Raw genomic sequence first — 56,724 nt, 5'->3', positions numbered from 1 at the left:
GGCCGGAGTAGAGGGCCACGGCCATCAGGAGGAAGAGGGTGACCGCGAGGACGTCGGCGCGGCGTACCGAGCGGATCTTGAGGAGGGTCAGTTCGGCGAGGACGCGGCCGTAGTCGAGGGGCCGTACCTTCGAGCCGGGCTGGTGCGCCCAGCGGACCGGGACCTCGGCCACGGACCAGCCGGAGCGGCGGAAGTGCTGGAGGACCTCCACGTCTATGCCCCAGCCGTTGAGCCGGGACGCGGCGAACGCCTCGCGGGCGCGGTCACCGTCGAAGAGCTTGAAGCCGCACTGGGTGTCGCGTATGCCGGGCACCGCGACGCTGCGTATCAGGAAGTTCCCGGCGCGGCCGAGGAACTCGCGCAGCCGGTGCTGGTGCGTCTCTATCGTCGCGCCCGCCGTCGCGCGCGAGCCGATCGCCGCCGCCTGTCCGTCGGCCAGCGCCTTGTCGAGCCGCTCCAGTTCCTCGATGGGCGCGGCCAGGTCGGCGTCGGTGACCAGCACCCGGCGGCCGTAGGAGGCGGCGACGCCGAGGCGCAGGGCGTGCCCCTTGCCGCGGTTGCGGGGGCTGGTGACGAGCTGGATGCGCGGGTCGCGGGCGGACGCGGCGGTGACGACGTCGCGGGTGCCGTCCGTGGAGCCGTCGTCGACGACGATCAGCTCCCACTCGGCCTCGGTGTCGTGGAGGTAGGCGGTGATCGCCTCCAGCGTCGGCGCGAGGCGCTGCTCCTCGTTGTACGCGGGAACGACGACCGTCAGGTCGAGGGCGGTGGCCGGCATGTCCTCTATGACGTCGGAAGCGGCGGTCGCGCTCATCCGGCGGATCCGTCGATTTCCGCGGATTCCCCACCGGCGGGCCCCGCGGAGGGGGCGGCCAGCCGCTCGATGAGGGCGAGCGAGTGCGCGTTGTAGGCGGCCACGATCGCGTGCGCCCCCTCCGCGTCCCGGTCCACGAGGGCGTCCACCAGCTCCGTGTGCTGCGACCAGAGCCGGCCCTTCAGGTCGGTCACCAGGCGCAGGTGCTGCACCGCGCACACCCAGGACTGCACGCGCAGGCGGTGCAGGAAGTCGGAGAGGTAGGGGTTGCCGAAGAGGCCGCTGAGCTCGCGCCAGAAGCGGAGGTCGTAGCCGATGAGGATGTTCAGGTCGCCGGCGCCGGCCGCGCGCTGGGCCTCCTCGCCGCGCCGCCGGACCCCGCCGAGGGCGGCCGCGATGCGGGGGTCGTCCAGCTGCTGCGCCCGGGCGCTGCGGAAGATGCCGTCGGTGACCAGGCTGCGGGCCTCGATCATGTCGCGGTAGTCGCCGAGCGAGTACTCGTGGACCTGGAAGCCGCGGTGCTGGACGGAGTCCAGGAGGCCCTGCGCCGACAGGTCGACCAGGGCCTCGCGGACGGGCGTCGCGGAGACGCCGTACTGCTCGGCGATCTCCTTCACCGTGAACTCCTGGCCCGGCTGGAGCCGGCCTGCCAGCACCTCGTCACGGAGTGCGTCCGCGATCTGCTGCCGCAGGGTGCTACGGGTTACGGCGCCATTGCCGCCGGTACCGGTGCCGGGCATGGTGTGTCGCTCCCCCATCGCGTACGGATACGTGGTCGTCGGCGCTTGCCTGTATCTACGAGCACGTCACCATACGCGGTGGGGTTCCCGGGACCGGCTGTCAGCCTGTCCGGAGGGTGAGCGGGCGGGGACGGGTCACACCGTGTGCTCGTCCGCCACGGACAGGGCCTCGTCCAGGGCCGCGAGCCCTTCCTTGGCCTCGGCCTCGGAGACGTTGCACGGCGGCACGACGTGCGTACGGTTCATGTTGATGAAGGGCCACAGTCCGTGGGCCTTCGCCGCCGCCCCGAACGCGGCCATCGGCGCGTTGTCGGCCCCCGCCGCGTTGTACGGCACCAGCGGCTCCCGGGTCTCCCGGTTCTTCACCAGCTCCAGCGCCCAGAAGACACCGGTGCCGCGGACCTCGCCCACGCTGGGGTGCCGCTCGGCCAGGGCGCGCAGCCCGGGGCCGAGCACGCTCTCGCCGATGCGCGCGGCCTGTCCGACGATGTCCTCGTCCTCCATCACGTTGATGGTGGCGACGGCGGCCGCGCAGGCGAGCGGGTGCCCGGAGTAGGTGAGCCCGCCCGGGTAGGGCCGCTTGGCGAACGTCTCCGCGATGGCGCCGGAGATGGCGACACCGCCGAGCGGCACGTATCCGGAGTTCACGCCCTTCGCGAAGGTCATCAGGTCCGGTACGACGTCGAAGTGGTCGGCGGCGAACCACTTGCCGGTCCGCCCGAACCCGGCCATGACCTCGTCGAGGATCAGCACGATGCCGTAGCGGTCGCAGATCTCGCGGACGCCGGTGAGGTAGCCCGGCGGCGGGGTCATGATCCCGGCCGTGCCCGGGATGGTCTCCAGGATGATCGCGGCGATGGTGGCCGCGCCCTCGAAGACGATGGTGTCCTCGAGGTGCTGCAGCGCCCGCTCGGACTCCTGCTGCTCCGTCTCGGAGTGGAAGGGGCTGCGGTAGAGGAAGGGCGCCCAGAAGTGAACGACCCCGGCCGCGCCGCTGTCGTTCGGCCAGCGCCGCGGGTCACCGGTGAGGTTGATCGCGGTGGAGGTGGCGCCGTGGTACGAGCGGTAGGCGGAGAGCACCTTCGGGCGGCCGGTGTGCAGCCGGGCCATCCGGGTGGCGTTCTCCACGGCCTCCGCGCCGCCGTTGGTGAAGAAGATCTTGTCCAGGTCGCCGGGGGTCCGCTCGGCGATCAGCCGGGCCGCCTCCGAGCGGGCCTCGACGGCGAAGGCGGGCGCGAAGGTGGTCAGGGTTGCGGCCTGCTCCTGGATCGCGGCGACGACCTTCGGGTGCTGGTACCCGATGTTGGTGAAGACGAGCCCACTGGTGAAGTCCAGATACCGCTTGCCTTCGTAGTCCCAGAAGTACGACCCCTCCGCGCCGGCGACGGCGAGCGGGTCGATGAGTTCCTGCGCGGACCAGGAGTGGAACACATGCGCACGGTCCGCGGCCTTCACGGCGGCGCCGGCCTGGGGGTTGGGCTGAGGGGTCATGCGCCCGAGCGTAAATGTCCGCGATACGGACGCGATATCGGCGTCCTGTCTGCGGTCGGGGGGTTTCCGCGACAGGTTGTCGCGTGGTGGTGCGGGACAGCCGGAGCCCTCCGGACGCAATTGACAACATGCTGTCGAAATGACAACATCTTGTCATCGAATGCAGGTCTGCCCGAGGAGGAGCGATGAGCACAGCGACCGCGAACCGCAAGCCCGTGCATCTCGCCGTGTACGACACCTTCGCCGACTGGGAGACGGGGCACACGACCGCCTACCTGGCCCGCGCGGGCTACGAGATCCGGACCGTCGGCCCCACCCGCGCGCCGGTGACGAGCATCGGCGGCCTGCGCGTCGAGCCCGACCTCGCGCTGGACGACGTGGAGCCGCAGGACGGCGCGCTGCTGATCCTGCCCGGCGCCGACCTCTGGGACGCGGGCGACGACCTCGCCCCCTTCGCCCGCAAGGCCCGCGCGTTCCTTGACGCGGGCACGCCCGTCGCCGCGATCTGCGGAGCGACCGCCGGGCTCGCCCGGGAGGGTCTGCTCGACGACCGCGACCACACCAGCGCGGTGTCGTTCTATCTCGCCGCCACCGCGTACAAGGGTGCCGAGCGCTACGTCGACGCCGACGCCGTCACCGACGGGAACCTGGTCACCGCGGGCCCGACCGAACCCGTCGCCTTCGCCCGCGAGGTCTTCCGCCTGCTCGGCGTGTACGACGGAGAGGTGCTGGACGCCTGGTACCGGCTCCACCACGACTCGGACGCCGAGGCCTTCGCCGTGCTCCAGCAGGCGGCTCGGTGAGCCGCGAGCGTCAGGACCTGCTCAGCCGCACCGCACTCGGCGCCTTCCGGCTCAACGGCCAACTGCTCGCCGTGTCCGAGGAGTTGGCCCGCCCGGCCGGGCTCACCGCGGCCTGGTGGCAGGTGCTCGGCGCGGTGCTGCCCGAGCCGCTGCCCGTCTCCGGGATCGCCCGCGTCATGGGCATGACCCGGCAGGGCGTGCAGCGGGTCGCCGACCTGCTGGTGCGGGAGGGGCTGGCCGAGTACCTGCCCAACCCCGCCCATCGCCGAGCCAAGCTCCTCACGCCGACCGAGGAGGGCCGCGCCGCGATCGCGAGGATCGGCCCCGGACACGCGGCCCTCGCCGACCGCCTGGCGGAGGCGCTCGGCGAGCCCGCGTTCGCGGAGACGGTACGGGTGCTGGAGCGGCTGTCGGCGGTGCTCGACGAGGTCACGGAGGGACCGAAGCCTGTTACGGAACCGTAGACACCGCCCCACCCACCTCCCCGGGGAGCCGCACTATCCTCGATCTGTTGCACACGTACGGGGGAGGGTGGCGCAGCGATGGAGAAGCTTGGGCCGGGGGATCCGCAGCGAATCGGCGCGTATCGGCTGCTGGCGCGGCTGGGCGCGGGCGGCATGGGCCACGTGTACCTGGCGCGCTCCGACCGCGGACGTACCGTCGCGGTCAAGCTGGTGCGCGAGGAACTCGCCGAACAGGAGGAGTTCCGGGCCCGCTTCCGGCAGGAGGTGCAGGCCGCGCGGCGGGTCGGCGGCTACTGGACCGCGCCCGTCCTCGACGCCGACACCGAGGCCCACATCCCGTGGGTGGCCACCGGCTACGTCGCCGGGCCCTCCCTCCAGGCCGTCGTGGGCCACGACCACGGCGCCCTGCCCGAGCGCTCGGTGCGCATCCTCGCCGCCGGTCTCGCGCACGCACTCCAGGACATCCACTCCGCCGGGCTCATCCATCGCGACCTCAAGCCCTCCAACGTGCTGGTCACGATCGACGGCCCGCGCGTCATCGACTTCGGCATCGCACGCGCCCTGGAGACGGTGACCGACGGCGGCCTCACCCGCACCGGTGCGCTCGTCGGCTCGCCGGGGTTCATGGCGCCCGAGCAGGTCCGCGGCGACCGCATCACGCCCGCGTGCGACATCTTCTGCCTGGGCTCGGTCCTCTCCTACGCCGCCACGGGCGCCCTTCCCTTCGGGGCGGCCAACAGCGGGGTGCACGCGCTGATGTTCCGCATCGCGCAGGAGGAGCCCGACCTGACGAACCTGCCGGAGGGCCTCACCGACCTCGTACGGGAGTGCCTGCGCAAGGATCCCGCCGAGCGGCCCACGCTTGAGGACATCCTGGAGCGGACGGGCGCGGAGGACACCGTCTCGGACGGGCGGACCCGCGATCCGTGGCTGCCGAGCGCGCTGGTGGCCCAACTGGGGCGGCACGCCGTGCAGTTGCTGGACACGGAGGATCCGGACGAGCCCGCCCCGCCGGAGCGGCTCGCGCTTCCCGCCGCCCCGCCGCCCACGGACCTGTCCAAGCCCCCGTCCACCGACGCTCCCGCCGCTTCGGTACAGGACGCCCCCGAGGCCTCCCCGGAGCACGCCGCGGCCTCCGCCGACGACGGCCCGCCCGCGCTTCCGCCGGGGCCGCCGGCGTCGCTGGACCACCTGCCGACGATGATCTCGGGCACGAGCCAGCCCCCGCCGCCGGCCACCCCGCCCGCGGCGGGCCCCGGCCCCGTGCACCCCGCCTACGGCTATCCCCAGCAGCACCCGCAGTCGCCGCCGGTCCACCCCGCGTACGGCTACCCGCAGGCCGGCTGGGGCGCCGCCCCGACCCCGGGGTACGGTCCCGCCCTCGGCTCGACCCCGCCGTACGGGCCCGGCACAACACCCCCCTACGGTCCGGGAGTCGCTCCCGCCGGGCAGCCGGAGCCGCCGCGCCGGAACGGTCGTTCCACGGCGGTGCTGATCGTCGTGGCGCTGATCGTCGCGCTCGGCGCGGGCGGTTCGGTGTACGCGCTGATGCGGGACGACGGGAAGGGCGACGAGGCAAACCCCGGCCCGACCACCACGGCCCCGACGACACCGGGCCCGACCACGCCTGAGCCCTCGCCCACGAGTCCGACGACGCCGCCCACCACTACTCAGCCGCCGCAGGACGGGAAGATCCCGACGGGCTACCTCGGCACCTGGCAGGGGACCATCGACAACGACACCGGGCACAGCACCCGCAAGCTGGTCATCCAGCAGGGCGAGGTCGGCGACACGGTCGTCTCGGTCACGGCCGACGGCCCCACGAAGGACGGCGGCAGCTACCACTGCGTCTTCCAGGCCGAGTTGGCCGAGGCCCCGACCGGCGACGGCCCCCTGGAGATCGGCCCCTCCACCGTCACCGTCGGCGAGGCCCCCACCTGCAGCCCGGGCCAGGCCTCCGAGGTCACCCTCCTCCCGGACGGCCGCCTGCACCGCGTGACGAAGAACTCCATCGAGTCACTCACGTACACGAAGTCCGGCTGACCGGTACTCCCGAGCGAGGTTTTTCAGCCCGTCCGGCGTTTGAGGACAAGCCCGTTCAGGGCGGCCGGGGGTCTGGGGGCGGAGCCCCCAGGGACGGGACCCCGGGGCCACAGGACCCGGGGTCACCGCGGCTCGGGCGGCCGCTGCCGAGGCATGTTCGGCCGAGCCCCCGGCGGCAGCGGAAACCGCCCGGGCGGGAGGGAACCCTCCCCCCGGGGAGCGACCACCGACGACTGCAACCCCAGCGGCGCAGCCCCCGTTCGGAACTCCACCATCCAGTCCGCCGTCTCCGCCCGCACCAGCTCCGTCACGTCCTCGGAGAACCGCCGCAGCACCCCGAGACACCGCTCCGCCGCCTCACCCGCGGTCCCCTCGGCGGGCCCCAGCACCTCCCGCACACTCTCGCTCGCCCAGTCGAACTGGAGCACCTGGAGCCGCCGCTGCACGGCCTGCGCGGTGGCCACGTCCCTTATCCACCCGGAGGTGACCCCGAAGAACCGGTCACCGGCCACGCACGCGACCGCGAGCAGCAGCGCCAGATATCCCCAGGCCGCGACCCCGCCGACCACGCCGGTGAGGTCGATCAGCGGCAGCGCGGCTCCGGCGACCGCCCCGAGCGCCGCCCCGCCGCGCAGCACCCGCGCACCCCGCCGCTTCCAGACGCGGTCGGCGAGGTACCACTCGGCGGTGCCGAGAGCCCCCCGCTCCACCCACCGGTACAGCTCGTGAAGCCGCTCGGCGGGCTCCCCCCAGTCGCCGAGCGGAAACGGCCGGCCGGTCAGGTCACCCGGAGCCCCCGGAATGCCGGGCAGCCCCGGCACTCCCGGCCGCGGACCCGCCCCACCGCCGTCCCGTCCGTCACCGTCCTGGAGCGGCCCCTCGGGCTGCATCTCCGGCTGGTTCACCCGGCACTCCCTACTGACGACATTGCGTGACGGCCCGTGAAGCCTGCGTGACGCCTGGTGCTGAAGCGCCGCCCCCTTCCTACCGCCCAATGGGTGGCGATGGACCGGTTTTCGCCACTTTTACGCCTGGACGAGGGTCTTGATCAGGTATAGGCCTGACCAGGTCCTCACTCGAAAGAGTGCTTGGGCGATGGGCCCGTCAACCACGTAGGCTCGGGCTGACGGGAAAAGTCCGTCCACACAGCCGTACGAAACCAGGAGCTGATCGTGATTCCCGGTGGTGGCCAGCCCAATATGCAGCAGCTGCTCCAGCAGGCCCAGAAGATGCAGCAGGACCTCGCGAACGCGCAGGAGGAACTGGCGCGCACCGAGGTCGAAGGACAGGCGGGCGGCGGCCTGGTCAAGGCCACGGTGACGGGCTCGGGCGAGCTGCGCGGCCTGGTCATCGACCCGAAGGCCGTGGACCCGGAGGACACCGAGACCCTCGCGGATCTGGTCGTCGCGGCGGTCCAGGCGGCGAACGAGAACGCCCAGGCGCTCCAGCAGCAGAAGCTCGGCCCGCTCGCCCAGGGCCTCGGCGGCGGCAGCGGCATCCCGGGCCTGCCTTTCTAAGACGGGCGGCGGCCAACTACCGTACGTACTGACCGGATGTACCGAAGGACTCCAGGAACAGGAAAGGGTGGCAGTCCGTGTACGAAGGCGTGGTCCAGGACCTCATCGACGAACTGGGGCGGTTGCCCGGCGTCGGTCCCAAGAGCGCGCAGCGGATCGCCTTCCACATCCTGCAGGCCGAGCCGACGGACGTCCGCCGGCTCGCGCAGTGCCTCATGGAGGTCAAGGCGAAGGTCCGCTTCTGCGCGACCTGCGGGAACGTGGCGCAGGAAGAGCTGTGCAACATCTGCCGCGACCCGCGCCGCGACCTCTCCGTCATCTGCGTGGTCGAGGAACCCAAGGACGTCGTCGCCGTCGAGCGGACCCGCGAGTTCCGCGGCAAGTACCACGTGCTCGGCGGCGCGATCAGCCCCATCGAGGGCGTGGGCCCGGATGATCTCCGTATAAGGGAACTCCTGGCCCGCCTGGCGGACGGCACGGTCACCGAGCTGATCCTGGCCACGGACCCGAACCTGGAGGGCGAGGCCACGGCCACGTACCTCGCCCGCATGATCAAGCCCATGGGCCTCAAGGTCACCCGCCTGGCCAGCGGCCTCCCGGTGGGTGGCGACCTGGAATACGCGGACGAGGTCACACTCGGCCGCGCCTTCGAGGGGAGACGACTCCTAGATGTCTGACGCCACGCTGCACGAGACCGGTCAGGACCCGGACGACTTCGCGGTCCAGATCGCGGACCAGGTCGCGAGCTTCCTCGTCGCGGTCGCCGAGATCGCCAAGGGCGACGAGCCGGACTCGGCCGTGCCCTTCCTGCTCCTTGAGGTCTCCCAGCTCCTGCTGGCCGGCGGCCGTCTCGGCGCGCACGAGGACATCGTCCCGGACGAGCGGTACGAGCCCGACCTGGGCCCGGAGCCGGACGTCGACGAGCTCCGCGAGCGCCTGGCGGTCATGCTCGAACCGATCGACGTCTACTCCGAGGTCTTCGACCCGTACGAGCCCCGCAAGGCGCCGGTCCCGGCCCGGATCTCGGACGACCTTGCGGACGTGATCGCCGACCTGCGCCACGGCATGGCCCACTACCGCGCGGGCCGCACCACCGAGGCCATGTGGTGGTGGCAGTTCTCGTACTTCTCCAACTGGGGCTCCACCGCCTCGGCAACCCTCCGCGCCCTTCAGTCCCTGGTCGCCCACGTCCGCCTGAACCAGCCCCTGGAGGAGCTGGACGGCCTCGACACCGACCAGGACCTCGGCGAGGAGGCCCTCGAAGAGGCAGCGGGCAAGGTCATGGCGGAGGAGATCGCGGGCCCGCTGGGGTTGCGGACGGTCAAGTAGCCCGACCGGCCGGAGCAGTTCAGCCGTAGCCGGGCATTGGGGTGCGGGCGGCGAGCAGCCGGGCCCTCGGGTCCGCTGCCCGACTCTCCGCACTCGCCTGACGTCCGGTTCGCCCGCGGGTCATGATGTGCCCATGAGTTCCCTGTTCGAGCGACGGCCCGGTGTGGCGGCATCCGGCGAGTCCGCCGTCGCCGCCGGCGGGAACATTGCCCAGGCGATCACCGGGCAGGGTGCGGTCGGCCTGCACATCGACGCCGACACGCTGACGATGCTGTCACCGGAGGCGTACCCGTCGCCCGAATCCGTCGACTGCCCGAAGGACTTGGCCAACATCCCTGAGCGGGCGGCGCTGTTCGTCGGCCGCGGCCGGGAACTCGCGCTGCTGGACGCCGCGTTGAACGCCCCGGGTCAGGCCGTCGTGCATGCGGTGCACGGACTGGGTGGCATCGGCAAGTCCACGCTCGCCGCCCGCTGGGCGTCCGGCTTCGCCAGGGACCACGCGCCGGTGTGGTGGATCACCGCCGACAGCCGCGACGCGGTCGACGCCGGCCTCGCCGGTCTCACGGCCGCCCTGCGGCCCGCCCTGGTCACGCTGCTGCCCCAGGAGCAGTTGGCCGAGTGGGCCCTGCAGTGGCTCTCCTCGCATACCGGCTGGCTGCTCGTCCTCGACAACGTCGCCGACCCGGCGGACATCAAACCCCTTCTGGCCAGGGCGGCTTCGGGCCGGTTCCTGATCACCAGCCGCCGTGCGGGAGGCTGGCAGGGCATCGCCGAGTCCGTCTCCCTCGACGTCCTGTCCGTCGAGGACGCGGTGGACCTGTTCACCCGGAAGCGGGGCGGGGCCGACACCGGCCGTGACGGGGTCGCCGAAGTCTGCGAGGAGCTCGGCTGTCTTCCGCTGGCCGTCGCGCAGGCGGCCGCGTACTGCGAGCAGACCAGCAGCACGGCCCGCGAGTACCTCGCCGAACTGACCGCCCACCCCGCCCACATGTACGCCGCCACGGACGAGGGCGGTGACAACGAGCGCACCATCGCCCGCATCTGGCACCTGACCCTGGACCGGCTCGCCGACGACCCGCTGGCCGGCACAATCCTCCTGGTCCTCGCCTGGTACGCCTCCGACGGCGCCCCCCGCTCGCTCCTCAACGCCCTTGGCCCCTCCTACGCCGTACGCACGGCCCTCGGGCGGCTCAAGGCACACAGCATGATCACGCTGCACGAGGACACGGTGTCCGTGCACCGGTTGGTGCAGGCTGTGTCGCGCACTGCGGACGACGGTCGGCACCGAAGCGCCGAAACGATCGCGCGGGCCCGCGCGACGGCGATGGACGCACTGGCGGGGGCGCTGCCCGCGGACAGCCGGGATCCGGCCGCCTGGCCGGTCATGCGTGCCCTGCTGCCGCATGTCGAGGCGCTGGCCGAGTCCGCGCCGCCCGAGACGGACACGGCGGCGATGGCGCGGCTGCTCACGAGGGCGGGCAACCACATGCTCTCCGTCGCGACCCGCCTCGCTCCCCGTGCGCTCGACCTGCTGCGCCGGGCCGAGGCCGACTGCGTACGGCTGCACGGCACCGAGGCGGTGGAAACCCTGGAGGCACGGACCGAGCTCGCTCACGCCCACCGGATGAACGGCGACGTCGCGCAGGCCACCGCGATGGCCGAGGAGACACTCGCCACCTGTCGCAGGGTCCTGGGCGACGACCACGAGGTGACGCTCTCGGCCCTCATGAACGCGTCCAAGACGGCCGCGCTCACGGGGGATGTGGAGCGGGCGCTCCGACTGACCGAGGAGGTCCTCGCCGAGTGCTCACGCGTGCTGGGCGAGGACGATCCCCGGACCTTCGCGGCACGCAACTCGCTGGTGTTGCAGATCGTCGAGACCGGTGACCTGGCGCGGTCGCGCGCCATGATGCAGGAACTGCTCGCCGACTGTGAGCGCGCGCTGGGTGCTGAGCACCCCGAAACGCTTTCCGCGCAGGCCATGGCCATCATGCTGGCTCAGGCACCCGACTTCCTGGGCGCCCCAGTCGGTGACCTGGTGAGGGGACTTCTCGGCGGGCTGGGGAGCCGCGAGGACTTCGGCACGGTGATGCGTGACTTCGTCGAGCAGACCGTGGCCGCCACGCCGCCGCAGCTGCCCCGGGCCTCCGCGGAGGATGTGGCACAGGCGGAGGCGTACGTCGCCACCTGTGTCCGCGTACTCGGTGAGGATCACGGCGACACCGCCGCCGCGCGCGTAGCGCTGATGCAGGTCTACGCGGCCACGCGCGACGAGCGCTACAGCGAGCGGTTGCAGAGCCTCATCGTGGACATGTTCTCGGACCTCGGCGATGAACATCCGCTGTCCATCATGTTGTTCGGCCTGTTGGAGGGCATGGGAGACGCCGTCCGAGACCTGTCCGAGGAGGCACGCCTCCGACTCGAAGCGGCATACGAGCAGGGCACCGAAGCCACCGACGGCCCCGCCAAGCCTTAGTACGGCTCACAGCCCCCACAGCCCTTTGCCCAGGGTGCTGGCCCCACCCCCCAACGCCAGCAACAGCACAAGCTGCCGGGCCCGCCGCTCCGGCACGCGCTCCGCGAGCACCTTTCCGATCCCGGCCCCCACTGCCATGGCTGCCACGGCCAGCCCCCACACCGGCGCACCGAGCCGGGGGAGGCCGTTGGAGGCCACGGAGAACGCGTTGACGAGTACGCCGTAGAACTGCGCGTTCGGCACGAACTCCCGTACCGTCCAGCCCGCGTTGAGGGCGTACAGCGAGACGGGCGGACCGCCCACCCCAGCCGCCGAGTTCATGAACCCGCCGGCGGCCCCAGCGACGACCGCACCCCGTCCGCCCCGCAGCGCGGGCGCCCGCACGCCCCGCATCACCACGACCACGGCCACGCACACCAGCAGCCCCATGCCCACCAGCAGCACCGACTCGGGCAGCCGCCGCGCCACCCAGCTCCCCAGCGGCACGGTGCACGCGGCGGCGGCGCACAGCGGCACCATCGCGCCGAGCCGCACCCGTCGCCAGCCGCCCGCGAGCCCGACACAACTGATCGCCCCCGCCACACAGTTGGCGAGTACGACCCCTTCGGCCGGACCGAGTACGAGCACCAGCGCGGGCACGGCCACCAGCGCGAACCCCATCCCGGTCAGCCACTGCACACAGGACCCGAGCAGCACGATCCCCGTCAGCAACGCCTCGCCCGCCCACCCACCGGTCACGCCCGGCATCCTTCCCGCCCGGACGGCCGTGATCAATCCCCCGCGACTGCCCTGAGCAACTCCGCGTCCACGTACGGCGTTTCGGGCGTAGGCTCGGAGTACCACCGCAGCGGCCAGGTGTTCCCGTCCAGCGCGGGGATCCCGATGTACGTGACGGTCCGGCACCCCGCCCCACCGAACCGCTGCACCCCGAGCGGCCACTCGTGCCTGCGCACCTCGCCGGGTGCGAGCAGGAAGTACATCCACCGGAGCCCGGTCGCCTCACAGACGACGGGCCCCGCGTCCCCGTCGGCGATCTCGATGAGCCGGGCGGCGACCAGCTCCCCTCGTACACCCTCGATCCGTACGGCGTCGAAGTGGACACCGGTCACCCGGAGTTGATGCCCCGAGGCGGGGACCCAGTCGGGCTGCCAGTCGGCATCGTGAATTGCGTTGGTCATGGTCACACGGTGGCGGTCAGGGGGCTACGCTCGGTAGCGACTGAGGTGATACACGCCGGGGTGTATCAGTCGGAGGTGGCCGCTGTGTCCGTCCAGTACAACTCCAACTCCCAGCCGCATCCCGTCGCGTGGCGCTACGGCGGCAACCAGATGAAGCGCTGGCGCACGAAGGCGAACGTCAGCCGCGAGGAACTGGCCGCCGCCTCCAACTACTCCCCGGACACCATCAAGTCCATGGAGCAGGGCGTACGGATGCCGACGCCGCGGGTTCTCGACGTGGCGGACGAGCTGTGCCGGGCGGAGGGGTTGCTGAGCGCGGCGAAGGAGTACTTGCAGAGGGAGAAGTTTCCGGCGCGGGCGCAGGACTTCTTGGAGCGGGAGAAGGAGGCGATCAGCCGCTGGGCGTACGACGCCCTGTACATCCCAGGGCTGTTGCAGACGAAGGGCTACGCGCGGATGCTGATCGAGAGCCGCTATCCGCCGTTGGACGAGGAGACGGTGGAGGAACGGATCTCCGGTCGCATGGAACGTCAGGCGATCCTCGCGGAGCGGAAGCCGCCGGTGGCCTTGAACTTCGTCATTTACGAGGCCGCGCTGCGCAGTCCCCTGGTGGACGCGGAGCAGTTGCGCCACCTGCTGGAGGTGTCCTGCCTGCGGAATGTTGTGATCCAGGTGCTCCCCTTCGAGCGGGCCATTTCCGCAGCGCTGTTGGGGCCCATGGTGCTGTTGGAGACCCACGATCACGAGCGGTTCGCTTACACGGAAGGCCAGTTGGGGAGCAGGCTGTCGGTTGATCCGGATCTCGTCAGTCCTGTGACCGAGCGGCTTAGCATGATCCGCGCAGAGGCTCTCGGTCGCGCGGAGTCGGACCGTTTCATCGAACGGATGGTGGACCAGCTATGAGTGAACAGTTGAAGTGGTTCAAGTCGACCTACAGCGATGACGAGGGCGCTGACTGCGTCGAAGTCGCGTTCGCCGCCGCCATCCATGTCCGAGACTCCAAGAACCCCGCGGGCCCCGAACTCCACCTCTCCGCCCCCGCCTGGGCCGCGTTCATTTCCGCAGTTCAGCCCGGAGCTTGAGCCCCGGGCTCCGAGCTCCTCCATTGGGTTTTTGGGTTTCTGGGCTGGTTGAAATCCAACCCAACCAACCAAGTCCGTACGTGAGTTGAGCCGTCGTAACCCGAAAGGGTGACGTTCCGTGATCGGCTTGCGTCGGAACGTAAATCCGCCTTAGGTTCGCGGCAAACAAGCAAATAATTCGGCCCCGGTCGGTGCGCCAACACCGGCTCCGGGGCCTAACCGACGAATCGAAAGCAGTCGATCGTGGCTTACGCCCAGCCTAGCCCTGCACTGCCGCGTCCCACCCACCCCATGGCCAATCCGGGGTACGGAAAACGCTCTGCGGGTGACGAAGACCCGCACGCGGACGCAGACTTCGCACACCTGAGCCCCCAAGACGCCGAGATCGCGGTCTTCGTCGACCATCTCGAAGAGGGCCACGCGATGGGCCACAAGGCGATCGCGGCGGAACACCCCCGCTACGGCCAGCAGGCGTCACGCTCGTCGCTGGGCCGCATCACGCTCGCCGGCCACCTCCGCTGGATCAAGGAACACATCACCGTCGAGGACAACTCGATGCGTTGGGTGACGCGGACGTACTGGTCGCGTACGCCCAGGTCACTGGAGTGGTGGGCGAATTTCACCCGCGAGCTGGACGGCAAGGACGTCACCGAGGACTACCAACCGGGCCTGGCCCGAGTTGAGGAAGCACCCCCGCAAGCCGAACAGCCCGAACAGCCCGAACAGCCCGGACAGCCCGGACAGCCCGAACAGGCCGAGCAGGCCGAGCAGGTCGAGCCGCACGAAGCGGCTCCCGAGCAGGCCGACGAGCCCAGCGAGGCCTACCGCACCCTCGCCGAACTCCGCGCCACCGACCCTCGTATGCCCCTGTCCGCATCCGACTGCCGTGCCCTCGAACCCAGAGCAGCGGAGTGGCTCTCTCGTGGTGCGACCCCGCACGACATCACCAAGGCCCTGACCGACGGGCTACCGCCCGCCGTCAGCAACCCGGGCGGACTCGCCCGCAATCGATTGGAGTCGAAGATGCCCCCGAAGAAGGCGAAGGTACGGCAGAAGGCCGCCCGTCGTGCCCAGGTGTCCCGCGTGATCATGGCGTGTGGTCTGTGCGACGCGGACGAGCGGACGACGGAGATCGTCAGCGGGCTGTGCCGGGAGTGCCTCGCCGAGATCGAGGCGGAAGGGCCGGTGCGCGTTTACGGGGCCGTCCCGGAGACGTTCCTCCCCGGCCCCCGAGTCAACGGTCTGCCCGGCGCCGACGAGGTCATCGACGTCACCGACCGCGTCAACGCCCTGCGCCGCGCGGCAGGGCTGCGGTGAGCGTGCAGGACGTGCCGGTCAGGGCACCATGGAGTCAAGGAGGCGACGCCATGACCCCCAGGACCGAGCACCAGCCGCAGATGTCCGTCGAGGACTTCGAGGAGTTGGAGCGCCATGCCCCGGAGACCGTGTGGCTGGAGTTCATCAACGGAAAGGTAGCGGTCAAGCCCATGGCGGACGGCAACCATCGCGAGATGATCGCGTGGCTGCAACGGGTGTGTATGCAGCATCGCCCCGATCTGTGGCTCCACTCGGAGAGCGGCCTGAAGACGGAGCAGTACCGCAAGGGACGCGCCCGTGCGGATGGCGTTCTCGTACCTGTAGGAGGCCTCAAGGGGTATGGCGAATGGTCGGAAGCCGAGGGTGCTCTGATGGCCGTGGAGGTCACCTCGTACGACTCCGACACCAACCAGCGCGACCGGGTGGACAAGCCGGACGGCTATGCAGCTGCCGGTATCCCGGTCTATCTCCTCATCGACCGTGACGACGGCTCGGTCGTCGTATTCAACCAGCCGGAGGGTGGTCGCTACCGGCACGAGGAAAAGCTGCCGTTCGGTGCTGCCGTGAAGCTGCCCGAGCCGGTGAACATCACCCTCGACACCGAGCCACTCAAGGAGTTCGTGGACTGAGAACGCCTGCGCCTCGGCGGCCCGAACGCGATGATGTTCCCATGACGGTGCGGTCAAAGGCGTTGATGTGGACGGGAATCGGGCTCTGTGCGGCAGGGGCCGTGGGGCTTGTCGTGGGTGGGGTGCTCGACGTTCAGGCGGCGGATCCGTGGGCGAGTGTGGCGGGGAGCGTTGCGGGGCTGATCGGGCTTGCGCTCACGATCTATGCGCTCATGGGGCAGACCGCGGCCGGGGCGGTTACCGCGAGCGGTGAGCGATCCATCGCCGCGGGCGGCAGCATCGGCTCCGCCGCGACGGGCAACGGTACGACCGCCGCGGCCCCGCCCTCGATGCCCCCCTCGACCCCGCCGCCCGGAGGCACGGTCACCGCCTCCGGCGACCGTTCCGTCGCGGCGGGCGGTGACATCGGGAGCGTGTCGACGGGGGACGCGTGAGCGCGGAGGCGGCGGGGGAGCGGTCCGTCGCCGCCGGCGGTGACATCGGGAGCGTCTCCACCGGTGACTTCGTCACCCAGATCGCACAGGCAACGGTGCTGCCCGCCGAGTCGTTCGGTACCGGACCGTGCGCAACGAAGGTGCTCCATCTCCCGGACCGGACGGCACAGTTCGTCGGGCGCGAACGCGAACTGCGGTTGCTGGGCGAGGCGTTCGGTGAGGCCGGAGGAGTCGTCGTGCACGCCGTGCACGGGCTGGGCGGCATCGGCAAGTCGACGCTGGCCGCGCGCTGGGCAGCGGACCGTACGGCGGACTTCAACCCGATCTGGTGGATCACCGCCGAATCGCCGGCCGAGCTGGACGCGGGCCTCGCCGCCCTCGGCCGCGCCCTGCGGCCCGCCCTGGTCGGCGTCCTCACGGAGGAGGCTTTCCGGGAGTGCGCGATCCAGTGGCTGTCGTCCAACGACGGCTGGCTGCTCGTACTGGACAACGTCTCCGACCCGTCCCACATCAAACCGCTGCTCGCGCGGGCGCCGGACGGGCGGTTTCTGATCACCACCCGGCGGGGGGCGGCGAGTTGGCGGGGGACCGCCACGCCGCTGGACCTTGATGTTCTCCAACCGGCCGAAGCGGTCGAGCTGTTCGGCCGCATTTACGACGGCCCTGTCGACGGCGTCGAGGAGCTGTGCGCCGAACTGGGCTGCCTGCCCCTGGCCGTCGACCAGGCGGCGGCGTACTGCCGCGAGGCGGGGGTGACTCCGCGGACGTACCTCGAACTTCTGGCCCGGCACCCGTACGACATGTACGCCCTGACGGCGGAGGGCGGCGACGCGCAGCGGACGGTGGCCCGGGTGTGGCAGGTGACGCTGGACCGGCTCGCGGACACGCCGCTGGCGGGGGGCATCCTGCGCATCGTCGCCTGGTGGGGCCCGGACGGCATTCCCCGGACCTACCTGGAGAGGCTCACGGACAACTCTCTTGACCTGACGGAAGCGATCCGCCGCCTCGCCGCGTACAGCATGATCACCCTGCACGGAAGCGCGACGATCTCGGTGCACCGGTTGGTCCAGGCGGTGGTGCGAACCCTCATTCCGCGGCTGACCGACACGATGCGCGAGGTCTCCGCCCTGGTGCTGCACGCCTCCCTGCCCGGCGGCCTCTGGGGCGAGGCCACGCTGGAGTGGGCGACCCACGTCGAGACGCTGGCGAGCCATACGGCCCTCGACTCCGAAACCGAGGAACTGACCCGGCTCTTCCTCGAAGCCGCCCTCCGACTCGCGAGGACCTACCCCGAGCGTGGCACGGCCCTGTGCGAGCGGGCAGCCGCGTTTGTCGGGCGCAATCCGGGGACGGACGTGGAGCTGGTCCTCGACGCGCTCCAGACGGCGGCCATGATCCATATGGCCCAGGGCGACGCGATACGGGCCCGCCGTGTCCTCGAAGAACAGATCGCCCTGGCGGACCGCGAGTTCGGCGAGGATCATCTGTACGCCTTCCAGGCGCGGGGCGCGCTCATCTCCGTACTGATGGGGCGGGACCGGGCTGCTGGGGAGTCACTTGCCTCGGAGACGCTGGAACGTGCCATGCGGGTCCTGGGGCCCGAGAACATGCTGACCCTCCACTTCCGCGTACAACTGAACGACCTGGCCACCGAGATGGTCGACCTCCCGGCCATGGAGGCCAGGCTCGCGGAGGCGGAGCGGGCAACGGGGGTCGGCAGTCCCTTCTCCGCTGGATTCCGGTATCGGTATCTCGACGCGCTGACGGAGGCAGGGGAGTACGAACGGGCCGTCGTGCAGGCCGAGAAGCTGGTGGACTGGTACGGGGCCGAAATGGGGACCATGGACCGGGTGACCGTGCAACTGAGGTCTCAGCATGTGCTGTTGCTGGTGCGCGTCGGCGAACCGGAACGTGCCGCCGAGCTTCTGCCCGACCTCATCTCCGAATGCATCGGGGCGATGGGTGATACTCCCGAAGGGCGGGTCCTGATCGGGGATCTGACTGCTCTGCTCGCTGCGATCAGCGTGTAATCACCCCGCCACTCTCCGCACTTTGGCCGCCCCTTGTACCGCCCCTGTACGTCCGTTGCACCACCCCTAACCAGCGCAAAGCGAGTCTGGAGTCACTCCTCCGGAAGGCACCGGAACGGAGAAGCCAACTCGCCGCACTGGAGCCAGCGATGACCCGCAAGACCCGCATCCGCGCCGCCCTCGTCACCGCGGCCGCCCTCGCCACCACCGTGACGGCGACCGTCGGTATCAGTGCCGCCGGCACGGAGAAGGACAGCAAGCCGACCAAGAAGCAGATAGCCGCGCTGTTCGTCGGCTGGAACGCCGCCCTGCAGACCGGTGACCCGGAGAAGGTCACCGAGCGCTACGCCGACGACGCCGTGCTGCTGCCCACCGTGTCCAACAAGATCCGGACCGACCACGCCGGGATCGAGGACTACTTCGAGCACTTCCTCCAGAACAAGCCTGTCGGCAAGAAGACCAAGACGATCATCAACGTCCTGGGCAAGAACTCCGCCATCGACACCGGGTCGTACGTGTTCACCCTCACCGACCCCAAGACCGGCGAGAAGCGCAACGTCAACGCCCGCTACACCTTCGAGTACGAGAAGCGCGGCGGCGAGTGGCTGATCGTCAACCACCACTCCTCTGCGATGCCCGAAGGCTGATCGCCACGCAGAGCCCTCCACCGGGAGCGTCCCGCAGGGCCACGGTTCCGCCGTCGTCGGTCACCAACTGCTTGACGACGGCGAGGCCGAGACCCGAACCGGAGCGCCCCGTCAGGCCCTGGCCGCGCCAGAAGCGGTCGAAGGCGCGGGACTTCTCGGGGTCGGACATGCCGGGCCCCTGATCCAGCACCGACAGCACCACCTCGTCGCCCCGGGGCTCGTACCGGACCGTGATCGTCGCGCCGTCCGGCGAGACCTCCAGGGCGTTGGAGAGCACGTTGTCCAGGACCTGGTCGAGATGACCGGGACTGGCCAGCACAAGCGGCCGGCCGTCGGCAACTCCCCCAAGAGCGATGGTGACACCTCGCTCGTCGGCGGCCGGTCTCCACACCGAGAGGCGTTCGGCGACCACGTCGTGCAGGGACAGCGGTTCCGCCACCGTCACCTTCGCCTCGGCGCGGGCCAGCACGAGCAGCCCGTTGACCAGACGGCTCATCCGGACCACCTCCGCCGTCGCCTGCTCCACGTCCTCCCGTACGAAGTCGTCGTCCACCCCGTCCGCGATGTTGTCCAGCGACAGCCGCAACGCGGTGAGGGGCGTACGGAGCTGGTGCGAGGCGTCCGCGACGAAGATGCGCTGCGCGGCGACCAGCGTGTCCAGCCGTTCCGCGCCCTGGTTGAGCGTGCGGGCGAGGGTCTGCGTCTCCGAGGGGCCCGTCACGGGCGAGCGGGCCGTCAGATCGCCGTCGCTGAACTTGCTTGCCATGTCGTTGAGTTGACGCAGCGGACGGGTCAGCCGGCGGGCCACCAGCGCGCCGAGACCGGCCGCCACCGCGAGGACCGCCACGGCGAGGATCGCCCGGAACCCCCAGATCTGCCACAGCCGGCGAGTGAGGTCCGAGGTCGGATAGCTGATCCGGACCGCGCCCACGACCCGGCCGTCGGCCGTCTTCGCGGGCGCCGTCGCCGTCAGGGCCCCGCCGCCCCAGTGCGCCGTCGCGCGCGCGGGCGCGTCGGCGGCGGGGAGCACCTTCATCGTGCCGGGCGTCTCCTGGGCGTACCGCTCGGACATCCGGGTCAGCGTGGCCTTCGAGGCCGTCGAACCGTCCGACAGGAGCAGCGCCATCGCGGCGACCTCCCGCCGTACCGAGTGCTCGGTGTCGCCGCGCAGCTGCGCGGTCAGCGTGAACGCCACCGGCACGGTGAAGGCCGCCAGCGCCCCGGCCACCAACAGCACGTAACTGACGATCAGTTGGCGGATCATGCCGAGGGCGCGCCCTTCTCCTCGCCCGTGTCCCCGCCCGCGATCTCCAGCCGGAAGCCCACCCCGCGCACCGCCTCGATCGTGATCGCGCCCGCCAGCTTCCGCCGCAGCGCCGCCACATGGACGTCGAGCGTCTTGGTCGGCCCGAACCAGTTCGCGTCCCAGACGGCTTCCATGATCTGCTCGCGCGACATCAGCGCGCCCGGCTCCTCGGTGAGGAACGAGAGCAGGTCGTACTCCTTGGGCGCGAGCGCGACCTCGGCGCCGTCCAGGTGGACGCGGGCGGCCTTGCGGTCCACGGTCAGCCGGGAGCCGTACCGGTCGGGTCCCGGCGCCTCGGCCGTACGCGGCTGCACGCGGCGCATCACCGCCCTTATCCGCGCGATGACCTCCCGTACGCCGAAGGGCTTCGAGACGTAGTCGTCGGCGCCCAGCTCCAGACCCACCACCCGGTCCGTCTCGTCGCTGCGCGCGCTGATCACGATGATCGGCACGTCACCGCGCCCGCGCAGCGCCTTGCAGACGTCGAGACCGTCGGTGTCGGGCAGCCCCAGGTCGAGGAGCACGACGTCGTACGGGCCGGGGTGGGCCAGCGCCGCGGCGCCCGTGGTCACCCACTCCACCTCGAAGCCGTAGCGCAGCAGGCCGCGTCTGAGCGACTCGGCGACCGGTTCATCGTCTTCCACCAGGAGTACGCGCACGAGACCGAACCTTAGTGCTTGAAAATTAAGTCACAGCCCTCCCGTGTGACACGCCGCACTTTTCCGAGTGGGCCGCCCACGAGCAGGGCAGATGCCGTTCTGGAGCGGCCGAAGATGCCGGTAGGAAACCGGAGGAAGCCCGAAGGAAACCCAGATGATCGCAGGGTGAGCGGGACATCTCACCATGCGATATCGGGGCAGGGAATTTCGGCCGCTCGTTAGACTGAGCCGACCGCAGTACATGTGTATGTGCGGGTAGAGACGGACTGAGCGAGGAGCGCACGTGGGCCTTGTCGTGCAGAAGTACGGAGGCTCCTCCGTAGCCGATGCCGAGGGCATCAAGCGCGTCGCCAAGCGGATCGTGGAAGCGAAGAAGAACGGCCACCAGGTGGTCGTCGTCGTTTCCGCGATGGGCGACACGACGGACGAGCTGATCGATCTCGCCGAGCAGGTATCTCCGATGCCTTCCGGCCGGGAATTCGACATGCTGCTGACCGCCGGGGAGCGGATCTCCATGGCCCTGTTGGCGATGGCGATCAAAAACCTGGGCCACAGCGCCCAGTCGTTCACGGGCAGCCAGGCAGGCGTCATCACCGACTCGGTCCACAACAAAGCCCGGATCATCGACGTCACGCCGGGCCGCATCCGGACCGCGCTGGACGAGGGCAACATCGCCATCGTCGCCGGTTTCCAGGGTGTCTCCCAGGACAAGAAGGACATCACCACGCTCGGCCGCGGCGGTTCGGACACGACGGCCGTGGCCCTCGCGGCCGCCCTCGACGCCGAGGTGTGCGAGATCTACACCGACGTGGACGGCGTGTTCACCGCCGACCCGCGCGTGGTGAAGAAGGCCCAGAAGATCGACTGGATCGCCTTCGAGGACATGCTGGAGCTCGCCGCGTCCGGCTCCAAGGTGCTGCTCCACCGCTGTGTGGAGTACGCCCGCCGCTACAACATCCCGATCCACGTGCGCTCGTCCTTCTCGGGACTGCAGGGCACCTGGGTCAGCAACGAGCCGAAGCAAGGGGACCAGAAGGTGGAGCAGGCCATCATCTCCGGTGTCGCGCACGACACCTCGGAGGCCAAGGTCACGGTCGTCGGTGTTCCGGACAAGCCGGGCGAGGCCGCCGTCATCTTCCGCGCCATCGCCGATGCCGAGATCAACATCGACATGATCGTGCAGAACGTGTCCGCCGCCGCCACCGGTCTGACGGACATCTCCTTCACCCTCCCCAAGACCGAGGGCCGCAAGGCCATCGACGCCCTGGAGAAGGCCAAGAGCGCGGTGGGCTTCGACTCGCTGCGCTACGACGACCAGATCGGCAAGATCTCCCTGGTCGGCGCCGGTATGAAGACCAACCCGGGTGTCACGGCGGGCTTCTTCGAGGCGCTGTCCGACGCGGGCGTGAACATCGAGCTGATCTCGACCTCCGAGATCCGCATCTCGGTCGTCACCCGCGCCGACGACGTCAACGAAGCGGTGCGCGCCGTCCACACGGCCTTCGGTCTCGACTCCGACAGCGACGAAGCCGTCGTCTACGGAGGCACCGGCCGCTGATGGCCAGTGCCCGTACGGGACGTCCGACGCTGGCGGTCGTGGGAGCGACCGGAGCCGTCGGCACGGTCATGCTCCAGATCCTGTCCCAGCACGCGGACATCTGGGGCGAGATCCGCCTGATCGCCTCACCCCGCTCGGCCGGTCGCAAGCTGGCCGTGCGCGGCGAGGAGGTCGAGGTCGTGGCCCTGTCGGAGGAGTCCTTCGACGGGGTCGACGTCGCGATGTTCGACGTACCGGACGAGGTGGCCGCGCTGTGGGCGCCGGTCGCCGCCGCCAAGGGCGTGGTCGTCGTCGACAACTCGGGTGCCTTCCGGATGGACCCCGACGTGCCCCTCGTGGTGCCCGAGGTGAATCCGCACGCGGTCCGGCTGCGGCCGCGCGGCATCATCGCCAACCCCAACTGCACGACGCTCTCCATGATCGTGGCCCTCGGCGCGCTGCACGCCGAGTTCGGGCTGCGCGAGCTGGTGGTCTCCTCGTACCAGGCGGTGAGCGGCGCCGGACGCGCCGGCGTCGACACCCTGCGCCGGCAGCTCTCCCTCGTCGCGGGTACGGAGCTGGGGACGAACCCCGGTGACGTACGGCGGGCCGTGGGGGACCTGACCGGGCCGTTCCCCGAGCCGGTGGCGCTGAACGTGGTGCCCTGGGCCGGGTCGCTGCGCGAGGACGGCTGGTCCTCGGAGGAGATGAAGGTGCGGGACGAGTCCCGCAAGATCCTCGGTCTGCCCCGGCTGCCCGTCGCCGTCACCTGCGTCCGCGTGCCGGTGATCACCACGCACTCCCTGACCGTCCACGCCCGCTTCCAGGGCGAGGTCACCGTCGACGGAGCGCGCGAGATCCTCGCCACGGCGCCCGGGGTCGTCCTCTTCGACAACCCCGCCGCCGGTGAGTTCCCCACCCCCGCGGACGTGGTTGGCACCGATCCCACCTGGGTGGGGCGGGTCCGCCGGGCACTCGACGATTCGACGGCACTCGAACTGTTCGTGTGCGGGGACAACCTGCGCAAGGGCGCCGCACTCAATACCGCACAGATCGCCGAACTGGTCGCGGCCGAGCTCAGAGCCGCCCGATGAGCCCGCCGTCCTGCGTGAACCCCGTGCCGCTCACCGTGAAGTTCTCCGCCCGGAGTGTCCGACAGCCGGAATCTTGCTGGCGATCCATGGATAAGTTTGTAGGATCTGTGTGAACTTTGTGGTCCGGCCATGGTCCGGACCACTTGGACCCGGGATGCCTGGCGTTCGAAGAAATTGCTCCCCGCCCTCCGCAACCGTGCGGAGGGCGGGGAGCGTCTTTGCGGACGCCCTTCAGGGGGCATCCGGGGCGCCACGGCATATGGGGCATAGGGGAAGAGCGGGTACGTATGACGGCACTTGGGGCATCTTCAGGGGTGCGATCGGGCGCGGGGCCTGACGCAAAAGTGATGCCTGTCTCGTACAACCCTTACGGGGGTAGGCGTGTCCAACTGGCGTGGCAGAGGTTCTCGAATTCACCGCGGTACAGACGAGGGGTACAGCCCTTCGTCCACCCCGCCGACCCCGCAGCCCCGGCACGCCCGGCGGCATGCCGGTGATCGCGCCGATGCCCGCAGCGCGGCCGACCCGCATACCGAATCAGCGTGACGGCGCCGAAGGCCCCGTCGAGGACAGCCTGGCGGCCGGCACCACGGTCGACCACCTGACCGAGACCTACCGCGCCCACTACCGGTCGCTCCTGGGTCTCGCGGCGCTCCTGCTCGACGACACCGCCTCCTGCGAGGACGTCGTCCAGGAGGCCTTCATCCGCGTGCACTCCGCACGCAAGCGGGTCCGCGACCCCGAGAAGACGCTCGCCTATCTGCGCCAGACCGTGGTGAATCTTTCGCGGTCGGCCTTGCGCCGACGCATCATCGGCCTCAAGCTCCTCTCCAAGCCGATGCCCGACATGGCGAGCGCCGAGGAAGGCGCCTACGACCAGTTGGAGCGCGACGCCCTGATCAAGGCGATGAAGGGCCTCCAGCGCCGCCAGCGCGAGGTCCTGGTCCTGCGCTACTTCGCGGACATGACCGAGGCTCAGGTCGCCGAGACGCTGGGCGTGTCGCTGGGGTCCGTGAAGGCGTACGGCTCGCGCGGCATCGCGGCGCTGCGCGTCGCCATGGAGGCGTCGGCATGAGCGGGTACGGGAAATGGCGGCGACGCGACGAGGACCCGCGCCCCGGACACGAGCACGAACACGAGCAATCGCACGCTGGGAACGAAACTGTGAATCACGGCCCCGAAGGACAGGATCACGGCGGGCAGAGCCCGGGTGACCACGACCTCGACGGCCAGGGTCTGAACAGCCATGGCCTGGACGGACTGCTGAGCGCCCTGGGGCAGAGCCCCGCGAGTGGCGAGGGCAGCCGCTCTCAGGGCGTCAAGCAGGGCTTCAAGGCCGGTCAGGGCTTCGACGAGCTCGGCTCGGACGAGCTGGCGCTGCGCAGGCTGCTGCACCAGGCCGTCGACGAGATCGAGCCGACCGACGGCACGCTGGAGCACCTGCGGCGCGCGGTACCGGCCAGGCGGGCCCGCAAGCGCCAGGCCGTCGTCGGCATGGCGGCCGCCGCGCTCTTCATCGGCACGGCGATCCCGGCCCTCGTCCACGTCTCGAACGCGACCGGGTCCGACGCCGACCCCTCCATCGCCGGCAACAGCTCGCAGACACAGGGCGGCTCCAGCCAGGGCAAGGAGACGGACGGCGGTTCGCGCGCCTCCGGCGGCTCGTCCAGCACGTCCAAGGGCACCGACAAGGGCAAGGACGGGAAGAAGGACAGGGACAAGGACAAGGGTCCCGGCACCGCGACCGGCGGTGCCAGCGCCGGCCCTTCGGCCTCGGTGGCGGTCGCGTCCGAGTGCACGGCGACGCAGCTCGGCGCAGGCGCCACTTCCGTCGGCACTCCTGACTCCACCGGCGCGATCTACGGCTCGCTCCCCATCTCCAACATCTCCACCACCGCCTGTACGGTCACGGGCGCGGGCGGTGTGTCCACGGCTGTGGCAGGCGCGGCGGACGCGTCCAAGGTCAGCGTGGTCAACCATGTGGCGGGCGACGCGGCGGTCGGGCTGCCCGACCCCGCCACGGAGGTCGCCCAGCTGCTGCTGCAGCCGGGAACGTCGTACGTGGTGAAGTTCGCCTGGGTTCCCTCGGAGACGTGTCCGACCACTGGTGGAAGCACCGGGAGCACGGACCCGTCACCGGACCCGACGCCCACGGAGGGCTCCACCGACACCGGCGGCACGACCACCACCACGGACGGCACCACCGGCACGTCGGCCCAGCTGGTCAGGGAGGACGGGGTGGCCGACGGCAGCGTCACCGTCTCGCTCACCGCACCGGTGGGCTCGCCCATGGCCTCGGCGACCGTGTCCAACGCGTGCGCGGGGACGGTGTACCGGACGGGGATGCTGGCGTCCTGAGGACCGGACCGGTCCCGGGTTACGGGATCGGGGTGCCGGCGGCAGGGGCCTCGGTCCCAGCCTCGGTCTCGACCCCGGCCTTGGTCCCGATCTTGGACTCGGTCCCGTCGGGGATGATCCCCAGCTCGGCGTCGCGGGCGAACTCCACCTCGCGGCGCAGCAGCCGGAACCACATGAACACCACGAAGCCCGCGAAGACGAACCACTCCCCGGTGTAGCCGAGGTTCTGGAACGCCTTCAGGTCCAGCCCGGTGTCGTCGGGCGTGGTGGCGGGCACCGCCTTCATCCCGGCATCGGCGTCGGCGAGCGTGATCCAGGCGTCGTACAGCTGCTTGTACGGCACGAGGTTCACCAGGGACGCCGAGCTGATCACGCCGGTCTGGCCCGCGGGAAGACCCCCGGCGGCGTTGACCCCGTTCGCCCCCGGGCTCTCCGGTGCCTGCAGCGCGCCGGTCACCGTGACCTCACCGGTGGGCGCGGCCGGCGCCTTCGCCGGGTTCGCGTCACCGGGCAGCCAGCCCCGCACGACGGGCAGCACCGAGCCGCCGTCCGTGCGCAGCATGGTCAGGACGTAGAAACCGTGCCTGCCGTCGAGCTCGCGGTCCGGCACGAGCAACTGCTTGCCGTAGCGGCCGGTCGCGATCGCCTGCTTGCCGGAGGTCACCTTGTCCACGGGCAGCAGCTTCGCCAGCGGCCGGGCGGCCTGCGTCTTGGCGGCCTCGGCCTGCTCACCGGCGCTGCGGTGGTCCTGCACCCGGTCCTCGAACCGCCCCAACTGCCATGACCCCATGAAGATGCAGAAGGGGATGGCCAACAGCACGAAGACGTTGATCCCCCACCAGCGGGGCGTCAGCAGAAACCGGTACACGCCTTCCACGGTACGGGGCAGGGGAGCGGGGCCGGGTCGCGGGGTCGAAGGCGTCCTCGCCTGCCCACGATCGGACCGGCTGTCGGCCCGGCGGGCGAGTTGTCCACAGGCTGCGGATCCCGGCGGCGGATTGTCGTGCAGGGCAGGCACTATGGGGCCATGACTGAGAGCAACGCGGCCGGGCCGGCCGTCGAGACCACGCCCGACGAGACCATGCCCGACTGGGAGAAGCGTTTCCGGGCACCGCGGGTGTCGCTGCCGGACTGGGCGGAGGACGCACCGCACCGCTCCCTGTTCGTCTCGAACGCGACAGGGACGTACGAGCTGTACGCGTGGGACCGCTCGACCGGCGAGCAGCGCCAGGTCACCGACCGGCCGAACGGCACGACGGACGGGGTGCTCGCACCGGACGGCGAGTGGATCTGGTGGTTCGACGACAAGGACGGCGACGAGTTCGGCGTCTGGCGGCGACAGCCCTTCCACGGCGGCCCCGACGAGGAGGCGACCCCCGGCCTCGACGCGTCGTACCCCTCCGGACTGGCCATCGGGCGCGACGGGCGCACGGCCGTGGTGGGCCGCTCGACGGACGAGGACGGCTCGACGATCCATGTGGCCCGGACCGGCGAGGCCCCGGTGGAGATCTACCGGCACCGCGAGTCCGCCGGCGTGGGTGACTTCTCCCACGACGGTTCACTGATCGCGATCGAGCACACCGAGCACGGCGACGCGATGCACTCGGCGCTGCGGGTGCTGCGTCCGGACGGCACGACGGTCGCCGAGCTCGACGACACCAAGGGCGGCACGGTCGAGCTGGGCCTTGAGGTGCTGGGGTTCGCCCCGGTCGACGGGGACACCCGCCTGCTCATCGGGCACCAGCGGCGCGGCCGTTGGGAGCCGCTCGTATGGGACGTCGTGACCGGCGAGGAGAGCGACCTCGCCCTCGACCTGCCGGGCGACGTGGCCGCCGAGTGGTACCCGGACGGCTCCGCGCTGCTCATCGCGCACGGCTTCGAGGCCCGCAGCGACGTGTGGCGCTACGACCTGGCCTCCCGCGCCCTGGAGCGCGTGTCCACGCCGCCCGGCACGGTGTCCGGGGCGACGGCCCGGCCCGACGGCAGCGTGGAGTACCTGTGGTCCTCGGCGGCCGAGCCGTCGGTCGTCCGCTCCACGACAGGTGACGTGGTCCTGGATCCGCCGGGGCTGAAGTCCCCGGGATCCGTTCCCGTGGAGGACGTGTGGGTGGAGGGCCCCGGCGGTCGCATCCACGCCCTGGTCCAGAAGCCCGCGGGCAGCACCGGCCCCCTCCCCACCGTCTTCGACATCCACGGCGGCCCGACCTGGCACGACAGCGACGCGTTCGCGGCGGGCCCGGCGGCCTGGGTGGACCACGGGTACGCAGTGGTCCGCGTAAACTACCGCGGCTCCACCGGCTACGGCCGCGCGTGGACCGACGCCCTCAAGCACCGCGTCGGTCTGATCGAGCTGGAGGACATCGCGGCGGTCAGGGAGTGGGCGGTGACGTCCGGCCTGGCGGACCCCGACCGCCTGATCCTCACGGGCGGCTCCTGGGGCGGATACCTCACCTTGCTCGGCCTCGGCACCCAGCCCGACGCGTGGACCCTGGGCATCGCGGCAGTTCCGGTGGCCGACTACGTCACGGCCTACCACGACGAAATGGAAGCCCTGAAGGCCATGGACCGCACCCTCCTCGGCGGCACCCCCGAGGAGGTCCCGGCCCGCTTCGAGGCCTCGTCCCCCCTGACCTACGTGGACGCGGTCAAGGCCCCCGTCTACATCTCCGCCGGCGTCAACGACCCCCGCTGCCCCATCCGCCAGGTGGAGAACTACGTCGACCGCCTCGCCGCCCGCTCAGCCCCCCACGAGGTCTACCGCTACGACGCCGGCCACGGCTCCCTCGTCGTCGACGAACGCATCAAACAACTCCGCCTGGAACTCAACTTCGCGGAGAGGCACTTGGGGAGGTAGGGACCCGGCGAAGCCGCGTTTCTGCGGCGCGTGTGGCGCCGGGTGGCCGGCGGAGCCGCGTTTCTGCGGGCAATCGTGCCGCTAGGGGCGGCTGCCCACCCGGCAGCGGGGGTGCGTGTGGCGCCGGGGGGCCGGCGGAGCCGCGTCATTGCGGGCAATCGTGCCGCTAGGGGCAGCTGCCCACCCACGCAGCGGGGGTGCGTGTGGCGCCGGGGGGCCGGTGGAGCCGCGTTTCTGCGGGCAATCGTGCCGCTAGGGGCGGCACGGGTGGGCGCGGCGGCGCCTCGTAAGCGCCGAGTTGCGTGACCCACCCCCGGCCGGCACCAACCCCGGGTGCGAAGGAAGCAGGGGGCACCCGGGGTTTACCCACCCACCCCTGGTGCCCGGCGACAAGAGGGCGCCCCACCCCACCTAAACCCCCGGAGGGACCCGGCGGCGACCCAACAACTCCGCAAGGCCCCGCCGAGTCGCAGCCAGCACCACCCGGTCCTCCCCACGCAACACGTACGTGGAGGGAAGGTCCCAGACGAGCCCGGCCCCACCCCCACCGGACGCGTCCGACGAGGAGCCGGCCGCCCGATCGGCCCGACGGCCACCCGCCGCCGCCGTGTCCAGCGCAAGCACCCGCCAGGCCCCCGCCCGAAACGCCTCCCCCACGGTCCGCCCCTCCAGCTGAGGGTGACCGGCGACATCCACGGCAGCGAACAACAGCACCCGCCGCTCCACCGGAATCGCCCCGAGGATCTGCCGCCCCATCATGGCCCCGGCAAACGCGGGCGCGGCCAGATGGGACACACTCCGACTCCTGGTGAGCGCCTGCGGATGCGCGGCTCGCAGGGTCCGGTACACGGCGGTGGCGAAGTCGTCGTCGTACAGCCGCAGCACCACCCGTAGATCGGGCCGCACGGACCGCGCGTACAACACGGCCTCAAGATTCATCGTGTCCGCGCTGGTCAACGCGAGCAGCGCATGCGCCCGTTGGATCTTGGCGGCCTCCAGCACCCCTTCCTGCGTCACATCGCCGAGGACCACCGGCACCCGCAGCCGCCGGGCCAGTGCCAGCCCCCGCGCGTCGGGGTCGGCCTCCACGCACACCACGGGGATCTGCAACTCGCGCAACCGCGCCAGCACCCGCGTACCGATCTTCCCGAGCCCGAGGAGCACCACATGCCCCGACAGCCCGCGCGGCGGCCGCCGTAGCGCGGACCCGCTCCGGAACGTCCCGAGGGCCTCCAGTACGGCGGCCAGCAGCACGGGAAGCAGCAGCAACCCGACCATCCCGGACAGGAGTTGGAGGAGCTGTCGTCCGATCGGCTGATCGAGGGCGGGATCGTTGATGGAGAAGAGATCCAGCAGCGTCAGATACGTCGCGTGCAGCGGGGACTCCCGGGTGACCGCCATCGACGCGATCGCGAGGGCGACCACACAGGCCACCAGACCGGCGAACGACCACCGCAGCCGGCGTGAGAAGAGCGAGGCGAACGGTACGACACTGCGGCCCGCGGACAACGCGGGACCGGAGTACGACACTGTTTCGAGTACGACGGTGCCCCGCCCGGTCGCCGCGGCCACCGTCCGTTCGTCGGGCAGGAGTTGGGGCCCCTGGGAGCCGCTGCTCTCCGATCCGTCGGCCCCGGCGGGGTCGCTGGTCGTGGCGGACAGCAGCGCGAGCGTGCAGAGCCCGGGGTCGGCGACCTGCCCCGGCCCGGGCGGCGGCCGTTCCATGGCCCGCAGCATCAGCCCGTCGGTCTGGACGACCTTGCTGGTACCGGCGACCGCGGTGGCGGCGAGGGCCGGAGCGGCGGTGTCGGCGTCGGAGAGAACAGTGGTGGAAGCGTCACCCCCACCGAACGCATCCCCACCGAACGCACCCCGGGAACCCGCCCCTTCGCCGGCGCCCCCACCCGCGCCCCCACTCGCACCCCCTGCTCCGATCCCCGTGGCCAACGCCGAGGCCTGATCGAGCAGTTCCTCGATGTGCTGGCCCAACCGCCGGTTGTAGAGCCGGATGACGAGCCGCAGTCGCGGATTGAGCCGCCGTGCGGTGAGCGCGGCCCGGATGTTCGTCTCGTCGTCGTCATGGACGAGGGCGAGCGCGGCGGCCCGTTCGACCCCGGCGTCCGAGAGCACGGCCTCGGTGAGGTCGGCGGCCTCCAACACCCGCTCGGAACCGGGCGGTTCGGAACTCCGTACGCCCCCGGAGTCCCCGCTCCCACCGGCGCCCGCGCTGCCGCCCGTGTTGGCGCCCGTGTTCCCGCCGCCGTTCCCGGCGGCCCGGGTCACGGCCGCGGACACCCGGTCGAACAGGGTCGAGGCGCGGGCCCGCCCCACCACCGGTGGCCGCACCGTCCGCTGGTCGGGCGGCACGACGAGGGTCACCTGCTCGCCGTAGACCCCGCGCAGCTCTGCTGCCAGCCGGTGCGCCAGGGCATCGTCCCCGCACACCACCATGTGCGCGCCGCCGACCGACCCGCTCTGACCCTGCTGACTCTGGTTCGGAAGGCTCGCCACAAGGGAGAAGACTGCCTCACCGGCACGCCTGGTTCCACAGTGACCTGCGAGGAGATCCGCTTCTAGCGATCCCGGCCCGCCCCTTGGATGAAGCGGATCACGCCGGCCACGTAGTCCTGGGGGTGGGTGACATGGGGAACGTGGCCGGCGCCCTGGAGGGTCCGTACGTCGGCCTGCGGCAGGGCGCCCGCGAGCTTGCCGATGATGGCGGCGAACCAGGGCGGACTCTCGGTGCCCCCGGTCAGCAGTGCCGGGCCGGTGTAGCCGGACAGGCCCGCGAGGTCGAGCATCGGCCAGCCGGGGTCGGCCTGTTCGTCCAGGAAGGTCGGGGCGTTGCGCACGAACGTCTCGCGAACCTGATCCGGAACCTGCTCCCAGGCGCCCGGCCCGAAGGCGACCTCCTCCACGAACTCCCGGGCCCCGGCGAGGGATTCACCCGCCCGAAGCCGGTCGAGCACGGAGTCGATCCTCCGGCCGGCCGCGTCCATGAGCGGCTGAAGGTCCGGATCACCGGCCACGACACCCATCAGTGGGGGCTCGTGCGCGATCAGCCCGCGGAACAGTTCAGGCCGCCGAGCGGCCAGCCCCAGCGTGGTCGACGCTCCGAAGGAGTTGCCCGCCACATACGCCGGCGCGAACCCCAGCTCCTCGATCAGCGCCCCCAGGTCGTCCTCGTCCTCGGCACGCGACCCCTGCCCCGAGGGCCGCTCGCTGAGGCTGTGCCCGCGCCGGTCGTAGACGAGCACGCGATACCGCTCCGCGAGCGCCGGCAGGACCGCCCGCCAGTTGTCGTGATCCCCCCAGGACCCGTGCACCAGCACCAACGGCTCTCCGGAACCGGCGATCTCATGAAACAGCTCGACCCCGTTCACCCGCACTCGTCCCATGCCGGTTCTCCTGCCGTTTCTCCCACCGTGCCCCTGCGACTCTCGGCCGTCCTCCCATTCACCCACCCCGTCCCTCCGCACGCACCCCGAGCGCGCCAAGTAAGCCGGCCGCCGATACGACTCCCGGGGCGCGGTCGCCCACACCCTCCTGACCTGCGGGTTTCAGCGCCCCACCGACGGCCCTGGCCGGCTGAAACCGCATTGAAGCCACGCTGAACCGCCTCGGCCGCAAGCTCTGCGGCATGACGACGACAGACCACGAACTCGCTATCACAGCCACCGGGCTGCGCAAGTCCTACGGGGACAAGACCGTCCTCGACGGCATCGACATCCACGTACCCGCGGGCACGGTCTTCTCCCTGCTCGGGCCGAACGGCGCGGGCAAGACCACGGTGGTCAACATCCTGTCCACCCTGATCACCGCGGACGGCGGGCGGGCACGGATCGCCGGGCACGATCTCACCGCCGAGGCCCAGCGGGTACGCGCAGCCATCGGGGTCACCGGACAGTTCTCCGCCGTGGACGGCCTGATCACGGGGGAGGAGAACATGCTCCTGATGGCCGACCTGCACCACCTCTCCCGTGCGGAGGGGCGGCGGGTGACCTCCGAGCTGCTGGAGCGGTTCGATCTCGTCGAGGCCGCGAGGAAGCCCGCGTCCACCTACTCCGGCGGTATGAAGCGCCGCCTCGACATCGCCATGACCCTGGTCGGCAGCCCGCGGATCATCTTCCTCGACGAGCCGACCACCGGTCTCGACCCGCGCTCCCGCCACACCATGTGGCAGATCATCCGTGAGCTGGTCTCCGGCGGCACCACCGTCTTCCTCACCACCCAGTACCTCGACGAGGCCGACCAACTCGCCGACCGCATCGCCGTGCTCGACGCCGGCAGGCTCGTCGCCCAGGGCAGCGCCGCGGAGCTCAAGCGGCTCGTGCCCGGCGGCCACGTACGGCTGCGGTTCTCCGACCCGGCGGCCTACGAGCGGGCGGCGACCGCGCTGCGCGAGGCCACGCGGGACGACGAGGCGTTCACCCTGAACATCCCCAGCGACGGAAGCCAGCGCGAGCTGCGCGCCATCCTCGACTGGCTGGACGCCGCCGGCATCGAGTCCGACGAGCTGTCCGTGCACACCCCGGACCTGGACGACGTCTTCTTCGCCCTTACCGCAAGTCCCGTACCCGCGCAGCCCGCCGACAGGCCTTCGCAGACCACCGACAAGCCCTCGCAGCCCGCCGACAGGGCGACCGTCCGAGCCGACCAGGAGACCGTCCGATGAGCACCGCGAGCCACGCCTTCCGCGACAACATGACCATGCTGCGGCGCAACCTGCTGCACGCCCGCCGCTACCCCTCCCTCACCCTGAACCTCCTGCTCACCCCGGTCATCCTGCTGCTGCTGTTCGTCTACGTCTTCGGCAACGTGATGAGCGCCGGCATCACCGGCGGCCACGCGAACCGCGCCGACTACGTCGCCTACCTGGTTCCCGGCATCCTCCTGCTGACCGTGGCCATGACCTCGCTCGGCACCGCGGTGGCCGTGTGCACCGACATGACCGAGGGCATCATGGCCCGGTTCCGCACCATGGCGATCTCCCGTGCCTCCGTGCTGATCGGCCATGTGATCGGCAGCGTGATCCAGACGCTGATGTCTCTGGTGCTGGTCCTGGGTATCGGCCTGGCCATCGGCTTCCGGCCCGACGCGACACCGTTGGAGTGGCTCGCGGCGGCCGCTCTGATGACTCTGGTCAGCCTCGCGCTGACCTGGCTCTCGGTCGGCATCGGCCTGATCAGCCCCAACCCCGAGGGAGCCAGCAACATCGGGACGCCGCTGGTGATGCTGCCGTTCCTGTCCAGCGCGTTCGTTCCGGTGGACGCCATGCCGGGCTGGTTCCGCTGGTTCGCCGAGTACCAGCCGTTCTCCTCCGCCATCGAGACCCTGCGCGGGCTGCTGCTGGGCAGCGGGATCGGCACCAAGAACGCGGTGCTCGCCGTCGGCTGGTGCCTGGGCCTGACCGTGCTGGGCTACCTGTGGTCCAAGGCGAGGTTCAACCGCGAGCCGCGGAACTGAGCTCGCGCAGTGCGGCCGCCCGCAACTCCTCCCGGTCCAGGGTGGCGTACGTCGACCTCGCGTCGTCGTAGGCCGCCCTGTCGGCGTTCTCGGCGGCCTGCCGGGACCGGGCCGAGGACAGGGTGGGGTACTCCCGTACCGCGGGCATCCGTTCCGCCAGCGCCAGCAGCCGTACGGCGCTCGGGTCGCCCTCGGCCACGCCGACGAAGCCGAGCGCCAGCAACACCGTTCCGTACACCGGCAGTTCGGCCGGAGAGACGTCGCCCGAGGAGCCGTGGAGCATTCCGAGCAGCCGTTCCCGCAGCCGCTCGGTCAGCCCGGCCACCGGTTCGAGGCGGCCGCACTGGGCGTGCGCCGACAACGCGGCGGCCTGGATCGTCAGTGACCACGGGTCCACGAACGGATCGTCGGCATGCAGCAGGCTGCCCTCCCGCATCTGCTCCACGGCCTGCCGCCACAGCCCGAGCCCGACCTCGCTCAGCCCGCGGGCGAGTGCGATCTCCGCGCGGGCCGGCAGATCCGTGCTGTAGGTCTCGACGGACTCCGGCTGCTGATCCAGCGCCGCGAGTCCCAGCCAGTACTCCGCCTCGTCGATCTCCCCGCGCTGCAGACAGGCGAGCACCAGCCCCCAGCGCACCCCGATCGAGTCCGACCAGTCGCCGGCCTCGTCGAGCGCGCTCAGCGCGGCCCGCAGATGGCCGTACGCCTCCGTGCCGCGCCCGGACTTCAGGCACAGCTCGCTGATCCGCCCATGGCTCAGCAGCCGCATGGCCGGATTTCCGAGCGGCCCCAGCGCGACGAGCATCCGGCGGGCGCACTCCAGCGCGCGTTCCGTCTCGTGCTCGGTCTCCCACACATAACTGGCGACGCCGGCCGCCATGCCCGCCAGCATGGGCGCGTCGTCGTCGCAGAGTTCCTGCAGCCGTGTGTAGTGCGGCGGGTGCATCTCCGGGAAGGCGCACAGCACGATGGCCAGCGCTCGCGCGAGCGTGTCCGGCGGGGCGGGCGGCAGCCGGCGCAGCGTGACGAGATGGCGTACGGCGTAGGGGCCGCGGCCCATGAAGAGGCTGGTCGTGCACACCGTCGCCGCGCTGCGCGCCGTCTCGACGTCCACGGCACTCTCGGGGTCGCCGTGGTCCTCGGGCTTCCCGGTGCCGGGACGGAAATGGGACAGCGGCCCGGCGGTCTCGTCGGCGAGGGCGGCGAGGCGGGCGTAGTTGGAGCCGGTGGCCCACAACGAGCCCAGGGCTGCGGTGAGGGCGGCGGTGGTGGGCCCGTCGGCGCGGGCGAGCGCGTACCGCAGGGCCAGGACGAGATTGTCCTGCTCGGCCCGGATGCCGATCCACGGGCGCAGCGGGCCGTCGCCGAACAGCACGTCGTGGTGGGCCCGCCCGAAGTCCCGTGCCCAGAGAAGGAACCGGCCGGTCACCGCCTCCTCCTCACCAGCCTCCGCGCGCCGGGCGGCACTGAACTCCCGCAGCGTCTCCAGCATGTGGAAGCGCACCCCGGCAGTCCCTCCGGAAGGGTTCCCGGAAGAGCCCCCGGAAGGGCTCCCGGAAGGGGTTTCGCTCACCTTCACCAGGGACTGGCCCGCCAGTTGCTCCAGCAGCGTCAGCGCGTCCCCGTTCTCACCGAGCACGTACTGAGCCGCGTCCTCGGTGAAGCCCCCGGGGAACACCGACAACGCACGCATCGCCGCCCGCCCGTCGGCCTCCAGGAGATTCCAGCTCCACTCGACGACGGCCCGCAGCGTGCGATGCCGCTCGGGCGCGTCGCGGGCGCCGCCGCGCAGCAGCGCGAAGCGGTCCCTCAGCCGGCGCGAGATGTCGTCCACGGAGAGCACCCGGACCCGGGCCGCGGCGAGTTCGACGGCCAGCGGCAGCCCGTCCAGGTGGCGGCAGATCTCGGCGACCTTGTCGGCGGGCAGTTCCACGCCGGGCCTGGCGGCCCGTGCCCGCTGCCCGAAGAGCTCGACCGATGTCGCCGGCGAGAGCTCCGGCAGGGCGTACACCGACTCCGAGGTCAGTCCCAGCGGCGCCCGGCTGGTGGCCAGCACCCGCAGCTCCTTCGACCGCGAGACCAGTGCCTGTACGAGATCCGCCGCGCCGGGGATCACCTGTTCGCAGTTGTCCAGCACCAGCAGCGCGGGCCCGGCGCCCAGGGCGCCGACGATGCCGTTCACCGCGTCCCCGGCGAACTGCCGGCCCTCTCCCGCACCGACGGCGGAGGCCACCTCACCGGCCACGTCGTCGTCGGCGAGGACACCGGCCAGGCTGACGAAGTGCACGACGGGCTGCTCGGCCGCCCGGCTCACCGCGTGGGAGAGGCGGGTCTTGCCCAGCCCACCGGGACCGACGAGCGTGACCACCCGCACCTCGCGGAGCAACGCGCCCACGGCGGCGATGTCGGCATCCCGCCCCAGCAGCGGGTTCGGCTCGTGCGGAACACCGTGGCGGACCCGGGGCACGTCCGCGCTCAGCAACTCCTGGTGCACGGACCTCAACTCGGGTCCCGGATCGGTGCCGAGCGCATCGCGCAGCCCGCGGCGGTAGGTGTCGTACCGGGTCAGAGCCGCGGCCCGGCCTGCCGTGGGGCCTCGCAGCGCAGCAGTTCCGCCAGCACCTCTTCGTCCCGCGGCAGCTCCCGGGCCACCCCGGCCAGCGCCGCCACGGCCTCCTGCGGCCGCCCCAGCCGGGCGAGGGCGAGCGCCCGGGAGCGGCCCAGCGAACGGAAGGTCCGCCGCCGGTCGACGCGGAGGGAGACGACCGGATCGTGCAGGTCCTCTCCCGCGCCCGCGCCCACACTGCCGTCCCAGAGAGCCAGGCCCGCCCGGGCCTGCGCCAGTGCGCCCTCGTGATCCCCCGCCCGCGCGCGCTCGGCACTCGCCGCCTCGTGCAGCAGCAGCGCGGAACTGTCGACCTGTGTCTCCTCCAGCGCCAGCCGGTACCCCGTCGACGTGCTCACGATCAGCTCGGCGCCCACCTGCGCCCGGAGCCGCGACACCAGGATCTGCACCGCCTTGCCCGGCCGCTCCGGTAACTCCTCCGGCCACAGACCTGCCACCAGCCGACCCGTACTGCATCCGGTGCGGAGATCCTCCGCGAGCAGGCCCAACAGCCCGCGCAGCCGTGGCGCGGTGATCTCCTTGCCGCGACAGGCGACCCGGGACAGCAGAGCCAACTCGGTGGTCACGCCCGAAGCTTATTGCTCATGGTCGGTGACGACCGCACATCTTGAGCTCCGGCCACCGGCAACCTACCGCGAACTCCCGCCCTCTTCCTGGTCGACGGATTCGATACGGATTCGATGGGGTCGTACCGGCCCAGCCGTCGCCGACCGAAGGGGATTCGTTGTTCCGCAACGCTGTCAGGGCCGTGGGCGCAGCCGGTCTTGCCGTGGTGTCCCTGCTGGGGGCGGCGGCGGGAGCATCGGCCGAGGGCGCGAACCCGCCCCCGGCCGACAGCTCGTCCGCGGCGGTCCGCCTGGAGTACCACGTGCCTCAGGGCAGGACCCTGGAGGCGGGCGACGGGCTCTGGTTCAGCATCGAGGGAATGCGACCGGGGTGGGACTCGGTCGAGGTCACCTCGCCCGCCCTTCAGGAGCCGATCACCTTGACTCCCGCGAAGAAGGGATCGACGCAGTCGGTCCAGAAGGACGGGCCGGGAACGGACCACCGCATCCGCCCGGGTCTGCGCCCGGGCACCTATTCGGCCACGGCGACCAGCCATGGCCGTACGGTCGCCACCGCGCGACTCAAGGTCACGGCCGAGGGTTCGGCGGAGATCAGCCGGTTCGTCATCGGCCCCGCGGACGCGTTCCCCGGCAGCGACACACCTGCCCCGGTACGGCCGGGCAGTGACGTCCGGGTGGTCCTCACCGACCTGCGGGCCGCCCCGGGAGAGGACTCCCTGACCGTCACCTCACCCCTCTTCGACGGCCCGCTGACCATCAGGACGGACAGCTCGGACGACCCGGGCTGCAAATGCGACGACGGCGGCACGGTCTACGCGGGCCGCACACGGCTGCGGGACGACCTGTCCGAGGGCCGCTACACGCTGACCGTGGTCAGTCACCACGGGCAGCAGACCACGAAGCAGCACGTGGCGGTCGCCGGCGAGCCCGCCGCGCACGGCCCGTCCCGGGTGGTCACCGGTGCCGTCGCGGCCGCGGGAGTGGCCCTCGCCGTCGGCGGCGTGATCGCGGTGCGCCGCCGCTCCCGGAAGACCGCTGCCTCCGAGTAGACGGCCGACCCGGCAGCCGCAGCCCGCCCTCAACTTCCTTTGCCTGCCCCCGTGTTCCTCGGTTCCCCTCCGGCCGCTTCCGGTCCGGAGGCGGTTGTCCCCTGACCAGAAAGCGTTCCTTGCCTACCTCTCACAGACGAATATCGCGCCTTGTGGCCCTCGCGGCCGGAACCGCCCTCTTCCTGACAGGAGGGGTGAGTCTCGCCCAGGCCCAGCCCCAAGCCCAGCCCCAGGACGTCACACCGTCACCGACGCCCCATCCGTCCTCGGTGACGGCGCCGTCCGGCGAGCCGTCCTCCGGACCCACCGGGACAGCGACCGGCGACGCCGACGCCGACGGCGCCTGGTCGGACGCGGACGCCCTCCGCTTCTGGACACCCGAACGCATGGACTCGGCAACCGACCCGGCACTGCCCGCGCAGAAGGCGAACCCGAGCGCCAAGTCCGGGCAGCGGCGGGCGGATTCACCCGGTTCCGCGGCGGCGGCCGACATGCCGACCGCGGAGCACTTCCTCGGACTGAAGTCCGTCGGGACGATCTTCACCTACACCACGGACCCGACCACCGACCGGATGCACGCACACAAGTGCTCCGCCAGTGTGGTGGAGAGCCCCGGGCACAACCTGATCCTGACCGCCGGGCACTGCGCCGGAGGCATGGCCGTATTCGTTCCGATGTACGCCGCCGAGTACACCCTCGACAAGCAGCCGTTCGGCTTCTACCGGATCTCCACCTGGTTCACCGACAACCGGTACGTGCACAACACCAAGAAGCCGATCTCCGACCTGGACTTCGCCTTCGGCCGGCTCGAAGCGTCCGGCAGCGGCAAGCAGGCGCAGGACGTGGTGGGTGCCAACAAGCTGCTGCGCACACCGGCCTACCTGAACAAGGTCACGATGGTCGGCTACCCCTCCAGCCACAACCCCGAGGACCACGGCGTACGGTGCCCGACGCAGACGGAGGCGCTGCCGGGCTTCTACCAGATCCAGGCCAAGTGCCGCGGCATGTGGGGCGGTGTCTCCGGCGGCCCCTGGTTCTCCCGGGTGGACTGGGCGAAGGGCACCGGCGACATCATCGGAAACGTCGGCGGCTACAACGGCGGCGGCAACGACGAGAACGTGGACTGGCTCACCTACAGCCCCGTGCACGGCGACTGGTTCTTCCGCCTGTACGACGAGGCGAAGAACAACGAGCACCTGACGCACGGCACCACCTACGACCAGCCACCGCTGCCGTACTCCATGGGCGGCGGCGAGACCTGGTCCCACGCCAGGCTGCTGGCCTCGGGCGAGTACACCGGTGACGGCAAGGGCGACCTGATCGTGGTCTGGACCGACGGCGAGGTCACCCTGTACACCGGCGACGGCAACGGCGGCTTCACCGGCGAGCGCCGGCTGGCGGCGCCCGGCGCCACCTGGAAGGGCGTCAAGTCCCTCACCGGCGGGGACTTCTCCGGCGGCAACGGCTCGGACCTGCTGGTGGTGTTCGACTCCGGCGAGGTCAGGATCCTGCCCGACGTCGGCACCAAGGGCGTGAGCGGCGGCATCAAGCTGGCCGACGCCGGTTCCGTCTGGAGCCACGCCGACCAGATCACCGCGGGCAACTTCGGGACCGCGAACAACGTCACCGACCTGCTGGTGCGCTGGAGCGACGGCGAGGTCTCCGACTACACCGCCGTCGGCGACAGGGGCTTCGGCACCGAACACCAGCTGCTGAAGGCGAACGACACCTGGAAGCACGCCACCCTGGTGACGGCGGGCGACTTCACCGGCGGCAAGAACTGGGAGACCCTGGTGCGCTGGTCCGACGGAGAGGTCTCCCAGTTCCAGGAGACCGGCCCCGGCGGCCTCGGCAAGGAGGTCAAGATGGCCCCGGCCGACAGCATCTGGTCCCACGACGCGGTGATGACGGCGGGCAGCTACGACTCCAACGGCTGGCCCGACGACCTCGTCGTGCGCTGGTCCGACGGCGAGACCAGCATGTACGCGCACACGGGCGCCACGTTCGGCGCCGAACGCATGCTCGTCGCCCCGAAGTAGACACCCCACCGCACACTCACCGCACCACCGAGAAGCCGACCAGTGCCGCCTGGTGCCGCCTGGTGCCGCCTGGCGCCGTCCGGCGCCGGACGGCCCTTTACCGGGGGCGTCTCGAAGAGGGCCGCTCGGTGCCGGTGGACTCGCTCGTCCACGGCCCGCGGGGACGATGCCGGGCCCTCCTGACAGCCTTCGGCCGGCACGCTGACAGCGGGCGCCGAGGGGTGTCAGGGGGTGTCAGCGGTGGGGCATCGCGCATCGCGCGTTCTTCGACCACCACGACCCCGAGACGGGGTCGCGACACGTTGCGGTCATCGGAGGCGCGGAAAGGGTCTGATCCGGATTCCGGATCAGACCCCTGCCAGGTGTTTCTCTGTCGGGGGAGCGGGACTTGGAGCTCCGAGCTCCCCGCCTGCGATCGGTCTGTCTCGTTCCGGTCAGTAACCGGGCCGATAGGTGGTCACGTTGAGATTGCTGGCGGTCCAGTAGTCGCCGTTGTCCCCCGGCTTCATCGAGAACTCGTCGGTGTCCCCCATCGGGCACGCCTTCGGCGACCAGTCCGTGTCGTAGATCTGACCGTTGGACTTCTTCCACTCGATCTTCACGCGCACGCAGTAGCCGTCGTCGTTCTTGTCCTTGACCCAGCCCGAAGCTCCGGTGGTCGAGCCCGTCCCCTTTGACTCGCCCCAGTATCGGTCGTGATGCCAGGGCGCTGACGCGGCGGCAGTCAGATCGCTGCTGTAGGACGCGGTGGGGACCCACGCGGGCTCGCTCGCCCGCGCCGTCGGCACCGCCGCGGTCAACAGCAGTCCGGAGGCCACCAGGCCGGCCCATTTCATCGAACTCATGCTTTTCCCCGTTCTTGTACGGTCTCTGACCGGATGGAAGGCGGTATGCGAGAGCAGAACTCGGTCCACCAGGGTCAGTTGGGATGCCACGGACGAGGGCTCAGGTCCCCGGTCTCGTGCAGCCCAGAACTGAGCCGTTGCCCCCTTCGAAGAGGGGCCACTTCATGGCCTCGCGGGTGATCGGGCCGTACTCGCCGTCCACTCCCACCTCCTCGGCGCTCTGCACGTTCCGTACCGCGGTACGGGTCTGGGTGCCGTAGATCCCGTCCCGTGAGATGTCCTGGTAGCAGGTGTCGATGGCCCCCTGGAGCGCGTACACGCCATTCGACTGGGCCCCGTAGCCCATCACGCAGTTACGTGAACCGGTGCCTGAGTAGTAGGGCTGGTAGGTGAAGCGCGACCCGGTGACGACGACGGACTTCATTGCGTTGCATGTCGGGTACGAGGCGGCTGCGGCGGCCGATGCCGTGACGGCCAGGCCGGTCGTCACAAGTGCGGCGGTCGAGACGGCCGCGGCGATCTTCGTCAGTGTTCTCCCCTTGCTGCTCCGAGGTGTTGCGACACTTTTGCCCACGCGAGCTCCTCCCATGAAGGTGTCTCCCCTGCCCCTGACCCCTGCCGTTGCCGGTGCGTGGGCAGGGCCGATCCGGCTCTGGCCTACCGTGAAGCCCGGGCGTCGTTTCGACCGCTGAGCCACTGTGGGAGATTCGCGCAGGCCGGCCCCGTCACCGGTCCTGGTGCTGTCGCAGGCCCGTGACGACGCATGGGTGCAGGCATCAAGATCCCCCGATTTGTATGCTGCCCGAGCGCCGGAGCTGTGCCCCTCGCGCCGCGTTGAAACCGATCATCCCTGCCGCGAGCATGACCAGCCAGGGCTTTCAGCCGAGCCTCAAAAGCCCAGGCCACAAGGGGGAAGCCGATGCTCCGGATCCACTTCACCGATGCCGACCTGGGACGCACCTGCATTTCGGCCGCCCCCGACCCGCTGTGGGAGATCTGCTTCAGCCTGCACCGTTTCCAGTCCCGTCAGGGGCGCTGGGCCTACGCCGACTGGTACCGCAGTGCCCGCACCCGACTGCACGGCATCGAGCTCGGTCGCGTCCTGCGCACTCTCCTTCCGCTCGTCCCACGGGCCGTCTACTTCCCGGACTTTCTTACCCCGCCTGAGGGGAGCGAGGGGCTCGACGCAGGTCTGGACGCTGTGCTCGGCTCCCCGCGGCGACGGGTCCTGCAGGAACTGAGCATTCTCGACCGCACCAGCGGTGCCCCCGCGTGGGCGCCCCGGCTGGCCGAGCCGGAAGGGCGCAGGGAGCTGGTCTGGGCACTGCGCACCTACTACAACGCGGTCATCGCCCCGTACGGTGACCGTATCCAAGCCCGCATCGAAGGCGAACGGCATGCGCGCGCCCGTGCCGTGATCGAGCACGGCACCGAAGGGATCCTCCGCAGTCTCGGTCCCACTCTCCAGTGGCGGCGCCCAACGCTGCACACCGTCTATCCGGAGGAGCGTGACCTGCACCTCGACGGGCGGGGACTCCGGCTGGTGCCCTCCTACTTCTGTTGGGGCAACCCGGTGACCTTTGGGGACAACACGCTGGAACCCGTCCTCCTCTACGCGCTCAACCACGAGCCGCACCACTCCGTTCTGCCGGAGATCTCCGGATCCGGCGCACCCTTGGCCATCCTCCTCGGCCGTACCCGGGCCGCCGTCCTGCGGGCCGTCACAGCGGGGGCCACCACCGGTGAACTCGCGCGTGCGGTGGGTGTCTCCGCATCATCGGCCAGTCAACACGCCACGGCGCTTCGAGACGCCGGGCTGATCGTCACCCACCGCCACGCCCAATTCGTGCTGCACACCCTCACCCCGCTCGGAGCCGCCCTCCTCAGGGCCAACACGCAGCAATCACGCTGATCTGCTGACCGAGATCTACTCAGGCCCTTTGTCAAAGGTGCAGAGCCGTCCGACGTACATCAGCCAGGGGTCTGAGAGAGCTCTTTGCGGAGTGAGCCCGAGGCGTTCGGATGAATGTGCGCTGGGGGGCGGCGTGGTGCTGCGGGCAAAGGCCCGGACGGATTTACCTATGACATATGTTCATTCGGACGGGCCGAACTGCCCTGCTCAGCATCGCGATGGTCGTCTCTGCCTGCGCGGCGGCCTCCCTGCCCCCGGTCGCCGCAGCGGCCGTACCGGTTCCCAGGGAATCGGCCGCCGCGCCACAGCCCTGGAAAACAACCGCGGCGAAACTGGACCGGGTGATCCGGAAGACGGCCGCCGACGCCGGTGTCCCTGGAGTGATCGTGGGCGTCTGGAAGCCCGGACAGCCGCGCTACGTGCGGGCTTTCGGCGTCAGGAACACGAAAGACTGCGCTCCGATGCGAACCGGCCTGAACATGCGGATCGGCAGCGAGACCAAGACCTTCACCGTCACCGCGCTGCTCCAGCTCGTCGACCGCGGCAAAGTCGGCCTGGACGACCCGATCTCCGAGTACGTCGACGGAGTGCCCGACGGCGAGCACATCACGCTGCGTCAGCTCGCGGACATGCGCAGCGGCCTGTTCGCCTACACCAAGGACGAGACCTTCCAGCACCTGCTGGCGACCGAGCCGCATCGCCAGTGGTCGCCGAGTGAGCTGCTCAGCATCGCCTTCAAGCACCCCAACCAGTTCCCCCCCGGCACGCAGTTCGACTACTCCAACACCAACACCGTGCTGCTCGGCCTGGTCGTCGAGAAGGTCACCCACCGTCCCTTGAGGAACGTGATCCGGAACCTGATCACGCGGCCGAGCGGCCTGGACCACACCTTCCTGCCGAAGGCGGCGGAGTTCCCGCGGCCGCGCGCCCACGGCTACACCGACCAGACGCCGGACGGCACGGTGGCGGACGCCACGCACTTCAACCCCAGCTGGGGCTGGGCAGCCGGCGCGATGATCTCGGACCTCGACGACATGCGCTCCTGGGCGAAGAACGTCGCGACAGGCGGACTGCTGACCCCGCAGACCCAGGCGGAGCGCCTCGACGCGCATCCCACCGGCGCGCCGGGTGACGCCTACGGGCTGGGCATCGACATCAACCACGGGTGGATCGGCCACGCGGGCTCCCTGCCCGGCTACCAGAGCCTGACGGTCTACCTGCCCGCCAAGAAGGCGACGATGGTGATCCTGCTCAACACCGACATCCCCTCGAACGGCGAGAATCCCAGCACCCTCCTCGGCCGGGCCATCACCCAGGTGGTCAGCCCCGGCAACGTCTACGGCGACGCGTCCGACCAGAACTGACACCCGCCCAAGGTGACGCGGCGAGGACATGCTGGAGGCTCACCCCCCGAAATCCTCAGCCGCTCGCGCACCAGTGTGCGTGCCGGCCCTCAAAACGGATGACTCGCTTGAACTTTCGATGGTCCGACAGCGCGGTGGCGGTGCGCTGTCGGACCTGGACGATTCCTGCCTTGCATTGAGGCCCTGGGAGATCACCGAGCCGTGACTCCTGGCAGACATGCGGGTCAGCACGTTGTCCCGAATCAGGCCCTGCAAGACCGCAGACCGGGGAATCCTGCCGCGTTGCTGAAAGCTCGCTGGCGGGCACCGATCTGGAGACAGATTCCAAGATCTTCTCCAGAGAGCCCCTGGAGAACGAGGCAGGCCCGGTGCTGAAACATCAGCACCGGGCCTGACCTGCGATTTAGCTGTCGGGGTGGCGGGATTTGAACCCACGACCTCTTCGTCCCGAACGAAGCGCGCTGCCAAGCTGCGCTACACCCCGATTGTCGCCGCTTGTCGCGGCGACGTCGTTTACTTTAGCCCACCGGTGGCCGGAGACGAAATCCGGTTTTGGCGCGGCGGCGGATGGGGTCGGGGCGGATGTGGTCGAGGGCGATGAGGAGGAGGGCCAGGGCGTAGATGGCGAGGCCGAGGAGGAGGGCGTTGCTCAGGATGCCCTTGTAGCCGTGCTGGTCGACGTCCAGGAAGGGGTAGAGATAGCGGGCCGTGGTGCCCGAAGGGAGCAGTTCTCCCCTTGCTAGGGAGAAGGCGAGATAGGCGAGGGGGTAGAGGAGCCAGACCGGCGCGTGGCGCAGGGCCAGTGGGGGTGGGCTGGTCAGGAGCAGCCAGTCCAGGAGTGCCGCGATCGGGATCACCGTGTGGAGGATCTGGTTGGCGAGCGCCGGCCATCCCGTGAGGGCGGCCACCTCGCCCGTCATTGAGAACGGGCTCGACGCGTTCGTCAGGATCAGGTGGTAGACCAGGCCCGTGGTCACGATGAAGAGCAGCGTGCCGCCCGTCACCAGTGGGGGCAGCGGGCGGCGGGCGGACCATGCCCGTGCCGCCGCCGCTGTGAAGACCACGGCGACGAGGATGTTGCTCTGGATCGTGAAGTAGCTCAGGACCCGGGCCGGGCTGCCGAGCATCAGGTCGATCGTCACGCCTGCCGTCGCGGCCAGCGCGACCAGCAGGCGGAAGACGGCTGCCAGTGGACGGCGTACGGGGGCCACCACCGCCGACGCGGGGACGGCGGACGGGATCAGCGCCGGTACGCCCGTGATCGCGGGCAGATCCGGTATGTCCTTGGGGATCGGGGCGGTCATGCCCTCACGCTAAGCGGGGCTGACAAATCGGGCGATACGGGCGGTCCGGGTGGGTTACCCCCTACTCCACTTCCCCCGCGCCCCCTGCTCCCCTCGCTCCTCCCACTCCCTCTACTTCCGCCCCACCAGCGTCAGCAGCGAAGCCTCCGGCGGGCAGGCGAACCGTACCGGCGTGTAGCGGTTGGTTCCGCAGCCCGCCGAGACGTGCATGTACGACGTCTGGTCCTCCGCCGTGTGCGTGGACAGGCCCTTCACGCGGTCCGTGTCCAGGTCACAGTTGGTGACGAAGGCGCCGTAGAAGGGGAGGCAGATCTGACCGCCGTGGGTGTGGCCCGCCAGGATCAGGGGGTAGCCGTCCGCGGTGAACGCGTCCAGTGCGCGCAGGTACGGGGCGTGGACCACGCCGAGGGAGAAGTCGGCCGCGTTCGACGGGCCGCCCGCCACGCGCGCGTAGCGGTCGCGTTTGATGTGCGGGTCGTCGAGGCCGGTCAGCTCGATCTCCGCGCCCTCGATCTTCAGCGTCCCGCGGGTGTTCGTCAGGTTCAGCCAGCCCGCCGCGTCGAAGCCGTCGCGCAGGTCCTCCCAGGGGTTGTGGACGGCGTTCACGACCGGGGCGTTGCCGTTCAGGCCGTGGCGGCCCTGGGCCTTCTCGAACAAGTACCGGGCGGGGTTACGGGGTTTGGGGCCGTAGTAGTCGTTCGAACCGAAGACGTACGCCCCCGGGAAGTCCATCAGCGGGCCCAGCGCGTCCAGTACCTCCGGCACGCCCTCCGGGTCGGAGAGGTTGTCCCCGGTGTTGATGACGAAGTCGGGGCGCAGCCCGGCCAGCGAGCGCAGCCAGTGCTGCTTCTTGCGCTGGCCGCTGACCATGTGGATGTCGGAGACCTGAAGGACGCGCAGGGGTCGCATCCCGGGGGGCAGGACGGGAACCGTCACCCGTCGCAGCCGGAAGGAACGGGCTTCGAAACCCGCCGAGTAGAGGAGACCGGCGGCACCAGCCGCCGCGATTCCCAGGGGTACTCCGTATCGCGCGCGCATGCGTCCATCGTGTCAGACCGCGACGAGAGCAGACGCCGCCTGTGGACAACCGCGGTAGCCGCCCACACCCGGCGGGGGGACAACCGCGGTGGCCCCTCCCGCCCGACGGGGAAAATCAACGGGCGGACGCCTTGCCACACCTGCGACAATCAACCCATGACCACGCTCAAGTCGAAGCTGCAGGAAGACCTCAACGCCGCCATCAAGGAGCGCGACGAGCTCCGCTCCTCGACGCTCCGGCTGACCCTCACCGCGATCACCAAGGAGGAGGTCGCGGGCAAGACGAAGCGCGAGCTCTCCGACGACGAGGTGCAGAAGGTGATCACCAAGGAGGCGAAGAAGCGTCGTGAGGCCGCCGACGCGTTCGCCCAGGGCGGTCGCGCCGAGTCGGCCGAGCGTGAGAAGGCGGAGGGCGAGCTCCTCGCCGCGTACCTCCCCAAGCAGCTGTCCGACGAGGAGCTCCAGCAGATCGTCGCCCAGGCCGTCCAGGAGGCCAGGTCGGCGGGTGCCGAGGGGCCGCGTGCCATGGGTCAGGTCATGAAGATCGTGAACCCGAAGGTGGCCGGTCTGGCCGAGGGCGGCCGGGTCGCCGCGGTGGTCAAGCAGCTCCTCGCGGGTGCCTGACCCACCTCGCGATCAGCGGAGCCGATGGACCGGTGAGTACGGCGGTGGGGGCGCCCCTGAAGCAAGGGGCGCCCCCACCGCCGTATCCGCGATCAGAGACGATCAGAGACGATCAGGGCCCGTTGCCCCCGTTGTTTCCGTTCCCCCCGTTCGACTGCCCCTGAATGAAGCCGTCAGGGAGCGAGAAGCCCGGAGTGGGGAAGTTGCCGCCGTCGGTGGTGCCGCCGTCCGTTCCGCCGTCGGTCCGGCCCCCGTTGTCGCCGTTCCCGTTGCCATTTCCGTTGTGGTCCCCGTTGTCGCCGTCGTCGCGGCCCTTGTGCTTCTCGGGGTCGGGGATGTTGACGAGGTTGAAGTCGAGAGCGGGCTTGCCCTCCAGGGCGCCGGTCATCATGTCGCGCCAGATCGGTCCGGGGACCTCTCCGCCGTAGACCTTGGGGCGGTAGACGCCGCCGATGGTGATGTCGACCATCCGCCGCTTGTGCGTGGGGTCGCCGACCCAGACCGCGCCCGCCATGTTCGGTGTGTAGCCGACGAACCAGGCCGCGTAGCGGGAGTCCGTCGTACCGGTCTTACCGGCGCTCGGACGGCTGCCGAGGCCCGCCTGCTGGCCCGTACCGTCCTCGACCACGCCCTTCAGGAGCGTGCTGACCGTGTCGGCGGTGGTCTCCGACATCGCCCGCGAGCAGGTCGACTTCGGGACTTCGAGGGACTTCTTCGCGCCGCCGACCTTCTGGCTGATCGAATCGATGGCGATCGGCGTGCAGTACATGCCGCGCGAGGCGAAGGTCGCGTAGGCGTTCGCCATCGTCAGCGGCGACATCTCCTGGGTGCCGAGCGCGATCGACGGAGCCTGGTCCATCTTGCGGCCGTCCGCGCGGTCCGCGCCCAGCTTCGCGGCCATCTCGGTGACCGGGCAGATGCCGATGTCACTGATCAACTGCACGTAGTAGGTGTTGACCGACTTCGCGGTCGCTTCCTTCATGCCGTACGGGCCGTGCTCCGACTCGTTCTCGTTGCTGAGGTCGGAGCCCTCGGTGTTCACCCAGCTCTTGCCGTCGCAGACCGAGATCGGGCTCGGGTACTCCATCTGGTACGGCGACGAGTACTGCTGTGTCGCGGACTTGCCGCCCTCTATGGCGGCCGCGGCCACGATCGGCTTGAACGTCGAACCGGGCTGGTAGCCGGCACCGCCGCCCATGTCCTTGTTCACGGAGAGGTTGATCTGCGTCTCGTGCTTGCCGAAGCCGTACGGACGGGACTGGCCCATGGCGAGGATCTTGCCGGTGCCGGGCTCGACGACGGTGGCGGCGGTCGCCACGTCGTCGCTCTTGTTGACGTGGTCCTTGATCGACGCCTGCGCCGACCTCTGCGCCTGCGGGTCGAGGGTCGTACGGATGGTCAGGCCGCCCTGGTTCCAGACCTTGGCCCGGGCCTCCTTGGTCTTGCCGAAGACCGGGTCGCTCAGGAACACCTCGCGCACGTAGTCACAGAAGAAGCCGGCGCCCTTGACCGCCGTGATGCAGCCGTTCTTCGGCTTGCTCACGTGCAGCCCGAGCGGCTTCTCCTTGGCCGCGTCGGCCTCCTGCTGCGAGATGTCGTGCACCTCGGCCATGCGCTGCAGCACCGTGTTGCGGCGCTTGGTGGCCTCCGCCTCGTCGTTGACCGGGTCGTACCGGCTGGGCGACTGGACGATGCCGGCGAGCAGCGCCGACTCCTGGAGGTTCAGCTTCTTGGCCGGCTTGGAGAAGTAGCGGTGGGCGGCGGCCTCGACGCCGTACGCCTGCTCGCCGAAGAACGTGATGTTCAGGTAGTTCTCGAGGATCTTCTTCTTGCCGAGCTTCTCCTCGAGCTGGATCGCGTACTTCAGCTCGCGGATCTTGCGCCCGAGGGTCTGCTGGGTGGCCTCGGCGACCTTCGTCGGGTCGTCGCCGGCCTCCTCGACGAAGTAGTTCTTCACGAGCTGCTGCGTCAGCGTGGAGGCGCCCTGGGCCACTCCGCCGTTCTGCGCGTTCTGGTTCACCGCGCGCAGGATGCCCTTGAGGTCCACCGCGCCGTGTTCGTAGTACCGCGAGTCCTCGATCGCGACGATCGCCTTCTGCATGTACGGCGACATGTCCTTGAGGTCGATGATCGTGCGGTCGCGTGAGTAGACCGTGGCGATCTGGCCGCCGTTGTTGTCCAGGATCGTGGTGCGCTGGCTCAGCGACGGGCTCTTCAGGTTGTCGGGGATCTCGTCGAACCCCTTGACCGATCCCTTGGCCGCGAGACCCAGGGCACCCGCCGCAGGCAGCGCGATCCCGGCCATCACGGCTCCCGCGAGCACACTGACACCGAGGAACTTGGCGGCCTGCTGCGTTGGCGACAGACCACCGCCCGAGCGCTTCTTTGGCATGAGGGCAGCCTACGTTCTCATTCGCCGGACACGCGTATATGCCTTGGCCTAAGCTGCTCTCAACTGTCACAGCAGTGCGGCCACGTATCAATACGTCCGGCGACCCCGAATCGTTCCGGAAGTCTTCCTACTTTTTCAGTGGGGGCGTGTCCGACTCCGCCTCATGTGTCACCAGGCGTCCGTTGTGACTCAACTGAACTGTCCCGATTCGTCGGGATACTCACGCATGTCCTCAGGTCACTCCGTCGGGTGATCTGCCGCTTACGCATAGTCCGTTCGGGCCATTCAAGATTGGGCCCGAAGGGGGTGTTGCGCTGTGCCCACCTTCCGTAACGTCCTCAACTGGCGGCGGTGAATATGCCGCTGCCGCCGTGGGGGAGCCTCGATTCGGGAGAGGACGGCGCCGGTATGGGCTGGGTAACCGACTGGAGTGCGCAGGCGGCCTGCCGCACTACCGATCCAGATGAGCTGTTCGTTCAAGGAGCAGCGCAGAACAGGGCAAAGGCAGTGTGCACCGGATGCCCGGTGCGCACGGAGTGCCTCGCCGATGCGCTCGACAACCGCGTCGAATTCGGCGTGTGGGGTGGCATGACGGAGCGGGAACGCCGCGCATTGCTGCGCAGGCGGCCCACCGTCACCTCCTGGCGTCGGCTGCTTGAGACAGCGCGTACGGAGTACGAGCGAGGGGCGGGGATCCTGCCCTTCGACGAGGAAGAGGTGTACGAGCACTACGTGGCGGTGGGCTGAGGGCGTTCTCTCCGAAAGGTCTCCGGAGGATTCCGGGAGGTCCCCGGGGGTTTCTCTCAGGCGCTCGCCTCGGGCAGCTCCGGCCGGTTGGCCGCGAGCCGGTCCCCGATGTCCCGCAGCCCCGCGAGGTCGTGCACATCGCCGGGCAGCGCGGCCACTTCGGCCACTTCCACCTCCGGGTGGAGCGCGGTGAAGCGGTCACGCATGCGCTGCTCGCGGGAGAGCAGCCGCATGCGCTCGGCGTGCAGCTTCAGAAGGCCTGCGGTGAGGTGTTCCACGGTTCCGTCGGAGACGGGGGAGCCTTCGTCGGAAACGCCGGCGTCGGAAGCGGCGGCCGGGTCAGCGGGAGATTCTGATCCTGAACTGCCGTACGTGTCGGGAGAGTTACGAAGTCCAGCTTTCCCGCCCTCCTGATCCACAATGCGGGCGTCCTCAAGATTTTCCGCGGCGGCGAGCGCCCGCTCGGCCGACAGCTGAGCGGCACCGCTGCCGTGCACCCGGTTGAGGACCAGCCCCGCGAACGGCATGTCCTCGGCGGCCAGTCGTTCCACGAAGTAGGCGGCCTCGCGCAGCGCGTCCCGCTCCGGGGCCGCCACCACCAGGAAGGCCGTGCCGGGCGCCTGCAGCAGCTTGTACGTGGCGTCCGCGCGCGTACGGAACCCGCCGAACGTGGTGTCCATGGCGGCCACGAACGTCTGGACGTCCTTGAGGAGTTGCCCGCCGAGCAGCTTGCCCAGGGTGCCGGTCATCATCGACATCCCGACGTTCAGGAACTTCATCCCGGCGCGCCCGCCGAGCTTCGCCGGAGCCGTCAGCAGCCGGATCAGCCGCCCGTCCAGGAACGAGCCCAGCCGCTTCGGCGCGTCCAGGAAGTCCAGCGCCGAGCGCGAGGGCGGTGTGTCGACGACGATCAGGTCCCACTCGTCGCGCGCCCGCAGCTGCCCCAGCTTCTCCATCGCCATGTACTCCTGCGTGCCCGCGAAGCCCGCCGAAAGCGACTGGTAGAAGGGGTTGTTGAGGATCGTTGCGGCCCGCTCACGGTCCGCGTGCGCCTCGACGATCTCGTCGAAGGTGCGCTTCATGTCGAGCATCATGGCGCACAGCTCGCCGCCCGAGGACTCGTCGATGCCCTTCACGCGGCGCGGGACGTTGTCGAGCGAGTCGATGCCCATCGACTGGGCGAGCCGGCGTGCCGGGTCGATGGTGAGGACCACCACCTTGCGGCCGCGCTCGGCCGCTCGCAGCCCCAGAGCCGCCGCCGTGGTCGTCTTGCCGACGCCGCCCGAGCCGCAGCACACCACGATGCGGGTCTTCGGGTCGTCGATCAGCGGGTCGACGTCGAGCACGCGCGCGGGGTCCAGACTCATGACATCCCTTGCTTCCGCAGGTGGGTGGCCAGCTCATAGAGGCACGAGAGGTCCATCCCCTCGCTGAACAGCGGCAGTTCGTGCAGTGGCAGACCCAACTCGGCCAGCACGGCGCGCTGTTCGTGCTCCAGCGTGTACCGCTCGGCGTACTCGTCGGCCTGCCGCAGCAGCGGGTCCACCAGCCGCTCCGCGTTCCCGCCGCGGCGCGCCCCGCCGAGGCCGGCGGCGGACAGCGACTGCGCGAGGGCGGTGCGCGGCAGTGCCCGTACGTGTTCCACGGCGACCGCGTCCAGCACCTCGGGCCGCACCATGTTCACGATGATCCGGCCCACCGGCAGGTTCGCCGAACGCAGCTCCGCGATACCGTCCGCGGTCTCCTGGACGGGCATCTCCTCAAGGAGTGTCACCAAGTGGACCGAGGTCTCGCGGGACTTGAGGACGCGCATCACGGCCTGTGCCTGGTTGTGTATCGGGCCGAACTTCGCGAGGCCCGCCACCTCGTCGTTCACGTTCAGGAAGCGGGTGATGCGTCCGGTCGGCGGGGCGTCCATGACCACGTAGTCGTACGCGAACCGGCCGCTCTTGTCCTTTCTGCGGACGGCCTCGCAGGCCTTGCCCGTCAGGAGGACGTCCCGCAGCCCGGGCGCGATCGTGGTCGCGAAGTCGATGGCGCCGAGCTTCTTCAGGGCCCGGCCCGCGCCGCCCAGCTTGTAGAACATCTGGAGGTAGTCCAAAAGGGCCAGTTCGGGGTCGATGGCCAGTGCGTACACCTCCCCGCCCCCCGGAGCGACGGCGATCTTCCGCTCCTCGTAGGGCAGCGCTTCTGTCTCGAAGAGCTGCGCGATGCCCTGTCTGCCCTCGACCTCGACCAGGAGAGTGCGCTTCCCCTCGGTCGCGAGGGCGAGCGCGAGGGCGGCGGCCACCGTGGTCTTACCGGTACCGCCCTTGCCGCTGACGACCTGGAGCCTGCTCACGTCTTCGAGCCTAACCACTCCGCGCGCGGAGTAAGCGGGAGGCTGTGGACAACGTGTGCGAGAGGCTCCGGTGACAGCGGATACAGTCGGCCGCATGACCAAGTGGGAATACGTGACTGTGCCGCTGCTCGTCCATGCCACGAAGCAGATCCTGGACACCTGGGGCGAGGACGGCTGGGAGCTCGTCCAGGTCGTGCCCGGGCCGAACAACCCCGAGCAGCTGGTGGCCTACCTGAAGAGGGAGCGGCAGGCATGAGCGCGGTCGAGGACAGGCTTGCCGAGCTCGGGCTGACGCTGCCCGCCGTCGTTCCGCCGCTCGCCGCGTACCAGCCCGCCGTGCAGTCCGGCGTGTACGTCTACACCGCCGGTCAGCTGCCGATGGTGGAAGGCAAGCTTCCGGTCACCGGCAAGGTCGGTGCCGAGGTCACGGCCGAGGAGGCCAAGGAGCTGGCCCGCACCTGCGCGCTGAACGCGCTGGCCGCGGTCAAGTCCGTCGCGGGCGACCTGGACCGCATCGCGCGGGTCGTGAAGGTCGTCGGCTTCGTGGCTTCCGCCCCCGACTTCACCGGCCAGCCCGGTGTCCTGAACGGCGCCAGCGAGCTGTTGGGCGAGGTTCTCGGCGACAAGGGCGTGCACGCCCGCAGCGCGGTCGGCGTGGCCGTGCTCCCGCTGGACGCGCCGGTCGAGGTCGAGGTCCAGGTGGAGCTGACGGAGGCGTAAGCCGTACGTCAGCCGTACCGCGGCTCGCGGGGCCCCGGCCCGGCGGGGGTGCCCCGTCCCGTCCGGGACGCCCCTGGAGCAGGCGATTGTTGCCTCTCGAACATCAGCGCACTACGGGATAGCCTCCGCCCATGGCGAATGGGCAGTGGTACCCCCCGGAGTGGCCGGACCGTATCCGCGCACTGGCGGAAGGCACCCTCACCCCGGTCACCCCGAAGCGGGCGGCCACCGTCATGCTGCTCAGGGACGGCGACGGCACACCTGCCGTGCACATGCTGCGCAGACGCGCCTCCATGGCCTTCGCCGGAGGCGCGTACGCGTATCCGGGCGGCGGCGTGGACCCCCGTGACGACGATCACCGGATTCGCTGGGCGGGCCCCACGCGCGCGTGGTGGGCCGAGCGGCTGGGCGTCGACGAGACCTCCGCCCAGGCGATCGTCTGCGCGGCCGTACGGGAGACGTACGAGGAGGCGGGCGTCCTGCTCGCCGGCCCCAGCGAGGACACCGTGGTCGGCGACACCACGGGCGAGGAGTGGGAGGCGGACCGAGCGGCCCTGGTCGCCCGCGACTTCTCCTTCGCCGAGTTCCTCGACCGCAGGGGACTCGTGCTGCGCTCGGATCTGCTCGGCGCCTGGACCCGCTGGATCACCCCGGAGTTCGAACCCCGCCGCTACGACACATGGTTCTTCGTGGCCGTCCTCCCGGAGGGCCAGCGCACCCGCAACGCCTCCACGGAGGCGGACCGCACGGTGTGGATCCAGCCGTGCGAGGCGGCCGAGGGGTACGACAAGGGCGAGCTGCTCATGATGCCGCCCACCGTCGCGACCCTGCGCCAGCTCCTCCCGTACGCCACCGCCGCCGACGCCCTCGCCGCGGCGCCGGCCCGCGACCTCACCCCCGTCCTGGCGCAGGCCCGGCTGGAGGACGGCGAACTGGTCCTCTCCTGGCCCGGCCACGCCGAGTTCACCAAGCACATCCCGAAGGGCGGAGGCCCCCGCATGACCGACGTCCCGGAAGGCCCCCACGCATGACGGACGCAGCCGCCCTCCCCGGTCAGCCACGCGGCGGGGTGCTCTCCGGCCCCGCCACCCCGCGAGCCGTCAACGTCCTGGCGCCGAACGCGTCCGCGATGACCCTGGACGGCACGAACACCTGGGTGCTCGCCGAGCCGGACTCGGAACTGGCGGTCGTGGTCGACCCGGGTCCGCTGGACGACGCGCACCTGCGCGAGGTCATGGCCACCGCCGAGAAGGCGGGCAAACGGGTCGCGTTGACCCTGCTGACGCACGGGCATCCCGACCACGCGGAGGGCGCCGCGCGGTTCGCCGAGCTGACGGGGACCAAGGTGCGGGCCCTCGACCCGGCGCTGCGGCTCGGCGACGAGGGGCTGACTCCCGGGGACGTGATCACGGTGGGTGGGCTCGAACTGCGTGTCGTGCCGACGCCCGGCCACACCTCCGACTCGCTGTGCTTCCATCTCCCGGCCGATCAGGCAGTTCTGACGGGTGACACCGTCCTGGGGCGCGGTACGACGATGGTGGCCCACCCGGACGGCCGACTGGGCGACTATCTCGACTCCCTGCGGCGGCTGCGCTCGCTCGCGGTCGACGACGGCGTCCACACGGTGCTGCCCGGCCACGGTCCCGTCCTCGAAGACGCCCAGGGCGCCGTCGAGTTCTACCTCGCCCACCGCGCGCACCGGCTCGCCCAGGTCGAGACGGCCGTCGAGAACGGCCACCGCGCACCGGCCGAGGTCGTCGCCCACGTGTACGCCGACGTGGACCGCTCCCTGTGGCCGGCGGCCGAGCTGTCCGTCCGCGCCCAGCTGGAATACCTGCGCGAGCACGGGCTGATCTAGGGGGCTTCTGACGGATCTTCGCGACGTCGCGCTGATCCGTCAGAAGCCCCCTAGGACCCGGTCTGGCCGGCTTGCTCCGGACGCGGCGCTTTGAGGCCGTGCACGCGCGCGTACTCCTCGGCGAGCCACGGGCCGAGGTCGTCGACGTAGGAGCGCAGCACGGCCGGGTCGCCGGTCGGCTCGTGGCCGAGGACGGCCGCCTCGCGCAGCTGTACGGCCCGCTGCGGGTAGTACGTGCCGAACGCCTCGGCCATCTCCCCCAGATCGCTCGTCCAGCCGTTCCAGCGGGGCATGACGAGGGTGAAGCCGGTGCGGACGAGATGGCGGGACATGAAGCGCACCAGCGGGCGGCGGGCCTCGGGCGTGTCGTCCGCCGCGGCGATCCGCTCGCGCCAGCGCGGCAGGAACAGCGCCAGGTCGCCGTTCGTCTCGCGGGCGAGGAGGGAGTCGGGGCGGTAGCGGGGCAGGAACTCGGCCAGATCCTCGCCGAGGAGGGGCGTACAGAGGCAGGCGACGAACCAGCCGAGGTCGTACGTCTCCAGGTCGCTCAGCAGCCGCGTACGGCTGAACAAGAGCGTCCCGACCCCGTCGATCTCCGGGAACTCCTTGTCGAGCGCCTCACCGAGCCGCACGGCGTCGGCGCGGTCGCTCTCGGTCGGCTCCTCGCGCAGGACGAGCAGCAGATCGAGGTCGGAGCGGCCCACGCGCGCGGTGCCGCGCGGAATCGACCCGTAGAGGTAGGCGCCCGTCATCCCCGCCCCGAAGACCTCCAGCACCTGATCGCGCGCCGCGGCGACCACGGGCCGGAACGCGGGCGGGATCCGCCCGAGGGACCCTTCGCGCTCGATGTATCCCTGGGCGTCGAGCCCGATCCGCTGCCCTCTTGGGTGCTCCGTTTCGGCCATGCGCCCACTGTGCCTCGGCAGCGGCGCCAGGGCAGTTCGTTTTCCGCGTGCCCGGCCTCGGCGTACGACTACGGGGTCCCGCCTCTCCCCGGCGGGGGGCGCCCCGGGGCGGCGAAAAAAAAAAAA

General features: G+C 70.6%; 50 protein-coding genes, 1 tRNA gene and 1 pseudogene (1 of these 52 only partly in view). 31 read left to right on the top strand and 21 right to left on the bottom strand.

Annotated elements, in window-relative coordinates:
- The 3 genes from ABZS97_RS05615 to ABZS97_RS05605 all read right to left on the bottom strand — a co-directional run.
- A protein-coding gene (locus ABZS97_RS05615) for a dolichyl-phosphate beta-glucosyltransferase (protein ID WP_356133888.1) crosses the window boundary here: on the bottom strand, positions 1–814 show its 5' portion. It extends 1,640 nt beyond the left edge of the window; 814 of the gene's 2,454 nt are visible here — the first part of the coding sequence; its start codon is at positions 812–814; the stop codon falls past the left edge of the window.
- Positions 811–1,554 carry a GntR family transcriptional regulator gene (locus ABZS97_RS05610; protein ID WP_356133885.1) on the bottom strand — a complete coding sequence of 248 codons (744 nt, stop codon included), beginning with the start codon at positions 1,552–1,554 and terminating at the stop codon, positions 811–813. The genes ABZS97_RS05615 and ABZS97_RS05610 overlap by 4 nt, the downstream gene beginning before the upstream one ends.
- A 135-nt stretch (positions 1,555–1,689) precedes the next feature.
- Complete coding sequence (locus ABZS97_RS05605) at positions 1,690–3,045, bottom strand: aspartate aminotransferase family protein (protein WP_356133882.1); 1,356 nt, start codon at positions 3,043–3,045, stop codon at positions 1,690–1,692.
- A gap of 185 nt (positions 3,046–3,230) precedes the next feature.
- On the opposite strand from ABZS97_RS05605, the gene ABZS97_RS05600 reads away from it, so the two are divergent.
- From ABZS97_RS05600 to ABZS97_RS05590, 3 genes are all read left to right on the top strand, one after another.
- Positions 3,231–3,848: a type 1 glutamine amidotransferase family protein gene (locus ABZS97_RS05600; protein ID WP_356133880.1), complete on the top strand. Its 618-nt coding sequence runs from the start codon at positions 3,231–3,233 to the stop codon at positions 3,846–3,848.
- Positions 3,845–4,312 (top strand): MarR family transcriptional regulator, encoded by a 468-nt coding sequence (locus ABZS97_RS05595; protein WP_356133878.1) that lies wholly within the window; start codon positions 3,845–3,847, stop codon positions 4,310–4,312. The genes ABZS97_RS05600 and ABZS97_RS05595 overlap by 4 nt, the downstream gene beginning before the upstream one ends.
- Positions 4,313–4,390: 78 nt before the next feature.
- The gene (locus ABZS97_RS05590) at positions 4,391–6,355 is read left to right on the top strand and encodes a protein kinase (protein WP_356133876.1); all 1,965 of its coding nucleotides are present in this window, start codon (positions 4,391–4,393) and stop codon (positions 6,353–6,355) included.
- A gap of 122 nt (positions 6,356–6,477) precedes the next feature.
- Here ABZS97_RS05590 and ABZS97_RS05585 read toward each other — a convergent pair whose 3' ends face one another.
- Complete coding sequence (locus tag ABZS97_RS05585) at positions 6,478–7,260, bottom strand: SLATT domain-containing protein (RefSeq protein WP_356133874.1); 783 nt, start codon at positions 7,258–7,260, stop codon at positions 6,478–6,480.
- 267 nt (positions 7,261–7,527) lie between these two features.
- Between ABZS97_RS05585 and ABZS97_RS05580 the strand changes: the two genes are divergently transcribed.
- The 4 genes from ABZS97_RS05580 (at position 7,528) to fxsT (ending at position 11,677) form a co-directional block, all read left to right on the top strand.
- Entirely contained in the window at positions 7,528–7,872 is a 345-nt protein-coding gene (locus tag ABZS97_RS05580; RefSeq protein ID WP_356133872.1) for a YbaB/EbfC family nucleoid-associated protein, read from the top strand.
- A 77-nt stretch (positions 7,873–7,949) separates the two neighbouring features.
- A complete protein-coding gene (gene recR, locus ABZS97_RS05575) occupies positions 7,950–8,549 on the top strand; it encodes a recombination mediator RecR (protein ID WP_356133870.1) in 600 nt (199 codons plus the stop codon).
- The gene (locus tag ABZS97_RS05570; protein WP_356133868.1) at positions 8,542–9,201 is read left to right on the top strand and encodes a DUF5063 domain-containing protein; all 660 of its coding nucleotides are present in this window, start codon (positions 8,542–8,544) and stop codon (positions 9,199–9,201) included. Before recR ends, ABZS97_RS05570 begins: the two co-directional genes overlap by 8 nt.
- Before the next feature lie 133 nt (positions 9,202–9,334).
- Positions 9,335–11,677: an FxSxx-COOH system tetratricopeptide repeat protein gene (fxsT, locus tag ABZS97_RS05565; protein ID WP_356133866.1), complete on the top strand. Its 2,343-nt coding sequence runs from the start codon at positions 9,335–9,337 to the stop codon at positions 11,675–11,677.
- 6 nt (positions 11,678–11,683) lie between these two features.
- Here the strand turns inward: fxsT and ABZS97_RS05560 are convergent, their stop codons facing one another.
- Together ABZS97_RS05560 and ABZS97_RS05555 are read right to left on the bottom strand one after the other, a co-directional pair.
- Positions 11,684–12,415 (bottom strand): sulfite exporter TauE/SafE family protein, encoded by a 732-nt coding sequence (locus ABZS97_RS05560; protein WP_356133864.1) that lies wholly within the window; start codon positions 12,413–12,415, stop codon positions 11,684–11,686.
- Positions 12,416–12,447: 32 nt separating this feature from the next.
- A complete protein-coding gene (locus ABZS97_RS05555) occupies positions 12,448–12,861 on the bottom strand; it encodes a hypothetical protein (protein WP_356133863.1) in 414 nt (137 codons plus the stop codon).
- A gap of 78 nt (positions 12,862–12,939) precedes the next feature.
- Between ABZS97_RS05555 and ABZS97_RS05550 the strand changes: the two genes are divergently transcribed.
- The 7 genes from ABZS97_RS05550 (at position 12,940) to ABZS97_RS05520 (ending at position 18,994) form a co-directional block, all read left to right on the top strand.
- Entirely contained in the window at positions 12,940–13,758 is an 819-nt protein-coding gene (locus ABZS97_RS05550) for a helix-turn-helix transcriptional regulator (RefSeq protein ID WP_356133975.1), read from the top strand.
- Positions 13,755–13,937 carry a DUF397 domain-containing protein gene (locus ABZS97_RS05545; protein ID WP_356133862.1) on the top strand — a complete coding sequence of 61 codons (183 nt, stop codon included), beginning with the start codon at positions 13,755–13,757 and terminating at the stop codon, positions 13,935–13,937. The genes ABZS97_RS05550 and ABZS97_RS05545 overlap by 4 nt, the downstream gene beginning before the upstream one ends.
- A 291-nt stretch (positions 13,938–14,228) precedes the next feature.
- The gene (locus tag ABZS97_RS05540; protein WP_356133860.1) at positions 14,229–15,254 is read left to right on the top strand and encodes a hypothetical protein; all 1,026 of its coding nucleotides are present in this window, start codon (positions 14,229–14,231) and stop codon (positions 15,252–15,254) included.
- Positions 15,255–15,304: 50 nt separating this feature from the next.
- Positions 15,305–15,883 carry a Uma2 family endonuclease gene (locus ABZS97_RS05535; RefSeq protein ID WP_356133857.1) on the top strand — a complete coding sequence of 193 codons (579 nt, stop codon included), beginning with the start codon at positions 15,305–15,307 and terminating at the stop codon, positions 15,881–15,883.
- Positions 15,884–15,924: 41 nt separating this feature from the next.
- Positions 15,925–16,317, top strand: coding sequence for a hypothetical protein (locus ABZS97_RS05530; RefSeq protein WP_356133853.1), 393 nt, complete (start codon positions 15,925–15,927; stop codon positions 16,315–16,317).
- Positions 16,314–18,347, top strand: coding sequence for an NB-ARC domain-containing protein (locus tag ABZS97_RS05525; protein WP_356133850.1), 2,034 nt, complete (start codon positions 16,314–16,316; stop codon positions 18,345–18,347). The genes ABZS97_RS05530 and ABZS97_RS05525 overlap by 4 nt, the downstream gene beginning before the upstream one ends.
- A 149-nt stretch (positions 18,348–18,496) precedes the next feature.
- Positions 18,497–18,994: an SgcJ/EcaC family oxidoreductase gene (locus ABZS97_RS05520; protein WP_356133848.1), complete on the top strand. Its 498-nt coding sequence runs from the start codon at positions 18,497–18,499 to the stop codon at positions 18,992–18,994.
- On the opposite strand, the gene ABZS97_RS05515 is transcribed toward ABZS97_RS05520, so the two are convergent.
- Together ABZS97_RS05515 and ABZS97_RS05510 are read right to left on the bottom strand one after the other, a co-directional pair.
- Positions 18,960–20,258 carry a HAMP domain-containing sensor histidine kinase gene (locus ABZS97_RS05515; RefSeq protein WP_356133846.1) on the bottom strand — a complete coding sequence of 433 codons (1,299 nt, stop codon included), beginning with the start codon at positions 20,256–20,258 and terminating at the stop codon, positions 18,960–18,962. The two genes, ABZS97_RS05520 and ABZS97_RS05515, sit on opposite strands and share 35 nt — an antisense overlap.
- Complete coding sequence (locus ABZS97_RS05510) at positions 20,255–20,959, bottom strand: response regulator transcription factor (protein ID WP_356133844.1); 705 nt, start codon at positions 20,957–20,959, stop codon at positions 20,255–20,257. The genes ABZS97_RS05515 and ABZS97_RS05510 overlap by 4 nt, the downstream gene beginning before the upstream one ends.
- Before the next feature lie 283 nt (positions 20,960–21,242).
- On the opposite strand from ABZS97_RS05510, the gene ABZS97_RS05505 reads away from it, so the two are divergent.
- The 4 genes from ABZS97_RS05505 to ABZS97_RS05490 all read left to right on the top strand — a co-directional run bounded on the left by ABZS97_RS05505 (position 21,243) and on the right by ABZS97_RS05490 (position 25,948).
- Positions 21,243–22,517, top strand: a complete 1,275-nt coding sequence (locus tag ABZS97_RS05505) for an aspartate kinase (protein WP_356133842.1) — start codon at positions 21,243–21,245, stop codon at positions 22,515–22,517.
- The gene (locus ABZS97_RS05500; protein WP_356133840.1) at positions 22,517–23,590 is read left to right on the top strand and encodes an aspartate-semialdehyde dehydrogenase; all 1,074 of its coding nucleotides are present in this window, start codon (positions 22,517–22,519) and stop codon (positions 23,588–23,590) included. The genes ABZS97_RS05505 and ABZS97_RS05500 overlap by 1 nt, the downstream gene beginning before the upstream one ends.
- Before the next feature lie 394 nt (positions 23,591–23,984).
- Positions 23,985–24,665 carry a SigE family RNA polymerase sigma factor gene (locus ABZS97_RS05495; RefSeq protein WP_356133838.1) on the top strand — a complete coding sequence of 227 codons (681 nt, stop codon included), beginning with the start codon at positions 23,985–23,987 and terminating at the stop codon, positions 24,663–24,665.
- 89 nt (positions 24,666–24,754) lie between these two features.
- Positions 24,755–25,948 carry a hypothetical protein gene (locus ABZS97_RS05490; RefSeq protein WP_356133836.1) on the top strand — a complete coding sequence of 398 codons (1,194 nt, stop codon included), beginning with the start codon at positions 24,755–24,757 and terminating at the stop codon, positions 25,946–25,948.
- Between the two features lie 19 nt (positions 25,949–25,967).
- Here the strand turns inward: ABZS97_RS05490 and ABZS97_RS05485 are convergent, their stop codons facing one another.
- Positions 25,968–26,816, bottom strand: coding sequence for an SURF1 family protein (locus ABZS97_RS05485; RefSeq protein ID WP_356133834.1), 849 nt, complete (start codon positions 26,814–26,816; stop codon positions 25,968–25,970).
- A gap of 159 nt (positions 26,817–26,975) precedes the next feature.
- On the opposite strand from ABZS97_RS05485, the gene ABZS97_RS05480 reads away from it, so the two are divergent.
- Positions 26,976–28,802 carry a prolyl oligopeptidase family serine peptidase gene (locus ABZS97_RS05480; protein ID WP_356133832.1) on the top strand — a complete coding sequence of 609 codons (1,827 nt, stop codon included), beginning with the start codon at positions 26,976–26,978 and terminating at the stop codon, positions 28,800–28,802.
- Between the two features lie 411 nt (positions 28,803–29,213).
- On the opposite strand, the gene ABZS97_RS05475 is transcribed toward ABZS97_RS05480, so the two are convergent.
- Entirely contained in the window at positions 29,214–31,253 is a 2,040-nt protein-coding gene (locus ABZS97_RS05475; protein ID WP_356133973.1) for an NAD-binding protein, read from the bottom strand.
- 122 nt (positions 31,254–31,375) lie between these two features.
- A complete protein-coding gene (locus tag ABZS97_RS05470) occupies positions 31,376–32,200 on the bottom strand; it encodes an alpha/beta hydrolase (protein ID WP_356133830.1) in 825 nt (274 codons plus the stop codon).
- Positions 32,201–32,442: 242 nt separating this feature from the next.
- On the opposite strand from ABZS97_RS05470, the gene ABZS97_RS05465 reads away from it, so the two are divergent.
- On the top strand, positions 32,443–33,477 hold the full coding sequence (locus ABZS97_RS05465) for an ATP-binding cassette domain-containing protein (protein ID WP_356133828.1): 1,035 nt from the start codon (positions 32,443–32,445) through the stop codon (positions 33,475–33,477).
- Positions 33,474–34,268, top strand: coding sequence for an ABC transporter permease (locus ABZS97_RS05460; protein WP_356133826.1), 795 nt, complete (start codon positions 33,474–33,476; stop codon positions 34,266–34,268). The genes ABZS97_RS05465 and ABZS97_RS05460 overlap by 4 nt, the downstream gene beginning before the upstream one ends.
- Here the strand turns inward: ABZS97_RS05460 and ABZS97_RS05455 are convergent.
- Positions 34,246–37,460 (bottom strand): annotated as a pseudogene (locus ABZS97_RS05455) (BTAD domain-containing putative transcriptional regulator). The gene ABZS97_RS05460 and the pseudogene ABZS97_RS05455 overlap by 23 nt on opposite strands.
- A 158-nt stretch (positions 37,461–37,618) precedes the next feature.
- Between ABZS97_RS05455 and ABZS97_RS05450 the strand changes: the two are divergent.
- Together ABZS97_RS05450 and ABZS97_RS05445 are read left to right on the top strand one after the other, a co-directional pair.
- On the top strand, positions 37,619–38,509 hold the full coding sequence (locus ABZS97_RS05450; RefSeq protein WP_356133824.1) for a hypothetical protein: 891 nt from the start codon (positions 37,619–37,621) through the stop codon (positions 38,507–38,509).
- Between the two features lie 194 nt (positions 38,510–38,703).
- Positions 38,704–40,548: a hypothetical protein gene (locus tag ABZS97_RS05445; protein ID WP_356133822.1), complete on the top strand. Its 1,845-nt coding sequence runs from the start codon at positions 38,704–38,706 to the stop codon at positions 40,546–40,548.
- Positions 40,549–40,982: 434 nt separating this feature from the next.
- Here ABZS97_RS05445 and ABZS97_RS05440 read toward each other — a convergent pair whose 3' ends face one another.
- Both ABZS97_RS05440 and ABZS97_RS05435 read right to left on the bottom strand, forming a co-directional pair.
- Positions 40,983–41,393 (bottom strand): hypothetical protein, encoded by a 411-nt coding sequence (locus ABZS97_RS05440; RefSeq protein WP_356133820.1) that lies wholly within the window; start codon positions 41,391–41,393, stop codon positions 40,983–40,985.
- Between the two features lie 100 nt (positions 41,394–41,493).
- Positions 41,494–41,967: a peptidoglycan-binding domain-containing protein gene (locus tag ABZS97_RS05435; protein WP_356133818.1), complete on the bottom strand. Its 474-nt coding sequence runs from the start codon at positions 41,965–41,967 to the stop codon at positions 41,494–41,496.
- Positions 41,968–42,312: 345 nt separating this feature from the next.
- On the opposite strand from ABZS97_RS05435, the gene ABZS97_RS05430 reads away from it, so the two are divergent.
- Entirely contained in the window at positions 42,313–43,305 is a 993-nt protein-coding gene (locus tag ABZS97_RS05430; protein WP_356133816.1) for a winged helix-turn-helix domain-containing protein, read from the top strand.
- 176 nt (positions 43,306–43,481) lie between these two features.
- Positions 43,482–44,669: a serine hydrolase domain-containing protein gene (locus ABZS97_RS05425; protein WP_356133814.1), complete on the top strand. Its 1,188-nt coding sequence runs from the start codon at positions 43,482–43,484 to the stop codon at positions 44,667–44,669.
- A 410-nt stretch (positions 44,670–45,079) separates the two neighbouring features.
- Here ABZS97_RS05425 and ABZS97_RS05420 read toward each other — a convergent pair.
- From ABZS97_RS05420 to ABZS97_RS05410, 3 genes are all read right to left on the bottom strand, one after another.
- Positions 45,080–45,153, bottom strand: a tRNA-Pro gene (locus tag ABZS97_RS05420).
- Between the two features lie 34 nt (positions 45,154–45,187).
- On the bottom strand, positions 45,188–45,973 hold the full coding sequence (locus ABZS97_RS05415; RefSeq protein WP_356133812.1) for a Pr6Pr family membrane protein: 786 nt from the start codon (positions 45,971–45,973) through the stop codon (positions 45,188–45,190).
- A 111-nt stretch (positions 45,974–46,084) separates the two neighbouring features.
- A complete protein-coding gene (locus tag ABZS97_RS05410; protein WP_356133810.1) occupies positions 46,085–47,011 on the bottom strand; it encodes a metallophosphoesterase in 927 nt (308 codons plus the stop codon).
- 156 nt (positions 47,012–47,167) lie between these two features.
- Here ABZS97_RS05410 and ABZS97_RS05405 point away from each other — a divergent pair, with 156 nt between their 5' ends.
- On the top strand, positions 47,168–47,635 hold the full coding sequence (locus ABZS97_RS05405) for a GatB/YqeY domain-containing protein (RefSeq protein WP_356133808.1): 468 nt from the start codon (positions 47,168–47,170) through the stop codon (positions 47,633–47,635).
- Between the two features lie 112 nt (positions 47,636–47,747).
- On the opposite strand, the gene ABZS97_RS05400 is transcribed toward ABZS97_RS05405, so the two are convergent.
- Complete coding sequence (locus ABZS97_RS05400) at positions 47,748–50,027, bottom strand: transglycosylase domain-containing protein (protein WP_356133806.1); 2,280 nt, start codon at positions 50,025–50,027, stop codon at positions 47,748–47,750.
- Positions 50,028–50,435: 408 nt separating this feature from the next.
- Here ABZS97_RS05400 and ABZS97_RS05395 point away from each other — a divergent pair, with 408 nt between their 5' ends.
- The gene (locus tag ABZS97_RS05395; protein WP_356133971.1) at positions 50,436–50,774 is read left to right on the top strand and encodes a WhiB family transcriptional regulator; all 339 of its coding nucleotides are present in this window, start codon (positions 50,436–50,438) and stop codon (positions 50,772–50,774) included.
- Between the two features lie 56 nt (positions 50,775–50,830).
- Here the strand turns inward: ABZS97_RS05395 and ABZS97_RS05390 are convergent, their stop codons facing one another.
- Positions 50,831–52,141 carry an ArsA family ATPase gene (locus tag ABZS97_RS05390; protein ID WP_356133804.1) on the bottom strand — a complete coding sequence of 437 codons (1,311 nt, stop codon included), beginning with the start codon at positions 52,139–52,141 and terminating at the stop codon, positions 50,831–50,833.
- On the bottom strand, positions 52,138–53,115 hold the full coding sequence (locus ABZS97_RS05385; protein ID WP_356133801.1) for an ArsA-related P-loop ATPase: 978 nt from the start codon (positions 53,113–53,115) through the stop codon (positions 52,138–52,140). The genes ABZS97_RS05390 and ABZS97_RS05385 overlap by 4 nt, the downstream gene beginning before the upstream one ends.
- 94 nt (positions 53,116–53,209) lie before the next feature.
- On the opposite strand from ABZS97_RS05385, the gene ABZS97_RS05380 reads away from it, so the two are divergent.
- From ABZS97_RS05380 to ABZS97_RS05365, 4 genes are all read left to right on the top strand, one after another.
- Positions 53,210–53,371, top strand: a complete 162-nt coding sequence (locus ABZS97_RS05380; RefSeq protein WP_356133798.1) for a DUF4177 domain-containing protein — start codon at positions 53,210–53,212, stop codon at positions 53,369–53,371.
- Positions 53,368–53,835, top strand: a complete 468-nt coding sequence (locus ABZS97_RS05375) for a RidA family protein (RefSeq protein WP_356133796.1) — start codon at positions 53,368–53,370, stop codon at positions 53,833–53,835. The genes ABZS97_RS05380 and ABZS97_RS05375 overlap by 4 nt, the downstream gene beginning before the upstream one ends.
- Positions 53,836–53,966: 131 nt before the next feature.
- A complete protein-coding gene (locus tag ABZS97_RS05370; protein ID WP_356133794.1) occupies positions 53,967–54,866 on the top strand; it encodes an NUDIX hydrolase in 900 nt (299 codons plus the stop codon).
- Positions 54,863–55,693, top strand: a complete 831-nt coding sequence (locus ABZS97_RS05365; RefSeq protein WP_356133792.1) for an MBL fold metallo-hydrolase — start codon at positions 54,863–54,865, stop codon at positions 55,691–55,693. The genes ABZS97_RS05370 and ABZS97_RS05365 overlap by 4 nt, the downstream gene beginning before the upstream one ends.
- Before the next feature lie 50 nt (positions 55,694–55,743).
- Here ABZS97_RS05365 and ABZS97_RS05360 read toward each other — a convergent pair whose 3' ends face one another.
- Positions 55,744–56,598: a nucleotidyltransferase domain-containing protein gene (locus ABZS97_RS05360; RefSeq protein ID WP_356133790.1), complete on the bottom strand. Its 855-nt coding sequence runs from the start codon at positions 56,596–56,598 to the stop codon at positions 55,744–55,746.
- Positions 56,599–56,724 lie beyond the last annotated feature (126 nt).

This window comes from Streptomyces sp. NPDC005485, from assembly GCF_040606085.1.
Taxonomy (GTDB): domain Bacteria; phylum Actinomycetota; class Actinomycetes; order Streptomycetales; family Streptomycetaceae; genus Streptomyces.
The sequence above is the reverse complement of the archived record's forward strand: the minus strand, read 5'-3'. Positions and strand labels throughout refer to the sequence as shown.

What these genes read in the sequence shown, in the direction of transcription:
- ABZS97_RS05605 (WP_356133882.1), bottom strand. Translation starts at nt 3,045, where the DNA reads ATGACCCCTCAGCCCAACCCCCAGGCCGGCGCCGCCGTGAAGGCCGCG.
- ABZS97_RS05390 (WP_356133804.1), bottom strand. Translation starts at nt 52,141, where the DNA reads ATGAGTCTGGACCCCGCGCGCGTGCTCGACGTCGACCCGCTGATCGAC.
- ABZS97_RS05375 (WP_356133796.1), top strand. Translation starts at nt 53,368, where the DNA reads ATGAGCGCGGTCGAGGACAGGCTTGCCGAGCTCGGGCTGACGCTGCCC.
- ABZS97_RS05590 (WP_356133876.1), top strand. Translation starts at nt 4,391, where the DNA reads ATGGAGAAGCTTGGGCCGGGGGATCCGCAGCGAATCGGCGCGTATCGG.
- ABZS97_RS05380 (WP_356133798.1), top strand. Translation starts at nt 53,210, where the DNA reads ATGACCAAGTGGGAATACGTGACTGTGCCGCTGCTCGTCCATGCCACG.
- ABZS97_RS05395 (WP_356133971.1), top strand. Translation starts at nt 50,436, where the DNA reads ATGGGCTGGGTAACCGACTGGAGTGCGCAGGCGGCCTGCCGCACTACC.
- ABZS97_RS05610 (WP_356133885.1), bottom strand. Translation starts at nt 1,554, where the DNA reads ATGCCCGGCACCGGTACCGGCGGCAATGGCGCCGTAACCCGTAGCACC.
- ABZS97_RS05365 (WP_356133792.1), top strand. Translation starts at nt 54,863, where the DNA reads ATGACGGACGCAGCCGCCCTCCCCGGTCAGCCACGCGGCGGGGTGCTC.
- fxsT (WP_356133866.1), top strand. Translation starts at nt 9,335, where the DNA reads ATGAGTTCCCTGTTCGAGCGACGGCCCGGTGTGGCGGCATCCGGCGAG.
- ABZS97_RS05520 (WP_356133848.1), top strand. Translation starts at nt 18,497, where the DNA reads ATGACCCGCAAGACCCGCATCCGCGCCGCCCTCGTCACCGCGGCCGCC.
- ABZS97_RS05360 (WP_356133790.1), bottom strand. Translation starts at nt 56,598, where the DNA reads ATGGCCGAAACGGAGCACCCAAGAGGGCAGCGGATCGGGCTCGACGCC.
- ABZS97_RS05540 (WP_356133860.1), top strand. Translation starts at nt 14,229, where the DNA reads ATGGCCAATCCGGGGTACGGAAAACGCTCTGCGGGTGACGAAGACCCG.
- ABZS97_RS05415 (WP_356133812.1), bottom strand. Translation starts at nt 45,973, where the DNA reads ATGACCGCCCCGATCCCCAAGGACATACCGGATCTGCCCGCGATCACG.
- ABZS97_RS05545 (WP_356133862.1), top strand. Translation starts at nt 13,755, where the DNA reads ATGAGTGAACAGTTGAAGTGGTTCAAGTCGACCTACAGCGATGACGAG.
- ABZS97_RS05460 (WP_356133826.1), top strand. Translation starts at nt 33,474, where the DNA reads ATGAGCACCGCGAGCCACGCCTTCCGCGACAACATGACCATGCTGCGG.
- ABZS97_RS05600 (WP_356133880.1), top strand. Translation starts at nt 3,231, where the DNA reads ATGAGCACAGCGACCGCGAACCGCAAGCCCGTGCATCTCGCCGTGTAC.
- ABZS97_RS05470 (WP_356133830.1), bottom strand. Translation starts at nt 32,200, where the DNA reads ATGGGACGAGTGCGGGTGAACGGGGTCGAGCTGTTTCATGAGATCGCC.
- ABZS97_RS05400 (WP_356133806.1), bottom strand. Translation starts at nt 50,027, where the DNA reads ATGCCAAAGAAGCGCTCGGGCGGTGGTCTGTCGCCAACGCAGCAGGCC.
- ABZS97_RS05370 (WP_356133794.1), top strand. Translation starts at nt 53,967, where the DNA reads ATGGCGAATGGGCAGTGGTACCCCCCGGAGTGGCCGGACCGTATCCGC.
- ABZS97_RS05530 (WP_356133853.1), top strand. Translation starts at nt 15,925, where the DNA reads ATGACGGTGCGGTCAAAGGCGTTGATGTGGACGGGAATCGGGCTCTGT.
- ABZS97_RS05570 (WP_356133868.1), top strand. Translation starts at nt 8,542, where the DNA reads ATGTCTGACGCCACGCTGCACGAGACCGGTCAGGACCCGGACGACTTC.
- ABZS97_RS05500 (WP_356133840.1), top strand. Translation starts at nt 22,517, where the DNA reads ATGGCCAGTGCCCGTACGGGACGTCCGACGCTGGCGGTCGTGGGAGCG.
- ABZS97_RS05535 (WP_356133857.1), top strand. Translation starts at nt 15,305, where the DNA reads ATGACCCCCAGGACCGAGCACCAGCCGCAGATGTCCGTCGAGGACTTC.
- ABZS97_RS05515 (WP_356133846.1), bottom strand. Translation starts at nt 20,258, where the DNA reads ATGATCCGCCAACTGATCGTCAGTTACGTGCTGTTGGTGGCCGGGGCG.
- ABZS97_RS05405 (WP_356133808.1), top strand. Translation starts at nt 47,168, where the DNA reads ATGACCACGCTCAAGTCGAAGCTGCAGGAAGACCTCAACGCCGCCATC.
- ABZS97_RS05465 (WP_356133828.1), top strand. Translation starts at nt 32,443, where the DNA reads ATGACGACGACAGACCACGAACTCGCTATCACAGCCACCGGGCTGCGC.
- ABZS97_RS05410 (WP_356133810.1), bottom strand. Translation starts at nt 47,011, where the DNA reads ATGCGCGCGCGATACGGAGTACCCCTGGGAATCGCGGCGGCTGGTGCC.
- ABZS97_RS05480 (WP_356133832.1), top strand. Translation starts at nt 26,976, where the DNA reads ATGACTGAGAGCAACGCGGCCGGGCCGGCCGTCGAGACCACGCCCGAC.
- ABZS97_RS05475 (WP_356133973.1), bottom strand. Translation starts at nt 31,253, where the DNA reads ATGGTGGTGTGCGGGGACGATGCCCTGGCGCACCGGCTGGCAGCAGAG.
- ABZS97_RS05430 (WP_356133816.1), top strand. Translation starts at nt 42,313, where the DNA reads ATGCTCCGGATCCACTTCACCGATGCCGACCTGGGACGCACCTGCATT.
- ABZS97_RS05440 (WP_356133820.1), bottom strand. Translation starts at nt 41,393, where the DNA reads ATGAGTTCGATGAAATGGGCCGGCCTGGTGGCCTCCGGACTGCTGTTG.
- ABZS97_RS05425 (WP_356133814.1), top strand. Translation starts at nt 43,482, where the DNA reads ATGTTCATTCGGACGGGCCGAACTGCCCTGCTCAGCATCGCGATGGTC.